We start from the raw sequence: 57,296 nt of genomic DNA on the forward strand, positions 1-57,296 counted from the left end.
CATCAACAGAACTCTCATCCCGCCAATGCCGCCGATCTACTCAAGCCAAACATCGCTGTCAAACTCTTTCAACCAACTCAAGGGACGAACCAGTCTGCCGCTAGCAGCGTCGCCGCCCTCGTTGTGGAGGCGTATATAGGGGCGACCCTTCATATCTGTCAACAGCGACAATGAAGTTTTTTGATGTTTTTTTGACAAGTTTCCACAGACCGTCGGATTTCCACGTATCTGCCTTATATTAAAGCGAGCTCATCACACCGATCACGCTTGGGTGAGCCTTAAACCGGCCTTATTAGCTGAATAGCTTCCGCGAGATTTTCGAAACCGGCCCTGAATCATAGCTTGCACGCGATTGTGGAAATCGTTGGCCGACAGGCTTGTCGTTGACTTACGTTTCTTCGGCAGGCAAAACTCAAATGCCCGTTTGGGAGCCTTCCGACAGAATGGAAGACACCTTAGTACCGGATTGGCGGTTTACCCGCTTTTCTGACAAACGATTTCAAGCACGTTTTGTGCGGTCAACTATAAATAAGGACCGGCTACAGCAGTATGAAAGAGATGGGGCCGAACAATCTCGATCCGGGTGACGAGCCCCCGCTGAGTGTAGGCGGACGGCGACGGCCACCGGATCGTCGTGAAGTTTCTGCACGCTGGCTTGCTGGAACCTTCCTGACCGGCGTTACGTCCTGCATGCTGATCGGTGTCGCATTGTTTGCCGCGCTCGACGGACGTGAGCAGCTGGCCACCCCGCCTGAAATCCTTGCACGAAACGACATGCCCGGCGCGACCGATGAAGCCGCCGTTACCAAAGGCGGACGCCTTGTCAGCACGGTCTCGCAGCAGAAGGCGCGCGACCGGCGCCGTTTCGATCTTTCGACAATGCAGAAAGTGGGCGAGCGCGAAGTCATTCGCACGCGACCGTTTGAATTTGTCCGTATGGCTCTCGCCGTCGATCATCCGACCAGCCGCAAATATCCGGCCTTCGACGCCTTGACCGTATTCTCGGAAGGTCCTGCTGCACCGCAACCTGCCGATGCCGGTCAGATTTACGGCGCCAAGGTCGAAAGCGAAGTCAGCCTGCATGTCGTCGATTTTCCGATGAACAGCGCGACTTTCGACGCATCCAGCGACCTTACCGTTGATGAGGTTGAGAAAGTTGTGCGCGATACTGGCGGCCTTCTGACCGACGGTGACGTCCAGGTCGCCTCGCTTCATTATGTCGATCCCGCCCGCTTCGGCGGCTCCGACTCTCCATTCGCACTCGGCCCGGCGCTCGGCGTGAAGATTACGCAGGAGAATGTCAGCGTCACGCAGCGCGGCGATGATGAAACAGTTGGCGAAGGCTTTTCCGAAGAACTGATTCCCTTCCGCCAGACAGCCGACATCAAGCAGGCACTCGAAGACGCCGGTTATACCGGCGACGATACCGAGAACATGGCGGACTCGCTTGCCAAGCTGATGAACTCGCCGCGCCTCAAGGAAGGCAGCGTCCTGCGTGTCGGCACAGAGACACAAAATGGCGTTGACCGCATCGTGCGCGCAAGCATCTACAATCGCACCACGCATCTGGTGACTGTCGCCCTCAACGACCGGGGACAATATATTCCGTCTGATGAACCGGAACAGACCCCGCTTCTGCAGACGGCTTTCGACGGTAATGCCCTTCCAACGGCTATTCGAGGCAATTTGCCGAGTGTCTATGACGGAATCAGCCGTGCCGCGCTCGCCTATGGCATGTCGGAGACGATGCGCGAACAGCTCGTCAAGATGCTGGCAAGCGATGTCGACCTGCAATCGCGGCTGTCGCCGAGCGACCAGATCGACGCATTCTTCTCGCTACCGGACGACCCCGACAAACCGGAAGCCGATTCGCAGCTTCTTTATGTTTCGGCCAATTTCGGTGGAACAACCCGCAAATTCTATCGCTATCAGGCTCCGGACGGCAGCGTCGATTACTTCAATGGCGACGGCAAGAGTGCGAAGCAGTTCCTGCTCCGCAATCCGGTTCCCAATGGTGTCTTCCGCTCACCGTTCGGCATGCGTCGCCATCCGATCCTTGGCTATAGCCGCATGCATACCGGCGTGGACTGGGCCGCACCGCGCGGCACGCCGATCATCGCCTCCGGTAATGGTGTGGTGGAAAAGGCAGGCTGGACCAATGGCTATGGTAACCAGACCCTGATTCGTCATGCCAATGGTTATGTAAGCAGCTATAGCCATCAGAATGCCATCGCCCGCGGCGTTACCGCCGGTGCGCGCGTGCGGCAGGGACAGGTGATCGGCTATGTGGGGTCGACGGGTCTTTCGACCGGTCCTCACCTTCACTACGAAATGATCGTGAACGGCACCAAGGTCGATCCGCTGCGCATTCGTCTGCCCGACAACAAGGCGCTTTCGGGCAAGGAACTCGAAGCCTTCAAGCAGGAACGGGATCGTATCGACACGCTTTTGAACAGCGATGAAAACGGCACCAAGCTTGCCTCGAACGGATCGACGAAGAGCTGATAAAGAGAAAGGCCGGGGGAAACGCCCCGGCCTTTCTCTTTGAATTCACTGAAATGCTTACTCGGTGAACTCGACCGTTACGCCAGCTTTCACCAGCTTTGCCAGCTCTTCCGCATCCCAATTGGTCAATCGAACACAGCCATGACTTGACGTCTTGCCGATTCTCGATGGCTCGGGCGTACCGTGAATGCCATAGGTCGGCTTGGAAAGCGCAATCCAGACTGTTCCCACCGGCCCGTTCGGCCCAGGCGGAATGGTCAGCACCTTGTCATTATTGCCCTGCTTGAAGTTGATCTTCGGATTATAGGTATAGTTCGGGTTGATCGCGATACGCTCGACCTGAACAACGCCGGAAGGTGACGGATTGTCCGACGAGCCAATGGTCGAGGGATAGGCAACGACCAGCTTGCCTGTTTCATCGTAGCCGCGAACCTGCTTGCGTCCTTTGTCGGCAATGATGCGGGCCACCTTGGTCCGGACAGGCTTGCCGAGATTGGGAATCTTAACAATCGAACCCGGCTGATTGAAGTTTACGCCGGGATTGATCTCTTTCAGATAGGCCTCGTCTATATGAAACTTTTCACCGAGCATTTCGGTGACCGATGTATAGGCCATCGCCGGTAGCTGCGCCTTGTGGGCGTAATCTTCCGGAATGGAGGCAACATATTGCCGTCCCACATCCTCATTGGTGATTGTGTATTCGGTAAAGGCCGGACCGCCTGTCGCTTCCAGCTCCGCATTGACCGCCGCTTCATCCGTCGGGCTGATCGACTTTCCAGTCAGTTCGCCATAGGCGGCAGCCGCCTTGTCGACATTGCTACCCGAACGACCGTCAATGACGCCGGGCGAGCTACCTGCACGATCGAGGAGTATTTGATAGGCTGCGATCTTCGCCTTTGCACCCTGCCCCTTCGGCATTTCAATGGCCGGGGCCATGTCGCCTGGATTGGGAACACCTCTTGGCTGTTCATAACCCGGCTGGCCATAATCCTGCTGGCCGTCATAACCGGGATTCGCACTGGCTGAATTGGTATTGGTATTGTCGGGATATTGATCACCTGCCGGCGGCAATTCCGACCGCTGCACCTGTCCATCCCGGTTGCCGCCATATTGCGGTGCCGCCGGAGCGTCCGGATAATAATTCGGGTCCTCAGGCACATTGCCGAAACCATCATAGGGTGCACCACCGTCGACCGGTCCATCGAGCGTCCAGTTGTCGTCTGGCTGCGGTGCACGGCGAACCCGACGGTCATAGGCGTTCGGGTCATAATTATTGGCGTCCTCGACACTGAGGATGCGTCCGCGACGATCCATCGTAACGCGGCGGCCATACTGGTCGATAAAGACCCGCACCCGGCGATCATGATAGATTTCTTCACCCGGATCATAAAGCTGCGCAAGCTGTACCGGGCGTTCGGTAGCCGTTGCAGAATTGCCTTCCTCTGCGCGCGCTGTACCGTCGACAGCAGTTGCCGCAACAGAAGCAAACAAAGCGAAACGAAGCATGCGGGTGTAATGCGCCATGAAGAATGCCCTGAGTGATCGAGAGATCATGGATGCCGCTAATATGGTTAACAACTGATTAGAGCATTTCCAGCAAAAGTGCGAAGCGGTTTTGCGTCGGAAAATGCGATGAAACAAATAGTTAGAGCAGTTCCAGCGACTCCGTTTTAACGGAAACCGCTCTAGCTGATAGAGCAGATGCCAGATGAACTGGACATGAAGATGGCCGACATCGAAGGAAAGCCGGAAAACTTGTCAGGCCAGACATGAAAAAGGCGCCGCAACCTATCCGGTTGCAACGCCCAAAGCCTTCAACTCATGAACGTTCAGGCGCTCTCACCGACCTTCTGGCCTTCATCCTCAAGCGCACCGCGAATCGGACGGAAATTGAGCCTGTCCGAACCAGCGGTAATCTTGACGATGGAACCATCCAGAATATCGCCCAGAAGAATGCGCTCGGCGAGCGGGTCCTGAACTTCCTTCTGGATGACACGCTTCAACGGACGTGCTCCATAGGCCGGATCGTAACCCTTGTTGGCCAACCATTCGCGTGCATCCTCTTCCAGCTGCAGGACGATCTTGCGATCGGTCAGAAGCATCTGGAGACGTTGCATCTGGATATCGACAATCGCACCCATGTCTTCGCGGCGCAGCCGGTGGAACAGGATGATTTCATCGACACGATTCAGGAATTCCGGACGGAAGGCAGCCCGCACCACGCCCATCACTTCGTCACGAACCGACTCGACATCGTCCTTCTCGCCAAGATTGACGAGATACTCGGCGCCGAGATTCGAGGTCATGATGATGACCGTATTGCGGAAATCGACCGTACGGCCCTGCCCGTCAGTCAGGCGTCCGTCGTCCAGCACCTGCAACAGCACGTTGAACACATCCGGATGCGCCTTTTCGATCTCATCGAACAGGATCACCTGATAAGGCCTGCGACGCACAGCTTCCGTCAGAACGCCACCTTCTTCGTAGCCGACATAGCCGGGAGGCGCGCCGATCAGCCGGCTCACGGAATGCTTTTCCATGAACTCCGACATATCGATACGCACCATGGCCGTATCGTCCTGAAACAGGAATGAAGCGAGCGCCTTGGTCAGTTCCGTCTTGCCGACGCCCGTGGGGCCAAGGAAGATGAACGAGCCGATAGGCCGGTTGGGGTCCTGAAGCCCGGCGCGCGCGCGGCGAACTGCCTTCGAGATAGCCTGAACCGCCTCGCCCTGTCCGACGACCCGCTTCGCGAGTTCGTCTTCCATACGCAGCAGTTTCTCACGCTCGCCTTCCAGCATCCGGTCGACCGGAATACCGGTCCAGCGCGAAATGATCTGCGCAACGTGGTCCGGCGTAACAGTCTCTTCAAGCAGAGAGCCCTTGTTTTCATGGCTTTCGGCTTCGACAAGCTGCTTTTCCAGCTGCGGAATCTTGCCATAGGCCAGTTCGCCTGCCTTCTGGAATTCTCCGCTTCGCTGCGCGATGGCGAGAGCATTGCGCGCCTCTTCAAGCTGACGCTTGAGATCGGCGGCAAGTCCGAGCTTTTGCTTTTCAGACTGCCATTTCGACGTTAGTTCCGCCGATTCCTCTTCCAGATCGGTCAGTTCCTTTTCGAGGCGCTGGAAACGATCCTTGGAAGCGGCGTCGGTTTCAACCTTCAGCGCTTCGCGCTCGATCTTCAACTGCATGATGCGACGGTCGATTTCATCCAGCTCTTCCGGCTTGGAATCGACCTGCATGCGCAGGCGCGATGCTGCCTCATCGACAAGATCGATTGCCTTGTCGGGCAGGAAACGGTCGGTGATATAACGGTTCGACAAGGTTGCCGCAGCAACCAGAGCCGAATCCGAAACGCGCACCTTGTGATGCTGCTCGTATTTTTCCTTCAGGCCACGCAGAATCGAGATCGTATCCTCGACGGTCGGTTCATCGACGAATACCGGCTGAAAGCGACGGGCAAGGGCTGCGTCCTTCTCGACATATTTCCGGTATTCTTCGAGCGTCGTCGCGCCGACGCAGTGTAATTCGCCGCGTGCAAGAGCAGGCTTCAAAAGGTTCGATGCATCCATGGCACCATCGGATTTGCCTGCGCCGACAAGCGTGTGCATTTCATCGATGAAGAGGATGATCTGGCCAGCAGCCGTCTGCACTTCCGAAAGCACCGCTTTCAGACGTTCTTCGAACTCACCGCGATATTTGGCACCGGCAATCAGCGCACCCATATCGAGCGCCATCAACTGCTTGTCCTTCAAGGATTCGGGCACATCGCCATTGACGATGCGAAGCGCCAGACCTTCCGCGATTGCGGTCTTGCCGACGCCCGGCTCGCCGATCAGAACCGGATTGTTCTTGGTGCGGCGCGACAGAACCTGAATCGTGCGGCGGATTTCCTCGTCGCGGCCGATCACGGGATCGAGCTTGCCTGCACGCGCATCCTCGGTCAGATCGCGGGCATATTTCTTCAACGCATCATAATTGCTTTCAGCGGACGCCGAATCGGCGGTGCGGCCTTTGCGCATATCGTTTATGACCTTGTTGAGCGCCGTCGGGGTCACACCGGCAGCGGACAGAATTTCAGACGTCTTTGCGGATTTTTCCATCGCCAGCGCCGTCAGAAGGCGCTCGACGGTGACGAAGCTGTCACCGGCCTTGCTGGCAAGTTCCTCGGCAAGCGAGAAGACCTTGGCAAGCGGCTGCGATAAATAAAGCTGGTCGTTACCACCCGACACTTTGGGCAGCTTTTCGAGCGCGTTCTGCAGGCCGATGCGCACATCGGCGATCCGGCCCCCTGCCCGTTCGATCAAGGATGAGGCAAGTCCTTCGTCATCATCGACGAGAACCTTCAACACGTGTTCCGGCGTGAATTGCTGATTGCCGGATGACAGTGCGAAAGTCTGTGCAGACTGGATAAAGCCCCGGACGCGTTCCGTATATTTTTCGATATTCATCATGTCTCCTTTGCCCTCCAGCCCGTCAAGCGGCACCGGAAGATGTATGGTGACGAAGCCCCCACAATGGGCGGGCTTCTTTCCAAGACAGCATATGGGACGATGGCCGGGTTTCGGCAAGGGTTACATGCACTTGCAAAACCAAATAAAAATGGCGCGGAAACCGCGCCATTTCTTTGATTTGATACAGAAGGACAATCAGGCGTCGGAATTCGCAGGTTCCGTCGCTGGCGTCTCGTCACCGCTATCCTTGGCGGCACGACGCGGGCGACCCGGACGGCGCGTGGCGCGACGTGGTGCGGCTTCTTCGGCAGATGCTGCATCGGCAGCAGGAGCGACTTCAACGACAGCGGGTGCTGCCTGCTCGGCCACGACTTCAACCGGAGCCGAAGCCTCTTCAGCCACCGGCTGAGCCTGCTTTTCCTGCGGCTGTTCATCCGAACGCTCGTCAGCGTTGAAGCGCTCACGCTGCGGACGGCGACCACGACCGAGACGACGATCACGATTATCGCGTTCGCGCGGCTGCTGGCGACCTTCGCCGGACTTTACCGGCTCGCCACCATCTTCGCCGTAGACGACCTCGGCGGGGGTGCCTTCGATGACCGGCTGCGGGCCGGAACCGTTGACAGGCTGCGGCTGTGCTGCGACAGGCGTGAAACCTGCTTCCTCATCATCCGAACCGTCATCGTCGAAGGTTTCTTCGCGCTGGAACGGCACCGGATTCTGCGCCATGGCAGCCATGATGATGCGATTGTAATGTTCGGCGTGCTGAAGATAGTTTTCTGCCATCACGCGATCGCCAGATGCCTGTGCGTCCCGCGCAAGTGTCGAGTATTTTTCTGCAATATGTTGCGCATTGCCACGGATCTTCACATCCGGGCCATTGCTTTCGTAATTGCGCGACAGAGGATTGGGGCCCTTGCGGTTATTGTTGTTGTTATTATTGTTATTCCCCCGTCCGCGCATGCGCCTGTTCTGCTGTGCTGGCCTCATATTCATCTCTTTTCAGATTAAAGGGCGTAGAAACTCCACAGCTAAAAAAGCTGCCGGTTTCACGCTATCGAGCCATGGAGGAAGTACGCCCTAAAAACTTCCCACAAATCGACTGCTCCTGAGTTAGGTACACCTCTATGGGTCACCGAAACTCCGCGGTTGCATTAATGCATAACCATTCCGAAAAGCCTCGCTCTTCGAGATTATGCTTGAAAGTCGTGTACTTCCGCACAAGCCATCCCCAAAGAACCCTCCGGGGAGCATGACCAAAAATCGTCATGGAGCATTTCCGCCACCGCCCATCAGCGGGCAAAACCATTCTGGCTGTATACGGTGGCCGGAAACTAAACGGCTTCGCCGCAAATTCCAAGTGTTTTTTAGCGGTTCGCCGCATCAAAATTACGTATTTGATTTGTGCGCGAAAAGCATGGCCCTTCTGTGGCCGCCAAGATCGCTCGCATCTCCTGCGAGAGAAAAACCTGCGCTTTCAAAAAGCGCCTCAACATCCTGGAATTGTCCGGCGCCGATCTCTACGGCAACCATTCCATCTTTATATAGGTGATCTGCTGCCTTCTGTGCAAGGGCTCTGTAGAAATTCAGTCCATCGGCGCCGCCATCAAGTGCAGCAAGCGGATCATGTTCGCGCACTTCGCGCGACAATCCCGCAATGTCTTCATGCGGAATATAGGGCGGGTTTGAGACGATAAGATGAAACCGCCCACTCACATTCTGGAACCAGTCGCTTTTAAGTGCTGCAAAACGGTCGCTTACTCCATTGGCGACAGCATTGATTCGCGCCATCGCGAGCGCACCTTCGGCCATGTCGAGGCCAATGCCATGCGCGTGTTCGAAGCGATGGAGAAGCGAAATGACGATCGCGCCCGTTCCCGTGCCCATATCGAGAAGCTCAAGCACGCTGTTCTGTCCCGCAAGCGCCTCCAGTGCCGGAATAACCAGTTCCACCAGCACTTCCGTATCGGGACGTGGTTCAAGCGTCGCAGCGGAGAGCCTGAAAGGCAGGCCGAAAAACTCGCGAACACCCATGATCCGGTGAACCGGTTCGCCCTTTTCACGGCGGTCCAGGGCATCGGAAAGCGTCTCGATGGCAGCAGAATCCACCAATTGCTCCGGTGCGGATATCAGATCGAGACGGGTCTTGCCGGTGGCCCATTCGACCAGAAGCCGTGCATCGAGGTCTGGTGTGTCCAGTCCTGCCGCACGAAGCCTCGTCCGCGCATCAGCCATCAGGCGGTCGAGACGCATCTCGCTCACCCTTACTGCCCCAGTTCCGTCAGAAGTGCGGTCTGATGATCGGAAATCAGCGCATCAACCAATTCATCCAGATCGCCTTCCATAACCCGGTCGAGCTTGTAGAGCGTCAGATTGATGCGATGATCGGTAACACGTCCCTGCGGGAAATTATAAGTGCGGATACGCTCGGATCGATCGCCCGAACCGACCTGGCAGCGGCGCGATTCAGAGCGTTCGGTTTCTGCCTTCTGGCGCTCCATGTCGTAAAGGCGTGCCCGGAGAATCTGCATGGCGCGGGCGCGGTTCTGGTGCTGGGATTTTTCAGCCTGAACGACCATGATTCCAGTCGGGATGTGCGTAATGCGAACCGCCGAGTCGGTCGTGTTCACGTGCTGGCCACCGGCACCCGATGCCCGCATCGTATCAATGCGGATATCCTCATTACGGATCTCGATATCGATATCCTCGGCTTCAGGCAAAACCGCGACGGTTGCCGCCGATGTATGGATGCGTCCGCCGGCTTCCGTTTCAGGCACACGCTGCACGCGGTGCACACCTGATTCGAACTTGAGCTTGGAGAACACACCCTTGCCGGACACAGTGGCGATGATTTCCTTGTAACCGCCAGCATCGCCTTCGCTGGCCGAGACCAGTTCGACCCGCCAGCCTTTTTCGGCGGCATAGCGCTCATACATGCGGAACAGGTCACCGGCGAACAGCGCCGCCTCCAGACCGCCCGTACCGGCCCGAATTTCCAGAATGGCGTTCTTCTCGTCGGCGGCATCCTTTGGCAGCAGCAAAATCTGGACTTCCTGCTCCAGCGTTTCGATGCGCTTTTCGACTTCCGGCAATTCTTCGAGCGCCAGCGCGCGCATCTCCGCATCCGTAGAGACATCGTCACGCATGGCTGCGAGATCAACCGCTTCCTTGCGGGCATCGGTCAGTTCGCGAATCTTGCCGACCACCTCCTGCAGCTCGGAATATTCCGATGCGAGCTTCACATAGGTTTCCGAATCCGGATTATTGGCCATCTGGCTTTCGATCATCGAGAACCGCTTCAAGAGCTGGTCCATCCGGTCCTGCGGCAATGCGATCATGTCATGTCCTAAAAATTGTCAGCGGCGGCAAGAATGCAAAACGAGACGCTGCGCACCCCTGCACCGCGACCGTTCAATCAGATCAATCTGCTTCGCTATAACGGAATATCGTTGTCTTCGGCAAATCTCATCAACAGCTCACGCAATGAATGCGCGCTGTTCGGCTTGTCCAGCTCTTCCGCCAACAAGGCCGTGAGCTTGCCCGCATCAAGCGCATCGAGCATGGCCTTGACGGGACCGATTGCTGCCGCCGACATTGAGATCGACCGAAACCCGATGCCGACCAGCGCCATGGCTGGAAGCGGCCTACTGGCCATTTCACCGCATAGCGTAACCGATTTGCCGTGGCGATTGCCGGTTTCCACGATGAAGCGCAGTGCCCGCAGGAATGCGGGCGAAAGCTGGTCGAAGCGACCAGACATCAGCGAGTTGCCACGATCCGTCGCCATCAAAAACTGGAAAAGATCATTCGAACCAACGGAGATGAAATCGACAAGCGACATCAGTTCCTCAAGCTGCCAAAGCAACGACGGCACCTCGATCATCGCTCCCAGTTTCAGACACATGGGCAACTGATGGGCGAATCGCGATAAATGACGGACCTCACGATCGATGATCTCGCGTGCGGCCTTCACTTCGCTGACTTCCGTAATCATCGGCAGCAGGATTTTTAACTCGCGGCCGCCCGCGGCCTTCAAAAGCGCCCTTAGCTGGGTGCGTAGCAGCCCCGGACGGTCGAGCGTCAGACGGATGGCCCGCCAGCCGAGTGCCGGATTTTCTTCCTGTACGGTTGAACTGAAATAAGGGAGAACCTTGTCTCCACCAATATCCAGCGTCCGGAAAGTCACCGGCTTGTCGCCTGCCGCCTCAATGACCGAGCGATAAAGACGTTCCTGCTGCTCGGCACGCGGGAATGTCGAGGCCACCATGAACTGAAGTTCGGTGCGAAACAGGCCGATCCCCGCCGCACCCGAAGCCGACAGTTGCGGCAGATCGACGAGAAGCCCTGCATTCATCAAAAGCGATATATCGACGCCATCCTTGGTGACGGACGGCTTGTCCCGCAACTCACGATAATGGGCCTGACGCCGCGCCCGGAACCGAACCTTTTCGGCGTAGGCCGTTTCCAGATCGGATTGCGGACGCAGATGCATGATGCCTTCATCGCCATCGACGATTGCCGCATCGTTGTTTTCGGCCATGGATACAATACCCTTGGCCTGGCCAACGACCGGAATGCCCATTGCTCGGGCCACGATCACAACATGGCTCGTGGCTGCGCCGTCTTCCAGAACGACACCCCGCAAACGCTCGCGCGGATAATCCAGAAGCTCGGCAGCCCCCATCGAACGGGCGACGATGATCGCGTCCTTGACCAGCGATTCGGCGATGGTCTTGATGTCGCGCCCCATCAGCTGGCGCAGCAGACGGTTCGCGAGATCATCGAAATCCGACAGGCGCTCACGCATATAGGGGTCGGTCAGATGCACCATGCGCGCACGTGTGTCGCTCTGCACCTTTTCGACCGCCGCCTCGGCGGTCAGACCATTGTGAATGGCTTCTTCCAGACGCCGCACCCAGCCGCGATCATGGGCAAACATGCGATAGGCTTCGAGCACTTCGCGATGCTCACCCTCCGCCGCCACATCGCGGCGCGACAGCATGTCATCGATGGATATGCGCAGGCTGCCAAGCGCCTCGTCCAGCCGGTTCAGCTCTGCCTGGCTATCCTCGTTGAAAAGATTGGTGACGACGATGCGCGGCTCATGCAGCACCACATGGCCAAGGCCGATACCATCGTTGAAAGCCTGTCCTGTCACGCTCATCGGACGACCAAGATCAAGCTCTATGCCGGGACGGGCCAGACGCAGCCCGTCACCGGTCGCGATGATTTCGGCAAGGACCATAGCGGTGGTTTCAAGTGCTTCGACCTCGTCTTCCCGATAAGCCCGCTTGGTCTTGTTCTGGACGACAAGAACGCCCAAAGTGCGGCCAGCACGCAGGACGGGAACGCCGAGGAAGGAATTATAGGCCTCTTCACCCGTTTCCGGCAGATAGGCGAAAGCCGGATGGCTTTGCGCATCGGTCAGATTGAGAGGACGGGCGCTTGCGGCAATCGTGCCAACCAGACCCTGACCGAGACGAAGCTGGGCAAGGTGGACGGCCTGCGGATTGAGACCTTCGGTCGCGTAAAGCTCAAGGACGCCGTCAGCGCGCAATATATAGAAGGAACAGACTTCCGCGACCATATTCTGGGCGATTTCACGAACGATCCGGTCGAGGCGCGCCTGCGGTTCCAGCGGCTCTGCCATCAATTCGCGCAACCGCTTAAGCAGTACGCGGGGACCGGTTGTCAGCTCACGCATGATCGTCGGGGGCTCCTTCAAAATTGCTGACGTGCGTTCCGCCAGCCGATTCCCAATACCCGCCCGCGAAGCGTTACGCCAACCCCTTTGTGAGCATTTTTGACACCCGCGTCCAGAACAAATAGTCACTGCTCGCAAAATGTTGCGGGGCCGCGCACCCTTTCGGCTGCGTGGCCCCGCATACAACTCTGTTTCAAACGGAAACTAAACCGGCTGATTACTTGTCGAGGCCATAGACCGCGTGCAGCGTGCGCACGGCCAGTTCCGCATAAGGGCCGTCGATCAGGATAGAAATCTTGATTTCAGACGTTGTGATGGCGCGAATGTTGATGCCTTTTTCGGCCAGCGCCTTGAAGGCGGTGGCGGCAACGCCAGCATGGCTGCGCATACCGATGCCAATGACCGAAATCTTGGCAAGACCGGTTTCGGACTGGATATTGTCGAAGCCGATCTCGCCCTTGACCTTGTCCAGCACCTTCAGGGCCTTGTCGATATCACCCGTTGGAATGGTGAAGGTCATATCGGTCTTGGAGCCGTCTTCCGACACGTTCTGCACGATCATGTCGACATTGATGTGCTCTTCAGCGAGCGGCCCGAAAATGGCTGCCGAAACGCCCGGCCGGTCGGCCACGCGCCGCAGCGAAATCTGAGCTTCATCCTTCGCAAAGGCGATACCTGTGACGACCTGCTGTTCCACGATTTCATCCTCGTCGCAAATAAGGGTTCCGGGCGGGTTGATCGGATCACCCATGCCCGGCGCATCTGGGTCCGTAAAGCTCGAGCGCACGAACGTGCGCACCTTGTGCACCATGGCGAGTTCGACCGAACGCACCTGCAGAACCTTGGCACCAAGCGATGCCATTTCCAGCATTTCCTCGAAGGAAATCTTCGAAAGACGCTTTGCCTTCGGCTCCACGCGCGGGTCGGTGGTGTAGACGCCATCGACATCCGTATAAATATCGCAGCGATCAGCCTTCACACCGGCAGCGATGGCGACGGCAGACGTATCCGAGCCGCCGCGCCCGAGCGTTGCCACGCGGTTGTCAGGACCAATACCCTGGAAACCGGCAACCACGGCAACCTGTCCCATTTCCATGCGGCGGATGATTTCCGAGCCGTCGATGTCCTGAATACGGGCAGCGCCATGGGCATTGTCGGTCTTGATCGGGATCTGCCAGCCCTGCCACGAACGCGCGTCGACACCGATGGACTGAAGCGCAATCGCCAGAAGCCCGCTCGTTACCTGCTCGCCGGATGCGACGATGGTGTCATATTCGCGGGCATCATAAAAAGGCGAGCTTGCGCCGCAGACTTTCGGCATGTTCTGCACCCAGCCGACCAGTTCGTTGGTCTTGCCGGACATGGCCGAAACGACGACGGCAACCTGATTGCCCGCCTCGACCTCGCGTTTGACGTGGCGCGCCACATTATAGATGCGTTCCAGATCGGCTACCGAAGTGCCGCCGAATTTCATCACGATGCGCGCCATTTAAGGTTACGTCCCGCTGTTTAGAAAAATTACACTCTCACCTGCCCAAACCTTATATTGTTGCGACAGGCAAACCCGGGGTCACATAGCTAAAATGCCACGCTTCCGCAAGGCCGCGATTCGTATCGGGCCTCTTGAGAGCGAAATTGATTTGTTCCTTGACTTTGGAGTACTACCTTGAGAGCAGAACTGCACGCTTCCGCCGCTGGAGAATGAAATGACCGAGACCGCCCGCACCACCATCGACGCTTCGGAAATCGAGCATTTTTCGCGCATTGCCGCGGAATGGTGGAATCCGCAGGGCAAGTTCCGTCCCTTGCACAAGTTCAATCCGACGCGGCTTGCTTATATCAAGGAAAAGATCTGCGCCAAGTTCGATCGCGATCCCAATGCGCCGCGACCCTTCGAGGGCCTGCGCCTGCTCGATATCGGCTGCGGCGGCGGGCTTCTCTGCGAGCCGATGGCGCGCCTCGGCGCGACCGTCATCGGGGCGGATGCCTCCACGACAAATATCGAAGTGGCGAAAATCCACGCCGCGCAGAGCGGCGTCGAGGTCGACTACCGCGCCACGACAGCAGAAGCGCTGGCCGACGCCGGTGAGAAATTCGACGTCGTGCTTAACATGGAAGTGGTCGAACACGTTTCCGATGTGGATCTGTTCATGTCCGCGACTAGCGAAATGGTGAAGCCCGGCGGACTGATGTTCGTCGCCACGATCAACCGCACGCTGAAGGCTTACGGTCTGGCGATCATCGGCGCGGAATATGTCCTGCGCTGGCTGCCGCGCGGCACACATCAATATGAAAAGCTGGTCCGTCCGGAAGAACTGGAATCAGCACTTGCGAAAGGCGGCCTGCGCCTTATCGACAAGCTTGGCGTGACCTATAATCCGCTGGCCGACAGCTGGAGCCGCTCCCGCGACACCGATGTGAACTATATGGTGCTTGCCGAACGCCCCGCCTGATCTCAACCTCTTTGTGCGCGCGTTGTCATGGCAACGCCTGCACAAATGACCAGCGCACCGATCCAGGTCAGCAGCGGATAATGTTCGCCTAGAAAAAGTGTTCCCGAAATAAGCCCGAGTGCGGCTGCGACATAGCCGATCTGGCTAAGATAGATCGGCCCGCCAACCGCCTGTAGTCGGAAGAACAGGGCGAACATGCCAGCCGATGCTATCGACTGGGCCAGTGCAGCCCATGGCGCGAATGCAAGTGTTTCAATCGGAAACTGGCCGGTGAATATGAGTATTCCAACAAAAAGCATCAGTGCCGATGCGAGATGGCTTCCGGCTGCGAGCTCGGTCGGATCGGAGTTCTTCGGCCAGTCAAGCGTGCGATAGACATTGCCGATGGCGAGAAACACCGGAATGAGCAATGCAGCGGCGATCCACAATGGATCGGCTGGTTTCCCCACCTCGCCGCGCGTCATCGCCACCATCACCGCGCCGATAAATCCGGCAGCGATACCGCCAATCCCAAGCGCGTTGGGACGTCGCAGTCCGAACCCCATCGACAGAACAAGCGTGATGACCGGCGAGAGCGTATACATGATGCCGGTAAAACCCGCCCCAAGGCGCGGAATGGCAGAAAGAATGAGAAGATTGGGCACGGCATAGGAGATGAACGCGGTGCAGATATAGTAACGCAGCCGCCCGCCTGAAAAGCCGATCTTCTTTCCCTGCAGGCGAAGAACAGCGAACAGAATGATCCCTGCACTCGCCGAGAACAGAAATGTCCAGATGGCAGGCGGAATACCGGCCTGTGCGGCGATCTTGCCGAGCGGCAGGATGAGGCCCAGCAAAGTGCCGGTTGCAATCAGCAAAAAAGGCGCAGAATCCGTCAGTTTCATGCGCCTTGTCTCCTATGAGGCAATCAGTTCTTGTCTTCTGGAAATACCGGCAACGGCAGAACGTCGACACCGTCTTCAAGCAGCGAATGCACATCCTCGCGCGACGCTTCGCCGTAGATACCACGTGTTTCGGTCTCGCCGAAATGAATCTTCCGGGCTTCCTCGGCAAATTTGTCGCCGACATAATCCGCATTCTCGCGAACCTTGCGGCTCAACTCCCGCATTTCGTCCAGCATCTGCTTTTGCGTATCGCCCAGCGCCATGGCAATCTTTTCCTTGCCGCGACTTGTCGAGACCGCAGGCGCCATCAGCGACTTCTGAACGGTTTGCGAATTGCACACCGGGCAGGCGACAAGCTTCCTTTCCGACTGACGGTCGAAATCGGCATTGTCGCGAAACCAGCCCTCGAATTCATGGCCCTGATCGCAATGAAGCGAAAAGCGGATCATGGAATTTACGCGTCCTCTTTCTGTTTCGCGGAGCAAGTCCGGACATCGAACTCCCGCGCATTCTTCAGGTTCGGTATCTTGCCGCGCGCAGCAGTGCTTTCCGCCACGTCGATGTCGGCCAGAATGACACCCGGTTCATCGTGATCGGCCTCGGCGAGAATCTTGCCCCATGGTGAAACGATGATCGAATGACCATAGGTTTCGCGCCCATCCTCATGCAGACCGCCTTGTGCGGCAGAGATCAGGAATGCACCATTTTCGATGGCACGCGCACGCTGCAAGACGTGCCAGTGGGCCTCTCCTGTCTGTTTCGTGAAGGCAGCTGGGCCGGTGATCACATTGGCACCGGCAAGCGCCTGGGCACGGAACAATTGCGGAAAGCGAATATCATAGCAGATCGCCATGCCGAGATTTGCGAAAGGCAGTTCGGCAACAACGGTTTCCTTGCCCGGCTCATAGGTCGCCGATTCGCGCCAGCTTTCACCATTGTCCAGATCGACGTCGAACATGTGAATCTTGTCATAGGTGACGAGTTTCTTACCCGAGGGAGTGAAAATTCCGGCGCGATTGGCAATCTTGCCATCACCGGCATCGATAGCCGTTGAACCGATATGCAGGAAGATGCCGTGCTTCGCCGCCAATACCGAAGCTGCCTTGAAGACCAGATCATTGGTTTCGTCACGCAGGCTTGCCTTGAAGGCCACCCGGTCACGCATCATTGCGCCGGTCATTTCCGGCGATTGCACGTAAGTCGCACCCTGAGCTGCCGCTTCAGCGACAAGTTTCTCCAAAGCCTCGATATTGCGGACAACATCTGTGCCGGAACGCATCTGTACTGCAGCAGCGCGGAACGTACTCATCGGCTTCTCCCCTACCCGATCAAATTCTAGAGCATTTCCTGTTTTGATTGGATCATTGGAAATGCTCTATCTGCTTGTTTTTACGCATGTCCTTATCCCGAAACCGGTTCCCACTTTCGGGAGACATGCTCTAGGCCAGTTCGCCAGTCTTGAGCAGGCCATCCAGCTTACCCTGGTCTTCCAGCGCGAAAAGATCATCGCATCCGCCAACATGAACAGGCCCGACGAAAATCTGCGGGAAGGTGTTACGGCCCGAACGCTCCTGCATTTCAGCGCGCAATTCCGGCGATGCGCCTGCATCGATTTCATTATAAGCAACGCCCTTGCGGGTCAGAAGATCCTTCGCCCGGGTGCAGTAAGGGCAACCGATACGCGTGTAGATCGTTACATCAACCATTATAAACTCCAATCGTTTTGGCCACTATATAAGCGGCAAAAGCGCTATCTGGAAGCCCTGACGCTTTTCACGAGCCTGTGTAGCCAATTATCCGGTTCAATCCGGAAGAACACGGCTGAACGTCAGCACATCCACGCTTTTTGCTCCGCCGCGCAGCAGGGCCCGCGTCACCGCCTTGACCGTGGCGCCGGTCGTATAGACGTCGTCGATCAGCAGAACCCGTCGCCCGCGAACATGAATCTCGTGTTCCTGCGGCACACGAAACGCGCCGTCCACATTGCGCTTTCGCTCTTTGATGCCAAGGCCGATCTGCTGTTCGGTCCGGCGCACGCGCTTCACGCCTTGCGGCGCAAAGGGTTTCGCCTCCAGTTTCGCCAAGGCGCGGGCAAGTTCCGCCGACTGGTTGAAGCGCCGCTGCCAGAACCGCCAGCGATGCAGGGGCACCGGCAGTATCACATCACATTCATCCAGCAATTCGCGACCCGCGCGCTGCATCCAGCGCGCCATCCAAGGAGCCAGATCGGTCCGGTCATGAAACTTGAGCGAAACCGCCATCCGCTGTGCCGCGCCCCGGTGCAGGACGGCAGACCGGAGACGCCGGAAAGGTGGAGGATCGGCAATCGCCTCCGCACTCATGAAATTCTCACCGAAATCATGACTGAAAGGTATGCCCAGCACAGGACAGTAAGGCCTTTCTATAAAGCGCAGTTCCGGCCAGCATTTCGGACACAGCGTCCCCGGTTCGGACACATGCATCCGACAGCCGATACATGTCGGCGGAAACAACATGTCCGCCGACGAGCGAACAGCGCTGCTGGCCAGACGCCGAAGCCTTTCGCCCGCGCTACGCAAAAAGGTTTGATGCGTTCTATCGTCATCCGCCATTGCATTCGCCCCCGTTCGAATGCATCTATCCCCGCAACGATTGTACTGAACCTTGCTCGAAAGAGAAGACGGATTCCATGCCTGCGCCGACTGATGATAACGCGATCTTTGATCGCGATCTCCTGCTCTCGTTTCGCCGCCGCGCCTTTGCGCGGGCCGAACCCGGCGCGGATTTCCTGTTGCAGCGCATCGCCGACGATCTCGCTGATCGTCTCGACGCAGTGGAGCGCCATTTTCCTGTCGCCGTCGATCTGGCTGGCCATACCGGCGCGGCGGCTGCAGCCATAGCACAGACTGGCAAGGCCGACCTGATTGTCCGCATCGAACGCGACAGAGATTTCTTGGACAGCCCATACCCCGCTATTGTCGGCGATGAGGAAATGCTACCGCTGAAATCCGGCAGCGCCGATCTTATAGTATCGCTGATGGCGCTTCACGCCACCAATGACACGCCGGGCACAATGGTGCAGATCGCCCGCGCCCTGAAGCCGGACGGGCTTTTTCTCGCCGCCTTGAGCGGCAGCGGAACGCTGGGTGAATTGCGCGAAAGTCTGCTTCAAGCAGAAATCGAATTGACGGGCGGCGCCTCGCCCCGCATTTTCCCGTTTCCGGACGTACGCGATGTGGGCGGCCTTCTGCAACGTGCAGGTTTCGCCCTGCCTGTAACCGACGTCGACAACATCACGGTGCGCTACGATTCGCTGTTCAACCTGATGGCCGATCTGCGCGCCATGGGCATGCAGAACATCCTGCGCGACCGTTCCCGCAAGCCGGTTTCGAAACGCCTTTTCCTGCGTGCCGCTGAAATCTACGCCGAGCGGTTCTCCGATCCGGACGGACGCATCCGCGCCACTTTCTCCGTCATCTGGCTTTCCGGCTGGGCGCCACATGAATCGCAACAAAAGCCATTGAAGCCTGGCTCTGCAAAAGCATCGCTCGCGGAAGCGCTAAAAAAGGCTGAGGAAGAATAAAGTATGTCTCCCAAAAGCGGGAACCGGTTTTGGGAGACATGCGAAAAACGGCTAACAATCGCCGTGGTGGCTGCCGTTTGCCTCGATGATGCAGACGGAATTGGGACTTGGCTGAAGCACGCTCTTGCGCACTGTATAGGTCTGGCTTGCCGCGTGCGGCTGGTTGCCGGTATCACGCTTGATCGAACCGGTCATGGTGCGATCGATCCCGGCCGGGAGTACTGACTGGGCTGCAACCTTGTTTGCCTGATCGTTGAGAACCGGCACAATGATGAGAGCCAGAGCAACAACGGCAGAACCGAACAACAGCACAACGCGCAGGATTCCACGACCAGCCTTCGTTAGCGGCTTGGCCGTATATTCGTTGTGATCAGCGCTAAAATAATTGTTGTCGAAACTCATGCTTCAAGACTCCGGGGCAGCTCGAAAACGAGAATGCCTCAACGGAGTGAATCATAGATTAACCGGCCAGCGGAATCGTAAGAAATTGCCAACCTTTTTCCACAGTTGTGGACAGGGCCCTCTTTACAGAAGATCCAACAGGAACGGGATCAGCGGTTCGTCGGCTGGTGGCATCGGATAGTCGCGCATATCCTTCGGGCGAACCCATTTCAGCGCCTGCCCTTCGAGCCCCCGTGCGATACCCTCATAACGGCGGCAGACATAGAGCGGCATGAGCAGGTGGAAGTCATCATAGGTGTGGCTGGCGAATGTCAGCGGTGCAAGGCAGGCCACCTTCGTGGTAATGCCGATTTCTTCCTGCAATTCGCGGATCAGCGTTTCTTCCGGTGTTTCGCCCGGTTCCACCTTGCCGCCGGGAAACTCCCACAGCCCGGCAAGCTGCTTGCCTTCGGGGCGCTGCGTCAGCAGAACCCGGCCATCCGAATCCACCAGCGCGCAAGCCGCGACCAGAAGAATGCGCCGTCCCTTTACCTCGGTCATTTCTCGTTGCTCTCCCGATAGGCATAGCGATAGGCTTCCTGAAAGCCAAAGCTCTCGTAAAGAGCAAGTCCGGCGACGTTGTCCGCCTCGATCTGCAGCCATGCCGTCTTTGCTCCGAGCTTTGCGGCCCATTTGAGCGCAGAACCGACAATCGCGTGCCCATGCCCCTTGCGCCTTGCGTCACGCAGGGTTCCGACATCGAACAGACCCGCCATCACACCGTCCTGCACACACAGCAGGCTGGATACAGCGCGACCACCTTCCTCCAGCACGAACATGCCCTTGTTCGGGCGAACGCTGTTGAGAAGTTCGGAAAACCCGGGCCGCATATCCTCCGGTCTTTCATGGATCGAAAGCGAGGCATCCACGAAGCGCCCGATATCCTTCAATGGTATCTGGTCGATGGCGCCCGACAAGTCGAGTTCCTCGAGATTTGCCGTCATCACGATGGTTTCGTCCCGGCGCTTCCAGCCAAGCCCTTCGAGATAATCCTCAAGCTCGCGCGGCGCGAGCGGCGAAAGCCTGAAGCAGGGAACACGGCCATAGGCGCGAAAACGCTGTGCTGCCAGTTCCACACGTGTTGGAATATCGCGCGTGTCGCCGGGATCGAGCGGGTTAATCGAGTTGAGACGCCGGGATGGATGCGCTGCGGTCATGCGTATCGCCCAGGTGCCGTCATAGTGGACCGACGTGGCGGGCCAGGCACGGAAGCCGACGGCTTCAAGCTGGCGTACGATAGCGAGACTTGGGGTGCTGGGTTTTTCCATCACTTCGATCAACTTCTGTAGTCGCCGTTGATGGCAACATATTCCTTGGTGAGGTCGCAGGTCCAGACGGTTGCCTTGCCCTTGCCTATCCCCAGATCGACGCGAATATGAATATCCTCGCCCTGCATATAAGCGGACGTCGCTGCTTCCGAATAGGCCGGATCACGCTCGCCCTGATGCGCAACGCGAATATCGCCGAACCAGATCGCGAGCAGGTCACGATCAGCAGGTTCGCCAGCCTTGCCGACAGCCATGACCACGCGGCCCCAATTGGCGTCTTCACCGGCAACAGCCGTCTTGACCAGCGGCGAATTGGCGATGGAAAGCGCAATCTTCTTGGCAGAAGCCGCCGACTTTGCGCCCGTCACTTCCACTTCCACCATCTTGCGTGCGCCCTCACCGTCGCGCACGACTTGAAGCGCCAGCGACTTCAGGAGGCGGCCCAGCGCCTTCTTGAATTCACCAAGACGCTTGTCCGCAGGATCGGTGATCTCAGGTGCACCGCGTTCTGCCGCCGCACCGGTGGCGAACAACATCAGCGTATCCGACGTGGATGTGTCACTATCCACTGTCACGGCATTGAAGGTCGAGCCAACGCCCTTGGAGAGCAGGCTCTGCAACACGCCAGCCTTGATCGGTGCATCAGTGACGACGAAGGAAAGCATTGTCGCCATATCCGGCGCGATCATGCCTGCACCCTTGGCGATACCGTTGATCGTGACCGGCACCTGACCGAGCAGCACCGTTTCGGTCGCAACCTTCGGATAGGTATCCGTGGTCATGATCGCCTTGGCGGCTTCGGTCCAGAAATCCTCGACCGCATCCTTGTTCATATCGCCAAGCAGATGCGCGAACTTGCTTACATCGAGCGGTTCGCCGATCACGCCGGTTGACGCCAGAAAGACATCGGTTTTGGCGCAACCAACCGCTTTCGCGGTGGCTTCTGCCGTTGATTCCGTCGCTTCACGCCCCTTGACGCCTGTAAAGGCATTGGCATTGCCGGAATTGACGACGACCGCTCGGGCCTTTCCGTGCACGAGATTGCGTCGGCAGAAATCGACCGGCGCCGATGGGCAGAGCGAACGTGTAAAGACCCCTGCGGCTTCTGCCGGTCGGTCGAAGACCATCAACATCACATCCGTTCGCCCCTTATACTTGATCCCGGCAGCAGCGGTGGCGATGCGTACGCCATGAACGACCGGCATTGTGGGGTAGTGTTTTGGAGCAAGAGGAGAAACAGACGCGGACATATGTGCCTCGATGGAATGCGGTTTCGTAGAAAACCCGAAAATCATGATGCCCGGCAAACGGCGCTACGCGAATTTCGGATTCAAAATATGACGCGCGCATTGGAAAGGTTTGCGGGCCAAAATCAAGCGGGAAACGCGAGATCGAAATAAAAAACGCCCCGGCAAGCCGGGGCGCTGATATTTGACGCTAGTTTTTACTGCTGCGGAGCAGCTTCTTCCGGCGCGTCATCCTTGTCCGCGCCTTCCTGGGCTGCGGCGGCATCCTTCATGGCTTTCTCGACTGCCGGGTCCTTGTAGTCGATCTTCATGCCGTCACGCAGCTTCTTGACGGTTTCGACATAACGCTCGCGCATGATGATCGAACGAATCTGGTCCTTGACCTGATCGAATGCCGGTGGCTGCTTGGTGCGACGATCTTCGAGCTGGATCACGTGGAAACCGAACTGGGTCTGGACCGGCTCCTTGGTGTATTCACCCGGCTTGAGCGCAAAGGCGGCCTTTTCGAATTCAGGCACCATCTGGCCTTCGGCGAAATAACCGAGATCACCGCCATTGGCTGCGGTGCCGTCGGTCGAGCTTTCCTTGGCGAGGTCCTCGAACTTGGCTCCGCCTTCAAGCTTCTTGATGATGGCTTCGGCTTCTTCCTTGGTCTTCACGAGGATGTGACGAGCGCGCACTTCCACCTGCGGCGGCATGGCGGCGATCTCCTTGTCGTAGCGCGCACGCACATCGGCATCGCTGATCTTGTCGACAACGGCATCCTTGAAATATTCGTTATGGAGAGCGCGTTCACGCAGGAATTCCATACGATCCTTGAATTCCTGGGACTGGTCGAGCTTTTCCTTTTCCGCTTCACCAGCCATCGCCTTGATGTCGATCAGGGCAGCAAGCGCAGCCAGACGGCGCTGATCGGCGGGAAGACGCGAGAACTGCGGATCAAGATCGCCTGCAGCCTGATCGACTGCACCAACCGTGATGTCCTTGCCGTTGACAGTCGCCAGAACCTTGGACGGATCTTCCTTTTCAGCAGGGGCTGCAGCCGGTGCAGCGGCAGGCTTTTCAGCATCCTGTGCGAATGCGGCGCCTGAGTAGCTTGCCAGCGCCACCGAGGCCGCCAGAGACATGCCGACGACAGCGAGAGCCTTGCGATAAGGGGCTTTCAGAATGGCTTTCATATGGAATTCTCTCCTTCGTGACCGCTTACCGGCCCGATGAATGCGGCGGAATTTGGCCCGGATCTCCCCAATATTGCAACAAAGGAAAGGTTTTCCGACCCATGGTGTGGCGAATTCGAAATTCGCATCACTTTGGAGCAGTGTTGCTAACGAATTTTGGATTCAAAGCCACACCGGTAATTTATAGAAACGAGTGTGGTTTACAGATTTGAAGTTCCTGAGCGTAGATGCCATGCAAATGACAGGAACTTCAGATCCACCACACTGGAGCAACGTTGACATCGCCCGAAGCCCCTCTTATCTGTCCTTCGGCTTTACGTCCAGTAAGGGGCGGGGGAATTGCGCCGGAAATGCGCCGTATCTGGCAGCTTTCACAACGCAGTTTTCTTGCAATTGTTTCAATACGCGTGAATAAAGCATTCGACATTGCCGGAAGCGCTTCCGGCTGAACGGACAGGAAAGGACCAGTGATGGTCAGCTTTGGCGGCTTTGCCCGCAAGATATTCGGTTCATCCAATGACCGCCGCGTTAAAACCCTGCGCCAGCGGGCTAATCAGATTACTGCTATCGAGAAGAATTACGAAAATCTTACCGATGAGCAATTGCAGGCCAAGACCGCTGAATTCCGTGCTGCGCTGGCTGACGGCAAAACGCTCGACTCTCTTCTGCCCGACGCTTTCGCAACGGCGCGTGAAGCCGCGAAGCGCGTGCTCGGGATGCGCCCGTTCGACGTACAGCTGATCGGCGGCATGGTTCTGCACGAACGCGGCATTGCCGAAATGCGCACTGGTGAAGGCAAGACCCTGATGGCGACCCTGCCGGTCTACCTCAATGCGCTTGAGGGCAAGGGCGTGCATGTGGTGACAGTGAACGACTACCTCGCCACCCGCGACGCCGAAACCATGGGCAAGCTCTACAATTTCCTCGGCCTGACCGTCGGCGTTATCAAGCACGGCCTTGACGACGATGAGCGTCGTGCGGCCTATGCTTGCGACATTACCTACGGCACCAACAACGAGCTCGGCTTCGATTATCTGCGCGACAACATGAAATATGAGCGCGCCCAGATGGTGCAGCGTCCGCATAATTACGCCATCGTCGACGAAGTGGATTCGATCCTCATCGACGAAGCACGTACGCCGCTCATCATTTCCGGTCCGCTGGAAGATCGCTCCGACTTCTACAATCTCATCGACACCTTCATTCCAGCCCTTGAGCCGGAAGATTTTGAAATCGACGAGAAGCAGAAGACCGCGATCTTCACCGAAGTCGGCACCGAGAAGGTCGAGCAGCTCCTAGAAGCTGCGGGCCACCTCAAGGGTGAAAGCCTCTACGATATCGAGAATGTCGCCGTCGTTCACCACCTGAACAACGCGCTTCGTGCGCACAAGCTGTTCCAGCGCGACAAGGACTATATCGTCCGCAATGACGAAATCGTCATCATCGACGAATTTACCGGCCGCATGATGCCGGGCCGCCGTTATTCGGAAGGCCTGCACCAGGCACTGGAAGCCAAGGAACACGTGACCATCCAGCCGGAAAACCAGACTCTGGCCTCGATCACCTTCCAGAACTACTTCCGCATGTACAACAAGCTGTCGGGCATGACCGGTACGGCAGCAACGGAAGCGGAAGAATTCGGCAATATTTACGGCCTCGAAGTTCTCGAGATTCCGACCAATTTGCCGGTCAAGCGTATCGATGAAGACGATGAGGTCTATCGCTCTGTCGAGGAAAAATACCGCGCCATCGTGCGCGATATCCGCGCCTCGCACGAAAAGGGCCAGCCAATTCTCGTCGGCACGACCTCGATCGAAAAGTCGGAACAGCTGGCCGAACGTCTTCGCAAGGAAGGCATCAAGGAATTCCAGGTTCTGAATGCTCGCTATCACGAGCAGGAAGCCTATATCATCGCGCAGGCCGGTGTGCCGGGGACAGTCACCATCGCCACCAACATGGCTGGTCGCGGTACCGACATCCAGCTCGGCGGCAATCTGGAAATGCGTGTCCGTCAGGAACTCGCCGATGTACCGGAAGGTCCGGAGCGCGACGCCAAGATCGCGGAAATCAAGGCTGACATCGCGCAGCTGAAGGAAAAGGCACTGGCCGCAGGCGGACTTTACGTTCTCGCCACCGAGCGCCATGAAAGCCGCCGCATCGACAACCAGTTGCGCGGTCGTTCGGGCCGTCAGGGCGATCCGGGCCGTTCGAAGTTCTTCCTGTCGCTGCAGGACGACCTGATGCGCATCTTCGGTTCCGACCGCATGGACAGCATGCTGCAGAAGCTCGGCCTCAAGGAAGACGAAGCCATCGTCCATCCGTGGATCAACAAGGCGCTTGAAAAGGCGCAGAAGAAGGTCGAAGCCCGCAACTTTGAAATCCGCAAGAATCTTCTGAAGTACGACGATGTCATGAACGATCAGCGCAAGGTGATCTTCGAACAGCGTCTGGAAATGATGGACGAAGAGGACCTGACCGAGATCGTTGGCGAAATGCGCCACGAGGTCATCGAGGACATGGTCGCGTTGCGCATCCCCAAAGACGCCTATGCGGAAAAGTGGGATATTGCCGGCCTGAAGGAAGACATCATCTCCAAGCTTAATCTCGACCTGCCGGTCGAGGACTGGGCCAAGGAAGAAGGTATCGCGGAAGAAGAGTTCGAAAACCGCATCAAGGAAGCCGCCGACAAGGCTGCTGCCGAGAAGGCTGAACGCTTCGGCCCGCAGATCATGACCTATGTCGAGAAATCGGTCATCATGCAGTCGCTGGACAATCTCTGGCGTGAGCATCTGGTCAATCTCGACCATCTGCGCTCGGTTGTCGGTTTCCGCGGTTATGCCCAGCGCGACCCGCTGAATGAATACAAGACCGAAGCTTTCGAACTGTTCCAGTCGATGCTTGCCAACCTGCGTGAAGTGGTTATCTCGCAACTGATGCGCGTCGAGATCGTTCGCGAAGCACCGCCAGAGCCGGAATTGCCGCCAATGATCGGCCGTCACATCGACGGCACAACCGGCGAGAACGATTTTGATGAAGCGGCATGGTCTGAACATCAGCACGACGAACGCAATGTCCCTGCTGCCGAACGCGATCCGGCCGATCCGCGCACCTGGGGCAAGGTCAGCCGCAACGAAGCCTGCCCATGCGGCTCAGGCAAGAAGTACAAGCACTGCCACGGCGCTTTCGAGTGATGTGAGCCGAGCTCATTATCGCCTCTATCGAACAAACCCCGGCAAGCCATTTGCCGGGGTTTGTGCTTTCCGGAGCATGTCTCCCGAAAGTGGGAACCGGTTTTTGGATAAAAACATGCGTGAAAACAAATAGATGGAATATTTCCAATGTTTCAATCAAACCGGGAACGCTCTAGCACGCGGTGGACGTCGATACGCGCCGCGAACAGTTGTGTGCCTTGCTTTATTTTAGATACTTCAAATATAGATGCCGTTTAGAAAATACTCACCATTCCTTGAAGTCTTCCGACCTTCGACAGATTAGACTTTTTCTTTTTCTCTTTATAAAGAACTCCTGTCTAAGGTTTCCATGCGCGCCATAGGCAGCAAAGCATAGGCGCGAAAAGCCGGGTTATTCGGTGCAGAACAAGCGGGTCCTGAGAGACCCGCAAAGACAGGGTTGGCAAATAGTGCGGTTTTCGGCAGCTGAAACGGCGAGCCGGTTTCTACCCGGCAGGATCGCGGCCAGGCTTCGTCCCTTGACGGAGCGGCTGGATGCTGTGCTTACGGATAGCGGGCCGCAGGCAAGCGCGCAGCGCTCGTCCCTCATTGCCTTTTCCGTGCGCGTGGCGAGTGCGGCAATAGCTCTTCTGTCTCAGGTCATTCTGGCGCGTTGGATGGGTGAATTCGAGTACGGCATCTTCGTCCTCGTCTGGCTGACCATGATTATCATCGGCGATCTGGCCTGTTTCGGACTGCACACCACCATCATCCGCTTCGTACCGGAATATGTGCAGCGCCATATGTTCGGCCTCGTGCGCGGCATTATCCGGACCGGACGCATCTTCGCTTTTACAGCCGCTACACTCATCGCGCTTCTGGGTGCAGGGCTGCTGCTTCTGCTCAAGGACCATGTGTCGAGCTATTATCTCGTGCCCTTCATCCTCGGCTTCATCTGCCTGCCGATGATCACGCTCGGCAATATGCTGGATGGCATTGCCCGCTCTCGCACCTGGGTGATGATGGCGCTGACGCCAAGCTATATCGTCCGCCCGCTTCTGGTTCTCCTGTTCATGATTATCGCGCATGAAGCGGGACTACCCTCCACTGCGACTATCGCGCTGGCAGTATCGATTGCCGCAACCTGGCTCACCACCGCCGGGCAATTTCTGACTGTCGACCGCTCAGTAGAGAAAGATATTCCCGCCGCGGGGCGCGAACAGCGTCTTGGCGAATGGATAAAAGTTGCCCTGCCGATTTTCCTCGTGGAAGGCTTTTTCTTCCTGCTCATCAATGTCGATGTTCTGATGGTTGGCCACGCGCTCGACCCCGAGCATGTCGCGATCTATTTTGCGGCTACGAAGATCATGGCGCTCGCCCATTTCGTCTATTTCGCAGTAAAGGCCAGCGTCGCCCAGCGTTATTCGGACCTGCTGCACAGTGGCGATCGCGCCGAATTTGCAAGTTTTGCCGAGGCCTCCGTACGCTGGACATTCTGGCCGACGCTGTTCCTCGGCGCCATCATTCTGCTCACCGGCTATCCGCTCCTGCGGCTTTTCGGTCCGGCCTTCACAGCAGGCTATCCGCTTCTGTTCATCCTCATTATCGGGGTGATCGCGCGCGCCAGCGTCGGCCCGGCAGAAAGCCTCCTCAACATGTCGGGAAAGCAGAATATCTGCGCGCTCCTTTATGCGGCAACTCTTGCTGTCAACGTCATTCTCAATCTGGTCCTGATACCGCGCTTCGGCCTGACGGGCGCCGCCATTTCAACGGCTATTGCCATGCTGATGGAAGCGGCACTTCTTTCGGCTGCCGTATCACGCACCTTGCACATAACCATGTTCATTCTCATTCCACGAGACCGTACCAAGACCTCGGAGGGGACTTTGTAATGGCCGCGAAACCTTTGCTTGAAGAATCAGCAGGCGGAAATGCAGCTCACATCGTATCGGAACTCTCCGAGAGCGGTATGGCGCACGAAGCCATCAAGAAGCTGGAAGAAAGCCTTCACAGCCGCGATATACCGCGCAAGCTCGCGATTTATGGCGCTGCAGCAGGCTTCGAACTGCGCGACGAACTCGACCACCTGAGCAACCGGACCGTCGAGCCGAACGTGTTCTTCAATGCACGGTTTCTGGCGCCAGCCATGCCGCGCCTTGAAGACCGCGAAGTTCGCTTCATGGTCATGCGCGACGAAAACGAAATCCGCAGCCGTCTGCGCTTCGTCATGCCCTATACGATCGAGCGTCCTGGCCTGCCGCTATCGACGCCTGTGATCCGTGCCTGGTCGACACCGTTCGGGCCGCAAGGCACCCCATTGATCGATCACGACGACCCGGTGGGTGTGCTGGAAGACCTTTTCGATATTCTGGCGCGCAGGCATCTCAAATTGCCGGACGTGCTTGTGCTGCCGGAAATGCGGGCTAACGGCCCGGCGGCAAAACTGATCCGTTCTGTGGCGGTGGGCCGTCAATTGCCTTTGGTCGCCATAGAGCAGAAGGAGCGCCCCTTTCTCGAGAGCGATCTGGACGGCGACGCCTATATCAAGCAAGCAATCGGCGCACACCATCGTCGGGATTACAATCGCTTGTGGCGCAGGCTGGCCGAAAAGGGCGAGCTTGCCTATCGCGTCGCCCGCACGCCCGACGATGTGCGTCACGCGTTCGAGCATTTCCTGACGCTGGAAGCGAGTGGCTGGAAAGGCAAACGCGGCACCGCCATGGCCGTCGACCGGTTTCGCGCCGCCTTCGCCCGCGAAGCGGTCAACAATCTTGCTGAACGCGACTGCGTGCGCGTGCATACGCTGGAACTGGATGGACGGGTTATCGCCATTTTGATCGTCTTTACGGTTTCGGGAGAAGCCTGGACCTGGAAGACCGCATATGACGAAAGCCTGAACGCCTGGTCGCCCGGCGTTCTTCTGATGATCGAAGTCGTAAAGAACCATCTGAACGATCCCAACATCAATCGCACCGATTCCTGCGCTGTCCCCGACCATCCGGTCATGACGCGGCTGTTCGACAAGCGCGAGACAATCGAAACACTGGTGATTGGCCTCAATCCTTCCACCGACAAGCTCGTCCGTCAGGCTGCCTCGCAGATCCATCTTTATCAGCGGACACGCAATCTGGCCCGCATCGTGCGCAATCGCATCCGCAGCTTCACCGAGAGGAAATAGGGTCGAATTTAAGCAACCTTAAAAAAGCCTAGAAATCACTGTCCTGAATCTCCTGCGCCGGATTTATCCGGCAAGAAAGTTGCGATTGCAGTTTTGCAGAAGCCCTGCGAAGCTCCATCCTCAACAGCCACTTTGGGATTTTGAAGGTTCAGGAATGCGGTTTCCACGCCCGACTATCGCCAGCGGCACGCTTTGCGTCCTGACCGCGATTTATCTCCTCGCTTTCACCAACACCTCTTTCTGGCAGCGGCTGATCGCCTATTTTTCCGATCATCCGCAAAAGCTGGTTGTTGGGGCGGCAGCTATCCTTCTCATCCATATCGCCGTGCTGATGGCTTTCTCGGCGAAATACATCATCAAGCCGGTTCTGATTTTCGCAATATGGGTCGCCGCAGGCGGGTCCTATTTTACAGACACGTTTGGCACCATCATTGACCGCAACGTGGTCGAGGCGACGCTGACGACGACAAAAGCCGAGTCGGGCCATCTGATAACGACGGGCTTTCTGCTGCATATGCTGCTTTACGCAGTCATCCCCTCGCTTCTCGTCATCTGGGTCCGCGTGAAGCACCGGCCTTTGCTGCAAAAGCTTCTGGTCAATACCGTTTCGATCATCGTCTGCCTGGCTGTCGCAGTCGCGCTTATTGGCTCCGATTACGGCAGCTTCTCCTCAATGTATCGCGAACACCGCTCCGACATCATGGAACGGCTCATGCCCGGCACACCGCTCAAGAGCACGGTGCAATATATCGTACGCGACCTGAATGACAGGCAGATCGTGATGCAGCCGCTCGGCCTCGATGCCAAACAGGCATTGCCGCCGATAGCGTCGGGTAAGAAGCTCCTGACCGTTATCGTGGTGGGCGAAACGGCGCGCGCCAAGAATTTCAGCCTTTACGGCTACCCGCGTGAGACCAATCCCGAGCTCAAGCAGCAGGATATCGTCACCTTCACGAATACCACGAGCTGCGGTACGGATACATCAGTTTCGGTGCCGTGCATGTTTTCGCCCTTTCCGCGCGAGGATTATTCGAGCTCCAAGTTCCATAGTTCGGAAAATCTGATGGACCTCCTCAACCATGCTGGCGTGCAGGTTGCTTGGTACGAAAACAATACCGGCAGCAAAGGCGTTTCGGACCGCATCCGGACGGTCGACCTGCAGAATTCCAACAATGCGCAATATTGCGAAGGCGGCGAATGTCTTGACCAGATTCTGGTCGACCAGCTCCACGACCACCTGAAGGACGTCAATGGCAATGCCACGATTGTCCTGCATATGACAGGCAGTCACGGGCCATCCTATTATCGCCGTTATCCGCCGGAATTCGCCAAGTTCAAGCCAGAGTGCCGCACGAGCGAATTTTCCGATTGCACCAACGACCAGATCATCAACGCCTATGACAACTCGATCCTCTATACCGACCACATATTGTCGGAGATCATCAACGTCCTGAAAGCAAGCGAAGAACGTTTTGCCCCCGCCATGATCTATATGTCCGACCATGGCGAATCGCTGGGTGAAGATGGCCTTTATCTACATGCGGCACCCTATTTCATCGCCCCCGACGTCCAAACACACATTCCATTCGTCGCGTGGTTCTCGCCGGACTATGTGAACGCCACCAGGCTCGACACGGCTTGCATCAAGCAGGATACTGCAGCCCCCTCCTCGCACGACAATCTGTTCCACACGGTCATCGGCATGATGGGCGTGAAAACATCGGCCTATGATCAGGCGCTGGACCGCTTTGCCAACTGCCGAAAAGCCAATGTCGCCACGTCGAACTAGTGTGGTGGATTTGAAGCTCCTGTCATTTGCATGGCATCATCGTTCAGGAACTTCAAATCCGTAAACCACACTAGGACATTTGGCGCCAAGCGAATGCGGCTGATTATGCCAGCCTAACCAATGATTTGAGCCTGCTAACAAAGCGTGGTACACTTTGTCTTGGGAGAGCGCATGGACAGGCGGAAGAGGAGGTCCGCACCGGTGCAATCCGGCACTTTGAACAAGTGTCCGAAGCCCGGATAATTATAAAAGCTTCCGTCTGGCTCAAACGCTATAGCGCCCTCCCGGGGAAGGAGATGCGCCATGGAATATTTTCACTATGTCAGCACGCTGGATTACGTCCTGCTGGGCTTCATAGCCTTGCTGGTCTTCTGGAATCTGGTTGAAGCGAACTTGCGCAGATAAAGAGCAGCAGCTTATTTCCAAGCCGCTGTGAACATATATGGCCTGTTCCGCCTGACGCTATCAGGAACAGGTCCGTTGACCGGAACGCAGCCGTGAAGACGGGCGGCTGGGTGGATCACGTGTCATGAGTTCTTACCCTTACAGTCTTCTTTCCGAAGAGCGATGCAAGCTGCGCTTTTGAGCAATTGACCTCGTTTCGTTTAGTCGGTATATCCCAACCCGCTGTCCCTTTGGACCATATCGAACTGCTTCGGCAGAAATGTGCGGGTGTGGTGGAACTGGTAGACGCGCCGGACTCAAAATCCGGTTCCGAAAGGAGTGTCGGTTCGATTCCGACCACCCGCACCATATTTCAAAAAAATATCCGAAATCATGCCCCTGTTGGGCACCAGCCCGAAAGATCATTCTGGCTAGTTTCAACAATGGCGATCGAGACGACCACCAAATTGGTGTTCTGCGAACGTTTGTTTGCTTATTCATTCCATATCGACAACGATGATGCCGTTTTAATACTTCAGTGATACAGGCGCAGGAGGCACCCCACCATGAATGGCACACCGAAGAAAAGCTCCTTCGAAGGGCCTCAGTTGCAAAATGCACATTATGAACGTGCGGATATGTCAGGCTCGAATTTCGATGGTGTAGATCTGTCCGGTTCAAAGTTCTTCGCTGTTTTGGCCAAGGCGAAGTTTGTCGATACAAATTTGAGCAACGCTGATTTTGACGATGTTAATCTGGCAGAAGCACGGTTTCATAATATCAACATGACCGGCGCAGCCATTACGAATGCCAACATGAGTGGCCTGGCTATAAGCGGCGTCACCTTGGCATATACGAATATAACCGATGCTGACGTGACGGGTATGCGGATAAACGGCGTTCTCGTTACTTCTCTATTCAAAGCGTATGAAGATGCGCATTCTTCTGACGAGTGAGCATTCCTGCCAACTAACCCGAATTGGATTAAGTGGGTTAGAGCGCATCCCGAAAAGTGTGAAACGGTTTTCGGATGAGATGCGCGTCAAAACAAACAGTTAGAGCGTCAACCTGATTCAATCAGATCGACGCTCTAATCTCGGAAAGCACCGACAACCGGTCGCTGCTTTCCGTCGCATAAAGTTTTCACGCCGCTTCGAGCGCCTGCGCCAGATCGGCGATCAGATCGTCGGGATGCTCGATGCCTATGGAGAGCCGGATCGTCGAGTCCAGTACGCCGATACGCTCTCGCACGTCGACGGGAACGCCTGAATGGGTCATTGCAGCAGGATGGCTTGCCAGCGATTCCGTGCCGCCAAGACTGACCGCAAGCTTCAATATCTGAAGCGCATTCAGGAAGCGGAATGCCGCCGCCTGCCCGCCTTCAATATCGAAGGAGAAAGTTGACCCCGCACCGCTGCATTGGCGCTTGAACAGCGCGCCGACATCCGAACTCTCATCCTCAAATGGGAGATAATGCAGTTTCTCCACTTTCGGATGATCGCGCAGGAATTCCGCAATTGCCTGCGCGTTGTTGTTGGCGCGTTCCATGCGAAGTCCGAGCGTTTCAAGCGAGCGACCCAGCATCCAGCATGAATGCGGGTCAAGCTGCGTGCCGATCGCACCACGCAATGCCTTGACCTGCTTTACAACAGCCTTGGCACCCAGCACTGCCCCGGCAATCAGATCCGAATGTCCGCCGACATATTTGGTCAGCGAATAGACCGAAAGATCAGCACCGTGGTCGAGAGGCTTCTGATAGACCGGGCCGAGCAGGGTATTGTCGCAGGCAATGATCGGACGATGCCCCTGCTTTTGTTCAATCTTTTCCGCGACACGCCGGATGGCGGCAATATCGACAATGCTGTTGGTCGGATTGGCAGGCGTCTCGATCAGAATCACCGAAACACGTCCCTTGCGAACAGCCTCGTCGGCTGCTTGTTCTATCGAGGCTTCGTGCACGCCATCGGCGAAAGCAACGGCTTCAACGCCGAAATTGAGAAACGTCTTTGCAAGGAGCGTTTCCGTGCCGCCATAGAGCGGTTGCGAGTGCAAAATGACATCGCCCGGGCGTGCAAAAGCAAACAGCGTCGTGGCAATAGCCGACATGCCGGAAGAAAACAGCGCACAGCTCTCGGTGCCTTCATAGACCGCGAGGCGGTCTTCAACGATCTCGCTGTTGGGATGGTTGAAACGGGAATAGACGAGACCAGCACCGACACCGGCGGGTGGTTCTTTGCGACCGGAAACGAAATCGAAGAAATCGCGTCCGTCTTCCGCCGTCTTGAAGACAAAAGTCGACGTCAGGAATACCGGTGGCTTGACCGCTCCCTCGGAAAGCTCCGGGTCGTAGCCATAATTGAGCATCTGCGTTTCAGGATGAAGCGGATGATTGCCCAACATGGTCTTTGAAGGCCGTGGCGCAGTCATGAATATCTCCTTGAGAAAATCCTCCCGTCCGTATTCGGACAGGAGGAGCTTAACAGAGGTAATCAGGAATCTTCTTGCGTTGTTATGCCTTTTAGGGAAATCGCTGCGATGCCGGAAGGGCGCCGTTTAGCCGTCGATTACTTGATGACCAGCACTGGCACAGTGCTGAGCGACAGAACTTCCGCAGCCTGACTGCCGAGCAGCAGTTTGTTCACACCGCGACGACCATGTGAGGCAATGACAATCAGATCGGCATTCCTGGCTTTTGCAGCCTCGACGATACCTTGCGCCGGAGATTGGTTCTCGACATGCACGGCTTCAGCATTGACGCCGATCTCCGTTGCCTTCGCTTTGGCCTTCGACAGGATTTCCGTGGCCGCCTTGGTGATAGCCTCACGATATTCCTGAAACGCCGCCGGGCTTGATGCCCATTCAGCGGCGACCACAATACCATAGGATGGCAGAAGCTCGGTCACGGAAACGAAGATAACCTTCGCACCTGTTTCCTTGGCCAGTGCGACGCCCTGGTCGACGCCCTTTTCAGCAAGTTCCGATCCATCGGTTGCGATCAATATGTTCTTGTACATTTGTGTTCTCCTGGCTGCCTGATACTCAATGATGCGCGCCTTACCGCCAGAACGCATTGACGCGGATCAATCGAGCTTTACTCCAAGCTAATACGCAGCCTCCCAATTATGATGGAATTTACTTCTAATTTATATGATTATAAAGAATAAAATTCTAAACTTGATACGACAAGCGCACGTGCCCAACTATGCTTTTGCGCAGTTTCCTCTTAAACTTTGCGCGACAAAAAGGGAGATCACGCCATGAACAAGCCCCTGAACGAACAGCAAGCCGGTAAAACCGCAGGCCGTGGCCGCGTTTACAATTCCATCCTCGATACGATCGGCAATACGCCGCTTGTGCGCATCGACAAGTTCGCCAAGGAAAAGGGCGTGGAAGCCAATCTTCTGGCCAAGCTGGAATTCTTCAACCCTCTTGCAAGCGTGAAGGACCGTATCGGTCTGGCGCTGATCGAAGCACTGGAGCGTGACGGTCGAGCCGTGCCGGGCAAGACGGTCTTCGTCGAGCCGACCTCCGGCAATACAGGTATTGCGCTTGCCTTTGCCGCTGCAGCCAAGGGTTATCGCCTCGTCCTCACCATGCCGGAAACCATGTCGGTGGAACGCCGCAAGCTTTTGAAGCTTCTCGGTGCCGAACTGGTGCTGACCGAAGGTGCCAAGGGCATGAAGGGCGCTATCGCAGAAGCGGAAGCCATCGCAGAAGGCAATCCGAACGCGATCATCCCGCAGCAGTTCGAAAACCCGGCCAATCCAGAAATTCATCGTCTCACGACGGCAGAAGAAATCTGGAACGACACCAATGGCGAAGCGGATATACTGATCTCCGGCATCGGTACGGGGGGCACGATTACCGGCGTCGGTCAGGTCATCAAGGGGCGTAAGCCGTCCTTCAAGGTGATTGCAGTGGAACCAAAAGATTCACCGGTGCTTTCCGGCGGCACACCCGGCCCACACAAGATTCAGGGCATTGGTGCAGGCTTCGCTCCGAAGACGCTCGATACCAGCATCTATGACGAGGTCGTTCAGGTATCGAACGAAGATGCTTTCGCCAATGCACGCCTATTGGCCCGCCTTGAGGGCATTCCGGTCGGCATTTCGTCCGGCGCGGCTCTGACTGCCGCTGTCGAAATCGGCAAGCGCCCGGAAAACGCCGGCAAGAACATCGTCATCATCATTCCATCCTTTGCCGAACGCTATCTTTCAACGGCATTGTTTGAAGGCCTGGAATAATCCGCTGTCACACGCAGTAGCCAAAAAACAAAAGCCAGAGCGGGGAACCGTTCTGGCTTTACTTTTTAGAATGCCGATCCGTTCGTCAAGCAAACGCAGGCTTTTAAGCGCGTTTCGATCGGATCAGATCAGCACTCTAACTTCATATGTTTCGAGCATAATCTTATCCGTCCCGTTCCACTCCGGTCGGATTATGCTCTAAGCGCTCATATCAATGATGGGTACGCGCGGCGCAAGCCGGGCCTGGTCCGCGCATATAATGGCGCTCGGGCCTGTAGCTCGGTGCGACGAACTCGCGGATGACATTAACGCTGTCACGCAGCTGAACAAGAATGCTCATCGTCTTAACCTTCGTCAAAAACACGCTATTCGGAATGGATGCCCGTCCTGTCCCGGTTAACCGGGCGCTGAAACGTTGTTCATTTCCGAACATCTTAATGAAAACTTTAACAATCAAAGATGAATAAGCCCTGAACTCTTATGGTTAAGGGTAAGTTAATGGTAAGGATGTTGAAGCTTTTCCACAGGCCGCAATTTGTTGCCACAATTGAAAAAGGCCGGTTCGAACCGGCCTTTCATGGGCGAAGGATCGTGAGGCTTATCGCGTCGGAACCGGATGCTCGCCACGATAATCGTAAAAGCCACGGCCCGCCTTGCGCCCCAGCCAGCCTGCTTCGACATATTTGACCAGAAGCGGGCACGGGCGATATTTGGAATCCGCCAGCCCGTCATGCAGAACCTGCATGATGGAGAGGCAGGTATCCAGGCCGATGAAATCGGCAAGTTGGAGCGGGCCCATCGGGTGATTGGCGCCAAGCTTCATCGCCGTATCGATGGCCTCGACGCTGCCGACGCCTTCATAAAGCGTGTAGATGGCCTCGTTGATCATCGGCAACAGGATGCGGTTGACGATAAAGGCCGGGAAATCTTCGGCAACGGTTACCGTCTTGCCAAGCGCAGTCACAAAATCATTCGACTTGCGGAAGGTTTCTTCATCCGTCGCTATGCCGCGCACCAGTTCGACAAGCTTCATAACCGGAACGGGATTCATGAAATGAATGCCGATGAAACGCTCCGGACGATCGGTCGTGGATGCGAGACGCGTGATAGAGATCGATGATGTGTTGGTCGCGAGGATCGCTTCCGGATTCAAAGCCGAGCAAAGCTGCGCGAAAATCTTGCGCTTGACGGTTTCGTCTTCCGTTGCTGCTTCGATAGCCAGATCGACACCCGCCAGATCCGCCATGGAATTTGCCGGACGGATAAGCTTCATCGCTGCAGCGCGCTGATCTTCCAGCAATTTTCCCGAAGCAACCTGACGCGCCATGTTGCCATTGATGGTGGCGATGCCCTTTTCCAGCCGGTCCGCTGCTGCATCGTGAAGAAGCACATCAAACCCGGCCAGCGCGCATACATGAGCAATACCGCTGCCCATCTGTCCTGCGCCGACCACCCCTACCGTCTTGATTGCCACAGTTATAACTCCTTCATTCAGCCGCTCCACAACAGAGCCAAGGCCGAGAGCATCTGCTCTAACTTTTGTTCTTACGCACTACCCCAGCAAAACCGCTTCGCACTTTTGCTGGGAATGCTTCAATATACCAATTCTGCCTAAGACAGATACAGCCCTCATTCAGCGAAAGCAAAATCAGCGCTTTCGTGCCTGAAGTCCTCAAAAATAAAAAACGGCGGGACCGGCCCGCCGCTTTCTGATCGATTAAAGCGCTTTTTGCAGTTCGGGCAGAACTGTAAAGAGATCGCCGACGAGGCCGTAATCGGCGACCTGGAAGATCGGCGCTTCCTCGTCCTTGTTGATCGCTACGATCACGCGGCTATCCTTCATGCCCGCCAGATGCTGGATTGCGCCGGAGATACCGACCGCAATGTAGAGATCCGGTGCGACCACCTTGCCCGTCTGGCCAACCTGCCAGTCGTTCGGTGCATAACCCGCATCGACCGCAGCACGGCTGGCGCCAACCGCCGCACCGAGCTTGTCAGCTACAGGCAGGATCACTTCCTGGAACTTTTCGGCAGAGCCGAGTGCACGACCACCCGAGATGATGATCTTGGCCGAGGTCAGTTCCGGACGATCCGAATCCGACAACGCATTGCCCACGAAGCTCGACAGCGCCGGATCGGCAGCCGCATTGACGCTTTCAACGGCAGCCGAACCGCCGTCGCCGGTGGCCTGGAACGAAGCCGTGCGCACCGTGATCACCTTCTTGGCGTCGGTGGACTGCACGGTCTGGATTGCATTGCCTGCATAGATCGGGCGCTTGAACGTATCAGCCGATACGACTTCCATGATTTCCGAAAGCTGCATCACATCGAGAAGCGCTGCCACGCGCGGCAGGATGTTCTTGGCCGAGGTCGTCGCCGGTGCGATGATCGTATCGTAATTGCCCGCCTGTTCCACGATGAGAGCTGCCGTTGGCTCGGCCAGACGGTTTTCCAGTACATCGCTTTCAGCAAGCAGAACTTTACGTACACCTTTGAGCTTGGCGGCTGCATCGGCCGCAGCCTTTGCTCCCTTGCCTGCAACCAGAACATCCACGTCGCCGCCAATCTGGGCAGCCGCCGTCAGCGCCTTCGCCGTCTGGTCGGAAAGGGTTGCATTATCGTGTTCGGCAATAAGAAGAATAGCCATATGTCTTGTCCCTTCCGATTTCTTTACAGTACGCCGTCGGCCTTGAGCTTCTCGACCAGTTCGGAAACGGAGCCGACCTTCACACCAGCCTTGCGGCCGCCTGGCTCTTCCGTCTTCAGGACCTTGAGACGCGGGGCAATGTCGGCACCGAAATCAGCAGGCGACTTTTCGTCGAGCGGCTTCTTCTTGGCCTTCATGATGTTCGGCAGCGACGCATAACGCGGCTGGTTCAAACGAAGATCGACCGTGACAATCGCCGGAAGCTTCACGTCGATGGTCTGGAGACCGCCATCAACTTCACGCGTTACCTTGGCCGAACCGTCACCCAACTCCACCTTCGAGGCGAACGTAGCCTGGCTCCAGTTGAGGAGCGCCGACAGCATCTGGCCGGTCTGGTTTGAATCGTCATCGATTGCCTGCTTGCCGAGGAAGACGAGATCCGGCTTTTCCGCATCGACCACGCCCTTCAGAACCTTGGCAACGCCAAGCGGCTCAACCGTTTCGTCCGACTTTACCAGGATCGCGCGATCCGCACCCATGGCAAGTGCAGTACGCAACGTTTCCTGTGCCTGTGCCGGGCCGACCGAAACCGCGACGATTTCCGTCACCTTGCCCGCTTCCTTCAGACGGATCGCTTCTTCAACCGCGATCTCGTCAAAAGGGTTCATCGACATCTTGACGTTTGCAAGCTCAACGCCCGAACCGTCTCCCTTTACACGGATCTTCACGTTGTAATCGACAACCCGTTTTACTGCGACAAGGACTTTCATCCGCGATTACCTCTTCAATGACTCTTGCAGCACGACTATGCCGCCGTGAACTCCCACCCGCATGTCAAAATCCGACATGAAAGCGGCACCAGCGCAACTTGGGTTATGACGCAAATGCGCTGCCTATCCGCCGGGAACCGGCACGAAACCTAAAGACGGTTGACGTGCACGTCAATCAGGCACACGCCGCTATATCGATTAAAATCAATTTATTCTGACACGAGGTCATTCCGAAACTGAGCAATTCCACGCCTCCTGTTTTCATGTCGTTTACAAGCGATGCACCATGCTTTAGGTAACGCCTCGCAATCCGGTCGCAGCCTACCCGGTCAAAACAAGGAACCCTGACTTATGAAAACGCTCGTCGTCTGCTCCGGCGGACTCGATTCCGTTTCGCTTGCCTGCAAAATAGCAGCGGAACATCAACTCACCGCCCTCCTTTCCTTCGACTATGGCCAGCGCCACAAAAAGGAACTGGATTCAGCCAAAGTCTGCGCCGAAAGGCTCGGCGTTCCCCATCAGGTCATCGTCATCACCGATATCGGCGCAAGCCTGACCGGATCAGCACTCACCGACGATGTCGATGTGCCGGACGGACACTATGCCGAGGAAACGATGAAGATCACCGTCGTTCCCAACCGCAATGCGATCATGCTGGCAATCGCATTCGGCGTGGCGGCGGCACAAAAGGCAGACGCCATAGCCGTTGCAGTCCACGGCGGCGATCACTTCATCTATCCCGACTGCCGCCCCGGCTTTATCGATGCCTTCCAGACGATGCAAAACCATGCACTGGACGGTTATGCGAACATAAAGCTGCTCGCGCCTTATGTGCACGCATCGAAAGCCGACATCGTTATCGACGGCGCAAAATACGGTACGCCCTTTGCCGCAACGTGGTCCTGCTACAGGGGTGGCGAACATCACTGCGGACGCTGCGGCACCTGTGTCGAACGACGCGAGGCCTTTCATATCGCCGGTGTCGAAGACACTACCCCCTATGAAGATGCGGATTTCTGGCGCTCGGCAATCGAGAAGAGGAACGCCTGATGTTTCGCATTACCAAGGAATTTCATTTCTCCGCATCGCATCAGCTGACCGGCCTGCCAGAGGGCCATCAATGCGCCCGTCTGCACGGCCACAATTATATCGTGGAGGTCGAGCTCTCGGCTCCCGATCTGAACCAGCACGGTTTTGTCCGCGACTATCACGAGCTGGCGCCGTTCAAGCGCTATATCGATGATTGTTTTGACCACCGCCATCTCAACGATGTTCTGGGTCACAACCAGAGCACGGCTGAAACACTCGCCCGGCATTTTTTCGATTGGTGCCATGTCCGCTGGCCGGAAATTTCCGCCGTGCGGATCAGTGAAACGCCCAAGACATGGGCCGAGTACAGACCGTGACGCAAATACGCATCGCGGAGATTTTCGGCCCGACGATACAGGGCGAAGGTGTACTGATCGGCGAGCCGACGGTGTTCGTGCGAACCGGTGGCTGTGATTATCGCTGCGTCTGGTGCGACAGTCTGCATGCTGTCGAAAGCCGCTTTCGTCGCGAGTGGAAGGCAATGAGCGTGGAAGCGATTTGGGATGAAGTGACGGCACTTTCCCGAAAAAAGCCACTAACAGTGTCACTTTCGGGTGGCAATCCGGCCATTCAACCGCTGGGACCATTGATTGAGCATGGCAAGACCGAGGGCTATCGCTTTGCATTGGAAACTCAAGGTTCGGTCGCGCAAGACTGGTTTTCCGCGCTCGACACACTGGTACTGAGCCCAAAACCACCTTCAAGCGGCATGAGCTCCGATTTCGACGCGCTGGCGGCCTGTGTCGAGGCTGCAGGCACAACGCCGCGAACGGTGCTGAAATTCGTCATCTTTAACGATGCCGATTATGCCTTCGCGAAAGATGTAGCCAGTCAATATTCCGGTCTACCGGTCTATCTCCAGCCCGGCAATCACACACCGCCGCCGCCCGAAGCACATGATGCCGCAATCGATATCGACGGCATCATGCGGCGAATGGAATGGCTGGTCGAAAAGGTAATTGCGGATGGCTGGTACGAAGCGCACGTCCTGCCCCAGCTTCACGTGCTGATCTGGGGCAACAGACGTGGCGTCTGATTAGCGGTTGGCGCCCGGCACCCAGAGAACGTCCTGCGCGCCGTTATCGTTGACGGTTCGCGACGCCACGAACAGAAAATCGGAGAGGCGGTTGATATATTGCAAAGCCTCCGCCGAAACGACCTCTCCTTCGACGCGAGCAAGCGCAACCATCAGGCGCTCGGCCCGGCGTGAAACCGTGCGAGCGAGATGCAACGCGGCAGATGCCGCCGAGCCGCCCGGAAGAATGAACGAACGCAGCGGCTGTAAATCGGCATTGAGGAGATCAATATCGGCTTCCACACGCGAAACCTGCGATGCGACGATGCGCAACGGTTCATAGGCCAGCGGCTTGCCATCATCCGGCGTCGAAAGATCCGCGCCAAGGTCGAAAAGATCATTTTGGATACGACCCAGCATGGCATCGATTTGCGCATGAGGATTATCTTCGCCGCCGGTGTGAAGGCGCGCCATGCCAATGCAGGCATTGGTTTCATCCACCGTACCATAGGCTTCGACACGCAGGTCTGACTTCAGCCGCCGTGGCCCGCTGGCGAGCCCGGTTGTGCCCTTGTCGCCTGTCCGGGTATAAATCTTGTTGAGCTTGACCATATTTACTGACCGGTTTTCTGGCGAGCGAAATAGATCGCGCCAACGATCAGAACAATGGCAATGAACTGCAAGAAAACGCGCAGCTGCATCATCTTGTTCGAGAAATTGCCGTCACCGCCGCGCATCATGTTGCGCAGACCGATGATCAGAACGACGGCCACAGCAAACATGGCCACCATTGCCGCGCCCTTGAACAGAACGTCCATTTTATTTCCTTCCCATGCGCACTGTTCCTGACCTCATGACTGGTCGGACAGCATCCGGTAAAGCCAGCGTGCAGGCATCAGGCGCCGTGCCAGTGACCCAAGTTTCGCCGGTCTCGTCACCACATAATGCGGACGGGGACGCGGCGCCTCCAATGCATGAAGCAGTACAGCATAGACGGCTTCCGGTCCAAGCTTGTTCTTGGATTTTGTACCGCCACTTTCCAATTTCGCCATCTGACGCTGGTAGAGTTCACGATGCACCGAAGCTTCCATATCGATATTGGCTCTGGCGTGACGGGCGGCATTATAGGTAAAGCGCGAAGCAATCGGGCCAGGCTCGATCAGCGACACATCGATACCAGAGCCTTCCAGCTCCATGCGTTGGGCAAGCATCAGCCCCTCAAGCGCGAATTTGGACGCAACATAAGCGCCGCGCCATTTCATCGGAACCAATCCCAGAATCGACGAACAATGCACAATGCGCCCATATCCTTGCCGCCGCATAACCGGAACCACACGTCGGGTAAGGTCGTGCCAGCCGAAGAAATTGGCCTCGAACTGCTGGCGTAAGGCTTCGACCGGCAAGTCCTCTATCGCGCCGGGTTGAGCATAAGCACCATTATTGAACAGGGCATCGAGCTTGCCGCCAGTCTGGCGCAGCACCTCATCGGCTAAGACCGCGATCGACTGCGGCTCCGTATAGTCGAGATAATGGGCTTCCATTCCCTTTGCCTTGAGTGCCGCGATATCCGCATCCTTGCGGGCGGTCGCAAAGACGCGCCAGCCTTGGCTCCGAAGCGCCTCGGCACAATAGGCTCCGATACCGGAGGAACAGCCGGTGATGATGATACTGCGTTGTCGCTTCTGACCGGAATGTGCCGGAGCCATAGGTTCGTTTCCCGCTGCAATTTCAACAAGCTTGCTTGATTCGGCTCCGGTTTAAAACGGGTCCTGCCCTTGCAATCCGCAGACCGATGCTAGATTTAAGGCCTTGAAACACAGGCTGAACACCTATCGAATACCGACCAAGGCTTTAGGGGACAAATCTGCGGATGCGAAAAATCAAACGTTTTCTCCGTCAGATCACCTATGATGTCATCGGTCATTTCAGTTCCGACGATGGCTGGGCTTTCGCCAGCCATATTGCGCTTTCCGGCCTGATGGCACTGTTTCCGTTCCTCATCTTTGCTACCACGCTGGCGAGCTTTCTCGGCACCAAGGAATTTGCTGATACGGCGGTGCATGTCATCTTCGATATGTGGCCGTCGAATATCGCTGCTCCAATTGCCAACGAAGTGATGAACGTGCTGACCGTGCAGCGCAGCGGACTTTTGACATTGAGCGTGATTGCAGCGGCCTATTTTGCCTCGAATGGCGTCGAGGCGTTGCGCATTGCGCTCAACCGCGCCTATCGCGTCACCGACCAGCGCTCGATCATTTTCTGCCGCCTGCAAAGCCTGGGCTTCGTTCTGGTCGGTACATTGAGCCTGATGGCAATCAGCTTCCTGCTGGTTCTGGCCCCGCTTGCCGTGCGTATTGCCGAACAATGGTTTCCAGATATTGCGCCGTTCACCGGCACAATTGCCTTCTGGCGTTATACGGTGGCTGTGGCGGTTCTGGTTCTGGCACTATTCATGGTGCATATCTGGCTTCCAGCCGGACGTCGAAGCCTCGGTGATATCCTGCCCGGCATATTGATCACGCTCATCGCCTGGCTTGCCGCCGCAATGGCCTTCGCAAAATATCTGGAAACCTTCGCCACTTATGTGACAACCTATGCAGGCCTCGCCTCGATCATGGTGGCGATTGTCTTTCTCTACATGCTGTCAGCAATCTTCATCATCGGTGCGGAAATAAACGCCGCGATTATGATCTTTCGCAAGCGCGAACAACAACCCGAGCTTATCGACGTAAAGTAGTCAGTGCAACGCCGAGCGTCGTCACCAACATGCCTGCGATCTGGATTGCCGACAGCGTCTCGCCGAAAATCAGATAGGCCATGACCGCGGCAGTACCGGGCACCAGATAAAACAGCGATGCGACTTTCGACATAGCGCCTTCGCGGATCATGACGAGAAGCGCCAGAATGGCACCGATAGAAATGGCGAGCGTCAGCCAGACCAGCGCAAAGATCAGCGATGGCGACCAGATCATGACCCGCGTTTCAAAGGCGAAGGCGCAGATAGCGGTCAGAATGGCAGCGGCGATATATTGCACCGCCGTCCCGGCCTTGAGATCGCCAGCAGTTCCAAACCGCTTCTGCCAGACAGTGCCAGTACTGATCGCCACTACGGCCAAGAAAGCCGCCGCAAGACTTTTCGGATCAACCCCGCTACCCGCCGAAAACTTTGGCCATACAACCATCGCGACACCAATGAAACCGATGAGAAGCCCTGTCCATTGCCGTCCGCTCGCCCGTTCACCCAGAAGAATGGCCGCAATCAGCGTGGTCAGCATCGGCTGAAGTCCCGCCACCAGACCGGACATTCCCGCAGGCAGGCCGTGGTGAACCGCCCAGAACAAGGCGGAAAGATAAACACCGTGGATAAGACAACCGGCAATCGCCGCATGAAGAAGCACATCGCCCTTGGGCCAGATGCTCCGGCTCGCCAGCGCCCAAAGTGTCATGATGATCGCGGCAATGGAAAAACGCACCGCCATGAAAGTAAACGGTTCGGCATAAGGCATGGACAGCCCTGCACCGATGAAGCCGGTGGCCCAAAGCAGGACAAACATGATGGGGAAGAAACGGGCGGCCATGACAGAATTCTCACTTTCGCGGCCCGCCTTATACCGCTTTGCGGCAAACGCCTATCGCATAAAACTGATCGCAGCGTTAAATTTGCCAAATAGCCGCCCGCATTTTATGAAGCGGCATGAACAACGAACCTGAAATCATCCGCATTCTTGTCGATGCCGACGCCTGCCCGGTGAAAGCTGAAATCTATCGCGTAGCGGAACGGCACAATCTGCCGGTCGTGCTGGTGGCCAACAGTTTCATTGCCATCCCCCGCGATGCGGAGCGTGTCGAACGGGTTGTCGTACCAGACAAGCTCGACGCCGCCGACGACTGGATCGCCGAGAATTCGCGACCGGGTGCAATCGTGATTACCGCCGACATTCCTTTGGCCAGCCGCTCACTTGAGAAAGGCGCCTCGGTGATCGCCCCAAACGGACGGGTTCACACCCAAAGCACGATCGGCAATACGCTTGCGACGCGCAATCTGATGGACAGCTTGCGTTCCGCAGGCGAAGTTACAGGCGGGCCCGCCCCCTTTTCGCCCAAGGACCGTTCGGCATTCCTCTCGGCGCTCGATCTCGCCATCGTCCGGCTGAAACGCTCCGGTTTCATCTCAGGTTGATCGCATTGATGCGGTAGCGACGCCGGCACCGATCAGCAGTGTTCCGCCAGCCCGATTGAAAATGCGTAGCGCTCGTTCGCTTGAGAAGAAGCGGCGCGCGCGGGTCGCCAGAAGTGCATAGGCAAAGGCGTTGAAGAAAGCGAGCACAAGGAACGTGCTTTCAAAAACCAGCATCTGGGTCAGGAAATCCCGATGCGGGCTGAGAAATTGCGGAAGAAAAGCCACGAAAAAGGTAATGCTTTTCGGATTGAGCGCCGTCACCAGCCAGGCATGAACCAGCATCCGCACCGGATGTACCCTGTCATGCCGCGCACTGGCGTGAAGTGTTCCGCCAGCGCGAAACAATTTTATGCCAAGCCAGATGAGATAGGCGGCACCTGCCCATTTGACGGCGGTGAACACGCTTGCCGAAGCGGCCAATAGCGCACCCACACCAAGCATAGAAAGCGTCATAGCCGTAAAATCCCCCAGCGCAACGCCAACCGCCATCGGGAAAGCCGCTTTCCAGCCCTGACCGAGTGCATATGAAACAACGAGCAGAACAGTCGGCCCCGGAATAATCAGGAGCACGATGGATGCGGCGGAAAATGCAAGCCAGACTTCAAGGCTCATGGGCAACTCCCTCTTTGGGAGAGAAAGCAAGCCACTGATTCTCGATTTTGTCGAGTGTTAGAGTTTCTGAGCGGCCTCGATCAGTTTCGCAGCTTCCGGGCTGTCCCATGGTGCCGGGCCGTTCATGGATGCAATCTGACACCCGTCCTTGTCGACCAGCAGCGTCACCGGAAGCCCAAAGGCCAGGTTCTTGCGCTTCAACTCATTGAAGCTCGACATGGAAGCATCTCGGTGCAGGATCAGATTCTTGATGCCGATTTCGTTCAGAAAGCCCTTGGGCTTGTCATCCGAACCAGTGTCGATGTTGATTGCGACGACCTCGAAATCAGCGCCGCCTTTTTCGGCATCCAGCTTGTCGAGAGCGGGCATTTCTTCACGGCATGGGGCGCACCACGTCGCCCAGAGATTGACCAGCAGCGTCTTGCCCTTGAAATCGCCGAGTGTCATCTGTTTGCCGTCAGGCCCCGTAAAGGCGATATGCGAGACTGAAATCGGCTTTTCGGCGGCGCGCATCGCAGCCACGCCACCAGTCGCAGCTGCATCAAGTGCCTTCAGCTTATCTGCCTTCAATACGCACTGCGCCGAAGCTTCATCGCTTTCTGCTGCAACATTCGTCGAAACATTCTGGGTAACCACATTGCCAGAAGGGCGCTCCATCACGTATACCGCCCCAATACCGGCAATGACACCGGCAAGGGCGGCAAGAAGGACGATCTTGCGATTTCCCGATTTCGCCTGCTGTTCGGAATTCGCCTTTTCGTTGTCTTCTGCCATGTCGCGTTACTTCTTTCCAATATTCCGCCAAACCGTCACTCGGGGCATATGAGCATGAGCGAACAAAAATCAAGCAACCAGATGTGGGGCGGCCGTTTTGCCTCAGGGCCCGATGCGATTATGGAAGAGATCAATGCATCGATCGGTTTCGACCGCAAGCTCTATGCGCAGGATATTCAGGGTTCGCTCGCCCATGCAGCCATGCTGGCAAAGACAGGCATTATTGGGGCAGAAGACCATCGGCAAATCGAAGACGGACTGAAAGCCATCCTCAAGGAAATCGAGGACGGCAAGTTCACCTTCTCGCGCAAGCTCGAAGACATTCACATGAACATTGAGGCGCGGCTGGCTGATCTGATCGGCCCGTCTGCAGGACGCCTGCATACTGCCCGCTCGCGCAATGACCAGGTGGCCGTCGACTTCCGCCTGTGGGTGAAGCAGGAACTGGAAAAGACCGCTGCTGCCCTCAAGAATCTTATCGAGGCATTTCTGGAACGCGCGGAAGAACACGCCGCAACCGTGATGCCGGGCTTCACCCATCTTCAGACCGCGCAGCCGGTGACCTTCGGTCATCATTGCATGGCCTATGTGGAAATGTTCGGTCGTGATCTGTCGCGTGTACGCGATGCGATCGAGCGTATGGACGAATCACCTTTGGGTGCTGCAGCCCTTGCAGGCACCGGCTTCCCGATCGACCGTCACATGACGGCAAAGGCGCTCGGTTTCCGCGAGCCGACCCGCAATTCGCTCGACAGCGTTTCCGACCGCGACTATGCGCTGGAATTCCTGTCGCTTGCTGCAATCTGCGCAGGTCATCTGTCACGTTTGGCCGAAGAAATCGTCATCTGGTCTACGCCGCAGTTCAATTTCGTGCGGCTTTCCGATGCTTTCTCGACCGGCTCGTCGATCATGCCGCAGAAAAAAAACCCGGATGCCGCGGAACTGGTTCGCGCCAAGACTGGTCGCATCAACGGTTCGCTGGTTGCACTTCTGACCATCATGAAGGGCTTGCCACTCGCCTATTCCAAGGACATGCAGGAAGACAAGGAACAGGTCTTCGACGCCGCCGAAAATCTGGAACTTGCCATCGCAGCCATGGCTGGCATGGTGCGTGACCTGACGATCAATGTCGCGTCTATGAAGAAGGCTGCCGGTTCAGGCTATTCCACCGCGACCGATCTCGCCGACTGGCTGGTGCGCGAACTGGGGCTTCCTTTCCGCGAAGCACATCATGTCACCGGTCGCGCCGTCGCTCTGGCTGAAAGCCGCAAGGTCGATCTGTCGAAGCTTTCACTGGAAGAACTGCAATCGATCCATCCAGGCATCACGGATGCGATCTTCGGCTATCTGACGGTTGAGAAATCCGTGAAGAGCCGTCAGTCCTTCGGTGGCACAGCCCCGCAGGAAGTGCGCCGCCAGATCCGTTACTGGAAAAAGCGCATTACAAAGGCCTGATGGGCGATCAACATGACGTCATGTGGAATCATGAATTGAACTGATGATTCCACATTTCGGGCATTATGAGTTAGACCTAGTGGATTGAAATTGACGTTTGTTCGGCGCTCATATCCGAGGGATGCAAATGTCGGAATCAGACCAACTAGAGCATGTCTCCCAAAAGTGGGAACCGGTTTCGGGAGACATGCGTAAAGACAAAACTTAGAGCAAGATCATATATTTCGGGAACCAAAGCTGATGACAGGCCGCTCCGCCATTTCTTCCGTGCTTCTGATCGCCGCGCTCGCGGCCACGCTTGCTGCTTGCGGTCGCAAGGGCCCGCTGGAACCGCCGCCATCTTCGCTGATCACCGACGATCAGGGACACACCAAGCCAAAACCGAAGGAAGACAAGCCGATCATCCTCGACAAGCTGTTGTAAGTTTCTGCTGCAGGGCCTTCCCGTGAATCATTTCGAGTATCGCAACGGCGTTCTTCATGCCGAAAATGTCAACCTACCTGAAATTGCTCAGGCCGTTGGAACGCCTTTCTACGTCTATTCCCGCGCAACTATCGAGCGCCATTTCCGTGTATTCAGCGAAGCCTTTGCTGACATGGAAACGCTGGTGACCTACGCGCTGAAGGCCAATTCCAACCAGGCTGTGCTGAAAACGCTGGCGAAGCTTGGCGCCGGTGCCGACACTGTTTCGGAAGGCGAGATTCGCCGGGCACTTGCTGCGGGCATCCCGGCCAATAAGATCGTCTTTTCAGGCGTCGGCAAGACGCCACACGAAATGGACTTCGCGCTGGAAGCAGGTATCTATTGCTTCAATGTTGAATCCGAGCCGGAATTGGAGATACTTTCCGCTCGCGCCGTCAAGACTGGCAAGGTCGCATCCGTATCGCTGCGCATCAATCCTGATGTGGATGCGAAGACCCACGCCAAGATTTCGACCGGCAAATCCGAAAACAAGTTCGGCATTCCGCGCGTCAAGGCGCGTGAGGCCTATGCTCGCGCGGCAAGCCTGCCCGGTCTCGACGTGGTCGGCATCGATATGCATATCGGCAGCCAGATCATCGACCTCGAGCCGTTCGACAATGCCTTTGCCCTGATGGCGCAACTGGTCAAGGAATTGCAGGCCGACGGCCACAATATCCGTCACGTCGATGTTGGCGGTGGACTGGGTATTCCTTATCGCACGGATAACACGCCTCCGCCGCTACCCGTCGCCTATGCGGAAATCGTTGCAAAACATATCAAGCCGCTTGGCTTGAAAACCGTGTTCGAGCCGGGCCGCCTGATCGTCGGCAATGCCGGGCTTCTGGTAACGGAAGTGATCTTCGTCAAGGAAGGCGACGCCAAGAACTTCGTCATCGTGGATGCCGCGATGAATGATTTGATTCGTCCCACACTTTACGATGCATTCCACGACATCAAGCCGGTAGCCTTGCCGAAGGATGACGCGCCGCGTATTCGTGCCGATTTTGTCGGTCCAGTCTGCGAAACCGGTGACTATCTCGGCCTCGACCGGGAAGTGGCGAAGCCTGTTCCGGGCGACCTTATCGCCATCTGCACGACGGGCGCATATGGGGCCGTGCTTTCCAGCACCTATAACAGCCGTCTTCTCATCCCCGAAGTACTGGTTGATGGTGACCGTTATCATGTCGTGCGCCCGCGCCGGACTTATGAAGAACTGCTTGCGCTCGATTCCGTGCCGGAATGGCTATAGGCTTGCGACCATAATTGTCACGGCCCACAATTATCGTGGCCCAGATTTATCATGGCCCAGATTTATCATGGCAAAGCCTCGCCTTTGCCATGATGCGTGTTATCCTGTCAGCCGAACCGAAATCGGCTGACGTGAAAGACCATACCCTATGACTGCCTCAAAGGCGGCACGACAGACAGATAGCAGCAACGACAGGAAAAGCCTGCCGCGTCATGCGCGGGATGCTTTTCTGCGGCTGTTTTCAGGCGATGGCGCCAGCCTGCATCGTCTACGTCTGCGCAGCTTTCTTTCAATCAGCTTCGAGCGGTTCTGGCCGCTGATCCTGCCGCTGATCCTCATCATTGGTCTGTTTGCCAGCCTGAGCTGGTTCGGCCTGTTCGGCATGATGCCGCGATGGCTTCATATCGGCGTGCTGGCTCTATTTGGTCTTGCCGGCCTCATTGCACTTTGCCTGCCGTTCCGGTTTCGATCTCCGACAGAAAGTGACGTCACAAGCCGCATCGAGGCGATCAACGGCCTGGTTCACGAACCACTCGCCGTACAGACAGGCCATATGGCAACCGGTGAACATGACCCTTTCGCCGTTGCCTTGTGGCGCGAACACCAGCGCCGCATGGCGGACAGGCTCAAGAATCTGCAATCCGGCCTGCCCTATACACGCGTTCCCGAACATGACCCCTTCGGCATTCGTGCAGTGGTTGCCCTGCTCTTCGTGACTGCCTCCGCCTACAGCATCAGCCCGAACAGCGGGCGCATTACCGATGCCTTTCATATCCGCCCAGGCGATGGCAGTGCCATTGCCCGCATCGATGCATGGGTGACGCCGCCGCGCTATACCGGCCACGCGCCTGTCTTCCTGTCCACGACCATCGACAGTGAACGAGCGGCAATCAATGTACCGCAGGGCAGCATTCTGTCGGTCCGCGTGATCGGTGGCGGTTCTGAACGCCTGACTGCGACTGACGCAACGGGCGAGCGCCGCGAAATACAACCGATAAGCCTGAAGGAAGACCAGAAAGAACCTGCAGAACAGGCCGTCGTCGATGGAAGCCACAACTTCCGCTATGATTTGCAGCAGGACGAGACTTTGGCACTTTCCGGCACCGATGCGCGCTGGAAATTTTCCGTCACGCCGGACAATCCGCCGACGATCCGCTTCACGAAAGAGCCGGGACACGCGCTGAATGGTACGTTGCAACTTTCCTATCAGATCGAGGACGACTACGCGCCGGCAAAAGCCGAAGCTGAGATTATCCCGCTCAACAATGATGAGGATGAAGAAGCCGCACCGCTTTACGATGCGCCGGAACTGCCGCTTGCATTGCCCCGCCGCGGCGTAAAGGACGCTACGACGTCGAAGGACCTGACCGAACATCCATGGGCGGGCGAAAAAGTTGCGCTCACGCTGGTCGTAACCGACGCCGCCGGACAAACAGGTCGCAGCGAAACCAAGATCATTACCTTGCCCGAGCGCCCTTTCAGCAATCCGCTTGCCCGTGCCATCGCAGAGCAGCGCCGTATCCTCGCGCTCGATGCGACGCAGCGCGACCACGTGCTCGACATGCTGTCGGCAATCACGCTTCGCCCGGAAGAAACCATCAAGAACGCAGCCCATTATCTGGGTCTGGTCACGATTGGTACGCGTCTTCGTCTTGCCAGAAGCGATGACGCCTTGCGCGATGCCGCGGACTATATGTGGCAGGTTGCGCTCGGTATCGAGGATGGAAATCTGTCTGCTGCCGAAAGGCGCCTGCGGCAGGCACAGGAAGCCCTGAAAAATGCTCTTCAGAACGGCGCCCCGCAAGAAGAGATCGAAAAGCTTTCGGCAGAACTGCGCAAGGCGATGCAGGATTTTCTGCGGGAATTCGCCCAACGCCAGCAGCAGAACCCGAATACACGCCGCGCAGCACCCGATCCCAATGCGCGAATGCTAACGGAAAAAGACCTACAGCGCATGATGGACCAGATCGAAAACCTGGCACGTCAGGGCTCGCGCGATCAGGCGGAAGAACTGCTGTCGCAATTGCAGAATCTGATGGACAATCTGCAAATGGGACAGGCGCAACAGGGCCAGCCAGATCAGGGGCAAGGTCAGCAAGGCCAGATGCAGCAGCAGATGAACAAGCTCGGCGAACTGATGCAGCGCCAGCAAAAGACGATGAACGAAACCTTCGATCTCGATCAGAAGATGCAGCGCCAGTTCGGCGGCAGTGATGGTGAAGGCGAATTCGGCGACAACCTGTTCCCCGGTGATGATGGCTCCATGGGCGGCGGGCAGCCGGGCGGTGAAGCCGATAACGGCCAGAGCGGGAACGGTCAAAGCGGGAAAGGCGATATTCCGCCGGATATGGCCGAAGCCATGCGCAAGCTGCAGCAACAACAGAAAGACCTCCAGTCCGATCTGCAAAAACTGATGGACGATCTGAAGGGCATGGGCATTGAACCCGGCAAGGATTTTTCGGATGCCGGAAAATCGATGGGCAACGCAACGGATGCGCTGGGCCGCAGCGAAGGTGCAGAAGCAAGCGACCAGCAGGGTAGTGCGCTCGATGCACTGCGTCGCGGCGGACGCGACATGATGCAAAAAATGCAGCAAGCCATGGGCCAGCAAGGTCAGGAGCAAAGTGGCGCCAATGGCAGTCGCGGAAGGGACCCTCTTGGTCGCCAGCAAGGTACCAGCGGCGGCCTCAACGATGACATCAAGATTCCAGGTGAAATAGATATTCAGCGCGCGCGCGAAATTCTCGATGAAATCCGCCGCAAGCTCGGCAATGCGCTCACGCCGCAAATGGAAAAGGAATATCTGCAGCGTCTGTTGAAGTTCGATTGATCTGAAAGCACAGACGCCGGACGCGCTTATTCCATCACCCGGCCGACATAAGGCAACTGGCGGAAGGCATGCCCGACGTCCATGCCATAGCCGACGACAAAATAGTCGGGGCATTCGAAAGCCACGAAATCGGCATCAAGATCGACCTTGCGGCGCACGCTCTTGTCGAGAAGAACAGCAATGCTGACGCTCCGCGCGCCCCGTTCCAGCATGAGCTCGCGAACGAACTTCAGCGTCTTTCCGGATTCCAGAATATCGTCGATCAGAAGCACATCACGGTCACGCACATCGCTGTCGATATCGCGCAGTAGACGAACTTCCGTGCTTGTCGTTCCCTTGCCGTAGCTTGAAACGGTGATGAATTCGACATCGGGTTCCACACCCGCATCGTGCATTGCGCGGATGAGGTCGGCTGCAAAGATGAAGGAGCCCTTCAGGATCGAAATCGTCAGCAGATTGTGAAACTTGTGTTCAGCAATGGCCTTGGCGAGCTCGAGATTGCGACCGGCGATCTCATCCGGACTAAAGAGAACTTCGATTGTCTTGCCACCGACTTCGGGCATCTGCTGCTTCTCCTGATCGTTCGCTTTCGCGCAGACTTCGGCGCCCATCAAAGGTGCCGGAAAGGCACGCTCTATAGCACGGTTTGAGGAAATTGCACCCCACCGGATGAAGATGCTTCGGCTTCTCCATTTCCCGGCGTCGAGATTTCATATAGCGTGACCTGCATGCATCCAGACATCATCGAACTGCGATCATTTTACGACACGACACTGGGCCATCTCGCGGAGCGCGCGATCCGAATGGCATTGGCCGGTCTTTGGGGGCACGTGCCGGGAGAGAGGCTAGTCGGCATGGGCTACAGCCTGCCCTATCTCGACCGCTTCAGTGCCGATACGGAACGCACATTCGCCTTCATGCCGGCTGGACAGGGCGCCGTTGCCTGGCCCTCGATAGCAAAAACGGCAACAGCGCTCGTTTTCGACGAAGAACTGCCTCTGCCTGATTCCTCCATTGATCGCGTGCTCATGGTACATGCGCTGGAATATGCGGAAAATCCGACGGAAACGCTCAAGGAGATGTGGCGCGTCCTCGCCCCCAATGGGCGACTCGTTATCGTGGTGCCGAACCGCCGCGGACTTTGGGCCCGCTTCGAACACACACCCTTCGGCAGCGGGCGGCCTTACAGCAGAACACAGCTGACGACCTTGCTGCGGGAAGCGAATTTCACCGTCAGTACGGTGAGCGACGCCCTGCACTTCCCACCCGCCACGCGACGATGGATGATGCGGCCTTGTCTCGCACTCGAAGGCATGGGGCGACGGTTGTGGCCGGTCTTTTCAGGCGTTCTGGTGGTGGAAGCGCAAAAGCGGCTCTATCAAGGGCTGCCGGTTGCCCAGCGCTCGTCACGCCGCGTCTTTGTTCCGGTTCTCGCCCCACAAGGCACGCCCGTCGGTGGATTGCGGAAAGTACCGGCACGAACCATCACCACAGATCGAAAAAACTAGGGCATTTGCGCATCATCGCCCGCGAAAACGTGCAGTTGCTGCGGTCGCCAAGTACTACCTACAAGGTTTTTCTCGACTTGGACGCAATGGCGGGATATGCCGCCATCATAACTTTAACCCATCGTAACTTTAACATTGACCTTTTGGCGGAGCCAAAATCATGACCGATACGCAAAACCTTACCCGTCCCCAGCCCAAGGCCGGCTTGCTCGACATCGCAGCCTACGTACCCGGCAAGGAACACGTGGAAGGTGTTGCCAAGGTCTATAAGCTCTCCTCCAACGAAACGCCTGTCGGACCAAGCCCGCATGCTGTCGAAGCCTATCGACACGCTGGCGAAAAACTGGAGCTATATCCCGATGGACAGGCGCTGGCGCTGCGTGAGGCAATTGCCGAAACGCAGGGGCTCAACATGGCCAATATCCTGTGCGGCAACGGCTCCGACGAACTGCTTGGTCTGATCTGCCAAACCTATCTTGCTCCGGGTGACGAGGCCATCATTACAGAGCACGGTTTTGCCGTTTACAAGATCCAGACGCTGGGTGCAGGCGCGACGCCGATAACGGTGAAGGAGAAGAACGAGCGTATCGATGTGGACGCCATTCTGGCTGGCCTGTCGCCGCGCACGAAAATCGTCTTCATTGCCAATCCGGCCAATCCGACCGGAACCTATCTGCCTTTTGAGGAAGTCCGTCGTCTCCATGCCGGACTGCCGAAGCACGTGCTCCTCATTCTCGACGCGGCTTATGCCGAATATGTCCGTCGCAACGACTATGAATCCGGCCTCGAACTCGTTTCGTCCAACGAGAACGTCGTCATGACGCGCACCTTCTCGAAAATTCACGGGCTGCCCGGCCTGCGTATCGGCTGGATGTATGCGCCGCTGCACGTGATTGATGCCGTCAATCGTATCCGCGGACCGTTCAACATGAATTCGGCCGCCATTGCTGCGGGCGCCGCAGCCATTCGTGATCGCGCCCATGTCGAAAAGTCGATCACTTACAATGACAAGTGGCTTGGCTGGTTGGCCGACGAGTTCACCAAGCTCGGTCTGCGGGTAACGCCGTCAGTCACGAATTTTCTGCTGATCCATTTTCCGGACGATGCCGCACATTCGGCGGATAAGGCTGACGAATGGCTTTCCAAGCGCGGTTATATCCTGCGTCGCGTCGGCGGCTACGGTTTCCCCAATGCCTTGCGCATGACCGTCGGACCGGAAGAAGCCAATCGTGGCGTCGTCGCCGCCCTGACTGAATTTTTGAAGTAGAACAATGTCCACGGTCCATTTCGACAAGATCGCCCTGATCGGCATCGGCCTTATCGGTTCATCGCTGGCCCGCGTTATTCGGCGCGAAAAGCTCGCAGATCACATCGCCATTGCCACACGCAGCGGTGAAACGCTGAAACGCTCCGAAGAACTGGCACTCGGTGACAGCTACACCACCGATAGCGCTGAGGCTGTCAAGGATGCCGATCTGGTCATCGTTTCGGTACCCGTCGGCTCGTCCGGCACGGTAGCGCGGCAGATCGCGGCAAATCTCAAGCCCGGCGCCATTGTCACCGATGTCGGCTCCACCAAGGCTTCCGTGATTGCACAGATGCAGCCGGAACTGCCCGGCAATGTGCACTTCATTCCGGGACACCCGCTGGCGGGCACGGAATATTCCGGGCCGGATGCAGGCTTTGCCGACCTCTTTACCAATCGCTGGTGCATCCTCACCCCTTTGGCTGATACGGATGAAGCAGCACTGGAAAAGCTGAGTGACTTCTGGATCGCCTGCGGCTCGCGGCTTGATCGCATGGACCCGCAGCACCATGACCTGGTGCTGGCTATCGTCTCGCATCTGCCGCACATCATTGCCTATAACATCGTCGGTACAGCCAGCGATCTGGAACAGGTGACCAAATCGGAAGTCATTAAATATTCGGCTTCCGGTTTCCGCGATTTCACACGACTGGCCGCATCCGATCCGACAATGTGGCGTGACGTATGCCTGCACAACAAGGATGCCATCCTTGAAATGCTCGGTCGCTTTTCGGAAGATCTCGCCTCGCTTCAGCGCTCGATCCGCTGGGGTGATGGTGAAGCACTATTTGATCTGTTCACGCGCACGCGCGCTGTTCGGCGCGGCATCATCGATGCCGGTCAGGAAGTAGATGCACCGGACTTCGGCCGTCAGGCTGCGACGCGCACGAGCGAAAAAAAGTAAGGAACGGATAGGGCCGCAAATATACTGTCCTACT

General features: G+C 56.8%; 51 protein-coding genes and 1 tRNA gene. 22 read left to right on the forward strand and 30 right to left on the reverse strand.

Features of this window, described 5'->3' with window-relative positions; all coding sequences use genetic code 11:
* Positions 1 to 549 precede the first annotated feature (549 nt).
* Complete coding sequence (locus F9K94_RS09850; protein WP_061344450.1) at positions 550 to 2,505, forward strand: M23 family metallopeptidase; 1,956 nt, start codon at positions 550 to 552, stop codon at positions 2,503 to 2,505.
* Between the two features lie 57 nt (positions 2,506 to 2,562).
* Here the strand turns inward: F9K94_RS09850 and F9K94_RS09855 are convergent, their stop codons facing one another.
* The 7 genes from F9K94_RS09855 to F9K94_RS09885 form a co-directional block, all read right to left on the reverse strand.
* On the reverse strand, positions 2,563 to 4,029 hold the full coding sequence (locus tag F9K94_RS09855) for a L,D-transpeptidase (RefSeq protein WP_151645373.1): 1,467 nt from the start codon (positions 4,027 to 4,029) through the stop codon (positions 2,563 to 2,565).
* A gap of 305 nt (positions 4,030 to 4,334) precedes the next feature.
* Positions 4,335 to 6,956 carry an ATP-dependent chaperone ClpB gene (gene clpB, locus F9K94_RS09860; RefSeq protein ID WP_151645375.1) on the reverse strand — a complete coding sequence of 874 codons (2,622 nt, stop codon included), beginning with the start codon at positions 6,954 to 6,956 and terminating at the stop codon, positions 4,335 to 4,337.
* A 198-nt stretch (positions 6,957 to 7,154) separates the two neighbouring features.
* The gene (locus F9K94_RS09865; protein WP_151555323.1) at positions 7,155 to 7,949 is read right to left on the reverse strand and encodes a DUF4167 domain-containing protein; all 795 of its coding nucleotides are present in this window, start codon (positions 7,947 to 7,949) and stop codon (positions 7,155 to 7,157) included.
* Positions 7,950 to 8,348: 399 nt separating this feature from the next.
* Positions 8,349 to 9,212: a peptide chain release factor N(5)-glutamine methyltransferase gene (gene prmC / locus F9K94_RS09870; RefSeq protein WP_235813448.1), complete on the reverse strand. Its 864-nt coding sequence runs from the start codon at positions 9,210 to 9,212 to the stop codon at positions 8,349 to 8,351.
* 11 nt (positions 9,213 to 9,223) lie between these two features.
* Positions 9,224 to 10,297 carry a peptide chain release factor 1 gene (prfA, locus tag F9K94_RS09875; protein ID WP_151645377.1) on the reverse strand — a complete coding sequence of 358 codons (1,074 nt, stop codon included), beginning with the start codon at positions 10,295 to 10,297 and terminating at the stop codon, positions 9,224 to 9,226.
* 95 nt (positions 10,298 to 10,392) lie between these two features.
* The gene (gene ptsP / locus F9K94_RS09880; protein WP_061344453.1) at positions 10,393 to 12,663 is read right to left on the reverse strand and encodes a phosphoenolpyruvate--protein phosphotransferase; all 2,271 of its coding nucleotides are present in this window, start codon (positions 12,661 to 12,663) and stop codon (positions 10,393 to 10,395) included.
* A 217-nt stretch (positions 12,664 to 12,880) separates the two neighbouring features.
* Entirely contained in the window at positions 12,881 to 14,152 is a 1,272-nt protein-coding gene (locus F9K94_RS09885; protein ID WP_061344454.1) for an aspartate kinase, read from the reverse strand.
* A gap of 217 nt (positions 14,153 to 14,369) precedes the next feature.
* Here F9K94_RS09885 and ubiG point away from each other — a divergent pair, with 217 nt between their 5' ends.
* The gene (gene ubiG / locus F9K94_RS09890) at positions 14,370 to 15,116 is read left to right on the forward strand and encodes a bifunctional 2-polyprenyl-6-hydroxyphenol methylase/3-demethylubiquinol 3-O-methyltransferase UbiG (protein WP_061344455.1); all 747 of its coding nucleotides are present in this window, start codon (positions 14,370 to 14,372) and stop codon (positions 15,114 to 15,116) included.
* A 2-nt stretch (positions 15,117 to 15,118) separates the two neighbouring features.
* On the opposite strand, the gene F9K94_RS09895 is transcribed toward ubiG, so the two are convergent.
* The 5 genes from F9K94_RS09895 to F9K94_RS09915 form a co-directional block, all read right to left on the reverse strand.
* On the reverse strand, positions 15,119 to 16,000 hold the full coding sequence (locus F9K94_RS09895; protein ID WP_151645379.1) for a DMT family transporter: 882 nt from the start codon (positions 15,998 to 16,000) through the stop codon (positions 15,119 to 15,121).
* A gap of 23 nt (positions 16,001 to 16,023) precedes the next feature.
* A complete protein-coding gene (locus F9K94_RS09900) occupies positions 16,024 to 16,449 on the reverse strand; it encodes a DUF1178 family protein (RefSeq protein ID WP_151645381.1) in 426 nt (141 codons plus the stop codon).
* Between the two features lie 5 nt (positions 16,450 to 16,454).
* Positions 16,455 to 17,309 (reverse strand): carbon-nitrogen hydrolase family protein, encoded by an 855-nt coding sequence (locus F9K94_RS09905; RefSeq protein ID WP_151645383.1) that lies wholly within the window; start codon positions 17,307 to 17,309, stop codon positions 16,455 to 16,457.
* A 130-nt stretch (positions 17,310 to 17,439) separates the two neighbouring features.
* Positions 17,440 to 17,706, reverse strand: coding sequence for a glutaredoxin 3 (gene grxC / locus F9K94_RS09910; protein ID WP_061344459.1), 267 nt, complete (start codon positions 17,704 to 17,706; stop codon positions 17,440 to 17,442).
* 96 nt (positions 17,707 to 17,802) lie between these two features.
* Positions 17,803 to 18,591 (reverse strand): ComF family protein, encoded by a 789-nt coding sequence (locus F9K94_RS09915; RefSeq protein ID WP_151645385.1) that lies wholly within the window; start codon positions 18,589 to 18,591, stop codon positions 17,803 to 17,805.
* 77 nt (positions 18,592 to 18,668) lie between these two features.
* Between F9K94_RS09915 and F9K94_RS09920 the strand changes: the two genes are divergently transcribed.
* On the forward strand, positions 18,669 to 19,562 hold the full coding sequence (locus F9K94_RS09920; protein ID WP_151645387.1) for a methyltransferase domain-containing protein: 894 nt from the start codon (positions 18,669 to 18,671) through the stop codon (positions 19,560 to 19,562).
* A 51-nt stretch (positions 19,563 to 19,613) separates the two neighbouring features.
* Here the strand turns inward: F9K94_RS09920 and F9K94_RS09925 are convergent, their stop codons facing one another.
* The 5 genes from F9K94_RS09925 to F9K94_RS09945 all read right to left on the reverse strand — a co-directional run bounded on the left by F9K94_RS09925 (position 19,614) and on the right by F9K94_RS09945 (position 23,696).
* Positions 19,614 to 19,964 carry a hypothetical protein gene (locus F9K94_RS09925; RefSeq protein ID WP_151645389.1) on the reverse strand — a complete coding sequence of 117 codons (351 nt, stop codon included), beginning with the start codon at positions 19,962 to 19,964 and terminating at the stop codon, positions 19,614 to 19,616.
* Positions 19,965 to 20,087: 123 nt separating this feature from the next.
* Positions 20,088 to 20,504 carry an 8-oxo-dGTP diphosphatase MutT gene (gene mutT, locus F9K94_RS09930; protein ID WP_006467893.1) on the reverse strand — a complete coding sequence of 139 codons (417 nt, stop codon included), beginning with the start codon at positions 20,502 to 20,504 and terminating at the stop codon, positions 20,088 to 20,090.
* Positions 20,501 to 21,271 carry a GNAT family N-acetyltransferase gene (locus F9K94_RS09935; protein ID WP_151645391.1) on the reverse strand — a complete coding sequence of 257 codons (771 nt, stop codon included), beginning with the start codon at positions 21,269 to 21,271 and terminating at the stop codon, positions 20,501 to 20,503. Before F9K94_RS09935 ends, mutT begins: the two co-directional genes overlap by 4 nt.
* An 8-nt stretch (positions 21,272 to 21,279) precedes the next feature.
* Positions 21,280 to 22,521, reverse strand: coding sequence for a bifunctional glutamate N-acetyltransferase/amino-acid acetyltransferase ArgJ (argJ, locus tag F9K94_RS09940; RefSeq protein ID WP_151645393.1), 1,242 nt, complete (start codon positions 22,519 to 22,521; stop codon positions 21,280 to 21,282).
* Between the two features lie 194 nt (positions 22,522 to 22,715).
* Positions 22,716 to 23,696 (reverse strand): peptidylprolyl isomerase, encoded by a 981-nt coding sequence (locus F9K94_RS09945; protein WP_151645395.1) that lies wholly within the window; start codon positions 23,694 to 23,696, stop codon positions 22,716 to 22,718.
* Between the two features lie 470 nt (positions 23,697 to 24,166).
* Between F9K94_RS09945 and secA the strand changes: the two genes are divergently transcribed.
* The 6 genes from secA to F9K94_RS09985 all read left to right on the forward strand — a co-directional run bounded on the left by secA (position 24,167) and on the right by F9K94_RS09985 (position 33,173).
* Complete coding sequence (gene secA / locus F9K94_RS09960; RefSeq protein ID WP_151646398.1) at positions 24,167 to 26,887, forward strand: preprotein translocase subunit SecA; 2,721 nt, start codon at positions 24,167 to 24,169, stop codon at positions 26,885 to 26,887.
* A gap of 449 nt (positions 26,888 to 27,336) precedes the next feature.
* Entirely contained in the window at positions 27,337 to 28,758 is a 1,422-nt protein-coding gene (locus F9K94_RS09965) for a lipopolysaccharide biosynthesis protein (RefSeq protein WP_192799492.1), read from the forward strand.
* Complete coding sequence (bspF, locus tag F9K94_RS09970; protein ID WP_061344466.1) at positions 28,758 to 30,044, forward strand: type IV secretion system effector crotonyl transferase BspF; 1,287 nt, start codon at positions 28,758 to 28,760, stop codon at positions 30,042 to 30,044. Before F9K94_RS09965 ends, bspF begins: the two co-directional genes overlap by 1 nt.
* A gap of 154 nt (positions 30,045 to 30,198) precedes the next feature.
* Complete coding sequence (locus F9K94_RS09975) at positions 30,199 to 31,833, forward strand: phosphoethanolamine transferase (RefSeq protein ID WP_151645406.1); 1,635 nt, start codon at positions 30,199 to 30,201, stop codon at positions 31,831 to 31,833.
* 668 nt (positions 31,834 to 32,501) lie between these two features.
* A tRNA-Leu gene (locus F9K94_RS09980) sits at positions 32,502 to 32,586 on the forward strand.
* Positions 32,587 to 32,783: 197 nt separating this feature from the next.
* Positions 32,784 to 33,173 (forward strand): pentapeptide repeat-containing protein, encoded by a 390-nt coding sequence (locus tag F9K94_RS09985; protein WP_151645408.1) that lies wholly within the window; start codon positions 32,784 to 32,786, stop codon positions 33,171 to 33,173.
* 187 nt (positions 33,174 to 33,360) lie between these two features.
* On the opposite strand, the gene F9K94_RS09990 is transcribed toward F9K94_RS09985, so the two are convergent.
* Positions 33,361 to 34,644 carry a cystathionine gamma-synthase family protein gene (locus F9K94_RS09990; RefSeq protein WP_151645410.1) on the reverse strand — a complete coding sequence of 428 codons (1,284 nt, stop codon included), beginning with the start codon at positions 34,642 to 34,644 and terminating at the stop codon, positions 33,361 to 33,363.
* A gap of 137 nt (positions 34,645 to 34,781) precedes the next feature.
* Positions 34,782 to 35,231 carry a universal stress protein gene (locus F9K94_RS09995; RefSeq protein ID WP_061344470.1) on the reverse strand — a complete coding sequence of 150 codons (450 nt, stop codon included), beginning with the start codon at positions 35,229 to 35,231 and terminating at the stop codon, positions 34,782 to 34,784.
* Positions 35,232 to 35,474: 243 nt separating this feature from the next.
* On the opposite strand from F9K94_RS09995, the gene cysK reads away from it, so the two are divergent.
* A complete protein-coding gene (gene cysK, locus F9K94_RS10000) occupies positions 35,475 to 36,461 on the forward strand; it encodes a cysteine synthase A (protein ID WP_151645412.1) in 987 nt (328 codons plus the stop codon).
* Between the two features lie 211 nt (positions 36,462 to 36,672).
* On the opposite strand, the gene F9K94_RS24840 is transcribed toward cysK, so the two are convergent.
* From F9K94_RS24840 to F9K94_RS10015, 4 genes are all read right to left on the reverse strand, one after another.
* Entirely contained in the window at positions 36,673 to 36,801 is a 129-nt protein-coding gene (locus F9K94_RS24840) for a hypothetical protein (protein ID WP_255362115.1), read from the reverse strand.
* Positions 36,802 to 37,059: 258 nt separating this feature from the next.
* Positions 37,060 to 37,935: a 3-hydroxybutyryl-CoA dehydrogenase gene (locus F9K94_RS10005; protein ID WP_061344472.1), complete on the reverse strand. Its 876-nt coding sequence runs from the start codon at positions 37,933 to 37,935 to the stop codon at positions 37,060 to 37,062.
* Positions 37,936 to 38,178: 243 nt separating this feature from the next.
* On the reverse strand, positions 38,179 to 39,108 hold the full coding sequence (locus F9K94_RS10010) for an electron transfer flavoprotein subunit alpha/FixB family protein (RefSeq protein ID WP_061344473.1): 930 nt from the start codon (positions 39,106 to 39,108) through the stop codon (positions 38,179 to 38,181).
* 23 nt (positions 39,109 to 39,131) lie between these two features.
* Positions 39,132 to 39,878: an electron transfer flavoprotein subunit beta/FixA family protein gene (locus tag F9K94_RS10015; protein ID WP_010657517.1), complete on the reverse strand. Its 747-nt coding sequence runs from the start codon at positions 39,876 to 39,878 to the stop codon at positions 39,132 to 39,134.
* Between the two features lie 351 nt (positions 39,879 to 40,229).
* Here F9K94_RS10015 and queC point away from each other — a divergent pair, with 351 nt between their 5' ends.
* Genes queC through queE form a run of 3 tightly spaced genes read left to right on the forward strand, consistent with a single transcriptional unit; the run spans position 40,230 to position 42,003 of the window.
* Complete coding sequence (gene queC / locus F9K94_RS10020; protein ID WP_151645414.1) at positions 40,230 to 40,928, forward strand: 7-cyano-7-deazaguanine synthase QueC; 699 nt, start codon at positions 40,230 to 40,232, stop codon at positions 40,926 to 40,928.
* Positions 40,928 to 41,284 (forward strand): 6-carboxytetrahydropterin synthase QueD, encoded by a 357-nt coding sequence (gene queD, locus F9K94_RS10025; protein ID WP_151645416.1) that lies wholly within the window; start codon positions 40,928 to 40,930, stop codon positions 41,282 to 41,284. Before queC ends, queD begins: the two co-directional genes overlap by 1 nt.
* The gene (queE, locus tag F9K94_RS10030) at positions 41,263 to 42,003 is read left to right on the forward strand and encodes a 7-carboxy-7-deazaguanine synthase QueE (protein WP_151645418.1); all 741 of its coding nucleotides are present in this window, start codon (positions 41,263 to 41,265) and stop codon (positions 42,001 to 42,003) included. Before queD ends, queE begins: the two co-directional genes overlap by 22 nt.
* Here queE and F9K94_RS10035 read toward each other — a convergent pair whose 3' ends face one another.
* From F9K94_RS10035 to F9K94_RS10045, 3 genes are read right to left on the reverse strand one after another with little or no spacing between them, the layout of a single operon-like run.
* Complete coding sequence (locus F9K94_RS10035; RefSeq protein ID WP_151645420.1) at positions 42,004 to 42,594, reverse strand: cob(I)yrinic acid a,c-diamide adenosyltransferase; 591 nt, start codon at positions 42,592 to 42,594, stop codon at positions 42,004 to 42,006.
* A gap of 2 nt (positions 42,595 to 42,596) precedes the next feature.
* Complete coding sequence (locus F9K94_RS10040) at positions 42,597 to 42,800, reverse strand: twin transmembrane helix small protein (RefSeq protein WP_010657522.1); 204 nt, start codon at positions 42,798 to 42,800, stop codon at positions 42,597 to 42,599.
* Positions 42,801 to 42,833: 33 nt separating this feature from the next.
* Complete coding sequence (locus tag F9K94_RS10045) at positions 42,834 to 43,688, reverse strand: SDR family oxidoreductase (protein WP_151645422.1); 855 nt, start codon at positions 43,686 to 43,688, stop codon at positions 42,834 to 42,836.
* 164 nt (positions 43,689 to 43,852) lie between these two features.
* On the opposite strand from F9K94_RS10045, the gene F9K94_RS10050 reads away from it, so the two are divergent.
* Positions 43,853 to 44,719 (forward strand): YihY/virulence factor BrkB family protein, encoded by an 867-nt coding sequence (locus tag F9K94_RS10050; RefSeq protein WP_061344479.1) that lies wholly within the window; start codon positions 43,853 to 43,855, stop codon positions 44,717 to 44,719.
* Here F9K94_RS10050 and F9K94_RS10055 read toward each other — a convergent pair.
* The gene (locus F9K94_RS10055) at positions 44,703 to 45,560 is read right to left on the reverse strand and encodes a DMT family transporter (RefSeq protein ID WP_151645424.1); all 858 of its coding nucleotides are present in this window, start codon (positions 45,558 to 45,560) and stop codon (positions 44,703 to 44,705) included. The genes F9K94_RS10050 and F9K94_RS10055 overlap by 17 nt on opposite strands.
* Positions 45,561 to 45,676: 116 nt before the next feature.
* On the opposite strand from F9K94_RS10055, the gene F9K94_RS10060 reads away from it, so the two are divergent.
* A complete protein-coding gene (locus F9K94_RS10060) occupies positions 45,677 to 46,162 on the forward strand; it encodes a YaiI/YqxD family protein (RefSeq protein WP_151645426.1) in 486 nt (161 codons plus the stop codon).
* Here F9K94_RS10060 and F9K94_RS10065 read toward each other — a convergent pair.
* The gene (locus F9K94_RS10065; RefSeq protein ID WP_151645428.1) at positions 46,154 to 46,774 is read right to left on the reverse strand and encodes a LysE family translocator; all 621 of its coding nucleotides are present in this window, start codon (positions 46,772 to 46,774) and stop codon (positions 46,154 to 46,156) included. The two genes, F9K94_RS10060 and F9K94_RS10065, sit on opposite strands and share 9 nt — an antisense overlap.
* Positions 46,775 to 46,831: 57 nt before the next feature.
* On the reverse strand, positions 46,832 to 47,548 hold the full coding sequence (tlpA, locus tag F9K94_RS10070; protein WP_151645430.1) for a thiol:disulfide interchange protein TlpA: 717 nt from the start codon (positions 47,546 to 47,548) through the stop codon (positions 46,832 to 46,834).
* Positions 47,549 to 47,602: 54 nt separating this feature from the next.
* Between tlpA and argH the strand changes: the two genes are divergently transcribed.
* The 4 genes from argH to F9K94_RS10090 all read left to right on the forward strand — a co-directional run bounded on the left by argH (position 47,603) and on the right by F9K94_RS10090 (position 53,544).
* The gene (gene argH / locus F9K94_RS10075; protein ID WP_151645432.1) at positions 47,603 to 49,003 is read left to right on the forward strand and encodes an argininosuccinate lyase; all 1,401 of its coding nucleotides are present in this window, start codon (positions 47,603 to 47,605) and stop codon (positions 49,001 to 49,003) included.
* Between the two features lie 240 nt (positions 49,004 to 49,243).
* Complete coding sequence (gene lptM, locus F9K94_RS10080; RefSeq protein ID WP_061344485.1) at positions 49,244 to 49,426, forward strand: LPS translocon maturation chaperone LptM; 183 nt, start codon at positions 49,244 to 49,246, stop codon at positions 49,424 to 49,426.
* A gap of 22 nt (positions 49,427 to 49,448) precedes the next feature.
* Positions 49,449 to 50,714, forward strand: coding sequence for a diaminopimelate decarboxylase (lysA, locus tag F9K94_RS10085; RefSeq protein WP_151645434.1), 1,266 nt, complete (start codon positions 49,449 to 49,451; stop codon positions 50,712 to 50,714).
* A 148-nt stretch (positions 50,715 to 50,862) separates the two neighbouring features.
* Positions 50,863 to 53,544: a TIGR02302 family protein gene (locus F9K94_RS10090; protein WP_151645436.1), complete on the forward strand. Its 2,682-nt coding sequence runs from the start codon at positions 50,863 to 50,865 to the stop codon at positions 53,542 to 53,544.
* Positions 53,545 to 53,570: 26 nt separating this feature from the next.
* Here the strand turns inward: F9K94_RS10090 and hpt are convergent, their stop codons facing one another.
* Positions 53,571 to 54,107 carry a hypoxanthine phosphoribosyltransferase gene (hpt, locus tag F9K94_RS10095; RefSeq protein WP_061345194.1) on the reverse strand — a complete coding sequence of 179 codons (537 nt, stop codon included), beginning with the start codon at positions 54,105 to 54,107 and terminating at the stop codon, positions 53,571 to 53,573.
* Between the two features lie 165 nt (positions 54,108 to 54,272).
* Here hpt and F9K94_RS10100 point away from each other — a divergent pair, with 165 nt between their 5' ends.
* From F9K94_RS10100 to F9K94_RS10110, 3 genes are all read left to right on the forward strand, one after another.
* The gene (locus F9K94_RS10100; RefSeq protein WP_061344488.1) at positions 54,273 to 55,052 is read left to right on the forward strand and encodes a class I SAM-dependent methyltransferase; all 780 of its coding nucleotides are present in this window, start codon (positions 54,273 to 54,275) and stop codon (positions 55,050 to 55,052) included.
* Between the two features lie 160 nt (positions 55,053 to 55,212).
* Positions 55,213 to 56,319 carry a histidinol-phosphate transaminase gene (hisC, locus tag F9K94_RS10105; RefSeq protein WP_151645438.1) on the forward strand — a complete coding sequence of 369 codons (1,107 nt, stop codon included), beginning with the start codon at positions 55,213 to 55,215 and terminating at the stop codon, positions 56,317 to 56,319.
* A gap of 4 nt (positions 56,320 to 56,323) precedes the next feature.
* Positions 56,324 to 57,262, forward strand: a complete 939-nt coding sequence (locus F9K94_RS10110; protein WP_151645440.1) for a prephenate/arogenate dehydrogenase family protein — start codon at positions 56,324 to 56,326, stop codon at positions 57,260 to 57,262.
* Positions 57,263 to 57,296: the final 34 nt, after the last annotated feature.

Source organism: Brucella tritici (assembly GCF_008932285.1).
In the GTDB taxonomy this organism is placed as follows: Bacteria; Pseudomonadota; Alphaproteobacteria; order Rhizobiales; family Rhizobiaceae; genus Brucella; species Brucella tritici.

What these genes read in the sequence shown, in the direction of transcription:
- F9K94_RS09975 (WP_151645406.1), top strand. Translation starts at nt 30,199, where the DNA reads ATGCGGTTTCCACGCCCGACTATCGCCAGCGGCACGCTTTGCGTCCTG.
- prfA (WP_151645377.1), bottom strand. Translation starts at nt 10,297, where the DNA reads ATGATCGCATTGCCGCAGGACCGGATGGACCAGCTCTTGAAGCGGTTC.
- prmC (WP_235813448.1), bottom strand. Translation starts at nt 9,212, where the DNA reads ATGCGTCTCGACCGCCTGATGGCTGATGCGCGGACGAGGCTTCGTGCG.
- secA (WP_151646398.1), top strand. Translation starts at nt 24,167, where the DNA reads ATGGTCAGCTTTGGCGGCTTTGCCCGCAAGATATTCGGTTCATCCAAT.
- F9K94_RS09935 (WP_151645391.1), bottom strand. Translation starts at nt 21,271, where the DNA reads ATGGAAAAACCCAGCACCCCAAGTCTCGCTATCGTACGCCAGCTTGAA.
- F9K94_RS10040 (WP_010657522.1), bottom strand. Translation starts at nt 42,800, where the DNA reads ATGGACGTTCTGTTCAAGGGCGCGGCAATGGTGGCCATGTTTGCTGTG.
- F9K94_RS10065 (WP_151645428.1), bottom strand. Translation starts at nt 46,774, where the DNA reads ATGAGCCTTGAAGTCTGGCTTGCATTTTCCGCCGCATCCATCGTGCTC.
- F9K94_RS10050 (WP_061344479.1), top strand. Translation starts at nt 43,853, where the DNA reads ATGCGAAAAATCAAACGTTTTCTCCGTCAGATCACCTATGATGTCATC.
- F9K94_RS10035 (WP_151645420.1), bottom strand. Translation starts at nt 42,594, where the DNA reads ATGGTCAAGCTCAACAAGATTTATACCCGGACAGGCGACAAGGGCACA.
- F9K94_RS09850 (WP_061344450.1), top strand. Translation starts at nt 550, where the DNA reads ATGAAAGAGATGGGGCCGAACAATCTCGATCCGGGTGACGAGCCCCCG.
- F9K94_RS09925 (WP_151645389.1), bottom strand. Translation starts at nt 19,964, where the DNA reads ATGAGTTTCGACAACAATTATTTTAGCGCTGATCACAACGAATATACG.
- F9K94_RS10110 (WP_151645440.1), top strand. Translation starts at nt 56,324, where the DNA reads ATGTCCACGGTCCATTTCGACAAGATCGCCCTGATCGGCATCGGCCTT.
- bspF (WP_061344466.1), top strand. Translation starts at nt 28,758, where the DNA reads ATGGCCGCGAAACCTTTGCTTGAAGAATCAGCAGGCGGAAATGCAGCT.
- F9K94_RS09865 (WP_151555323.1), bottom strand. Translation starts at nt 7,949, where the DNA reads ATGAGGCCAGCACAGCAGAACAGGCGCATGCGCGGACGGGGGAATAAC.
- ubiG (WP_061344455.1), top strand. Translation starts at nt 14,370, where the DNA reads ATGACCGAGACCGCCCGCACCACCATCGACGCTTCGGAAATCGAGCAT.
- hpt (WP_061345194.1), bottom strand. Translation starts at nt 54,107, where the DNA reads ATGCCCGAAGTCGGTGGCAAGACAATCGAAGTTCTCTTTAGTCCGGAT.
- queD (WP_151645416.1), top strand. Translation starts at nt 40,928, where the DNA reads ATGTTTCGCATTACCAAGGAATTTCATTTCTCCGCATCGCATCAGCTG.
- F9K94_RS09920 (WP_151645387.1), top strand. Translation starts at nt 18,669, where the DNA reads ATGCCTGCGCCGACTGATGATAACGCGATCTTTGATCGCGATCTCCTG.
- ptsP (WP_061344453.1), bottom strand. Translation starts at nt 12,663, where the DNA reads ATGCGTGAGCTGACAACCGGTCCCCGCGTACTGCTTAAGCGGTTGCGC.
- F9K94_RS09885 (WP_061344454.1), bottom strand. Translation starts at nt 14,152, where the DNA reads ATGGCGCGCATCGTGATGAAATTCGGCGGCACTTCGGTAGCCGATCTG.
- F9K94_RS10090 (WP_151645436.1), top strand. Translation starts at nt 50,863, where the DNA reads ATGACTGCCTCAAAGGCGGCACGACAGACAGATAGCAGCAACGACAGG.
- F9K94_RS09945 (WP_151645395.1), bottom strand. Translation starts at nt 23,696, where the DNA reads ATGAAAGCCATTCTGAAAGCCCCTTATCGCAAGGCTCTCGCTGTCGTC.
- F9K94_RS10045 (WP_151645422.1), bottom strand. Translation starts at nt 43,688, where the DNA reads ATGGCTCCGGCACATTCCGGTCAGAAGCGACAACGCAGTATCATCATC.
- F9K94_RS09895 (WP_151645379.1), bottom strand. Translation starts at nt 16,000, where the DNA reads ATGAAACTGACGGATTCTGCGCCTTTTTTGCTGATTGCAACCGGCACT.
- argJ (WP_151645393.1), bottom strand. Translation starts at nt 22,521, where the DNA reads ATGTCCGCGTCTGTTTCTCCTCTTGCTCCAAAACACTACCCCACAATG.
- F9K94_RS09990 (WP_151645410.1), bottom strand. Translation starts at nt 34,644, where the DNA reads ATGACTGCGCCACGGCCTTCAAAGACCATGTTGGGCAATCATCCGCTT.
- F9K94_RS09855 (WP_151645373.1), bottom strand. Translation starts at nt 4,029, where the DNA reads ATGGCGCATTACACCCGCATGCTTCGTTTCGCTTTGTTTGCTTCTGTT.
- tlpA (WP_151645430.1), bottom strand. Translation starts at nt 47,548, where the DNA reads ATGGCAGAAGACAACGAAAAGGCGAATTCCGAACAGCAGGCGAAATCG.
- F9K94_RS09900 (WP_151645381.1), bottom strand. Translation starts at nt 16,449, where the DNA reads ATGATCCGCTTTTCGCTTCATTGCGATCAGGGCCATGAATTCGAGGGC.
- queC (WP_151645414.1), top strand. Translation starts at nt 40,230, where the DNA reads ATGAAAACGCTCGTCGTCTGCTCCGGCGGACTCGATTCCGTTTCGCTT.
- F9K94_RS10060 (WP_151645426.1), top strand. Translation starts at nt 45,677, where the DNA reads ATGAACAACGAACCTGAAATCATCCGCATTCTTGTCGATGCCGACGCC.
- F9K94_RS09995 (WP_061344470.1), bottom strand. Translation starts at nt 35,231, where the DNA reads ATGTACAAGAACATATTGATCGCAACCGATGGATCGGAACTTGCTGAA.
- lptM (WP_061344485.1), top strand. Translation starts at nt 49,244, where the DNA reads ATGACAGGCCGCTCCGCCATTTCTTCCGTGCTTCTGATCGCCGCGCTC.
- F9K94_RS09985 (WP_151645408.1), top strand. Translation starts at nt 32,784, where the DNA reads ATGAATGGCACACCGAAGAAAAGCTCCTTCGAAGGGCCTCAGTTGCAA.
- F9K94_RS10100 (WP_061344488.1), top strand. Translation starts at nt 54,273, where the DNA reads ATGCATCCAGACATCATCGAACTGCGATCATTTTACGACACGACACTG.
- mutT (WP_006467893.1), bottom strand. Translation starts at nt 20,504, where the DNA reads ATGACCGAGGTAAAGGGACGGCGCATTCTTCTGGTCGCGGCTTGCGCG.
- clpB (WP_151645375.1), bottom strand. Translation starts at nt 6,956, where the DNA reads ATGAATATCGAAAAATATACGGAACGCGTCCGGGGCTTTATCCAGTCT.
- queE (WP_151645418.1), top strand. Translation starts at nt 41,263, where the DNA reads ATGGGCCGAGTACAGACCGTGACGCAAATACGCATCGCGGAGATTTTC.
- argH (WP_151645432.1), top strand. Translation starts at nt 47,603, where the DNA reads ATGAGCGAACAAAAATCAAGCAACCAGATGTGGGGCGGCCGTTTTGCC.
- F9K94_RS10055 (WP_151645424.1), bottom strand. Translation starts at nt 45,560, where the DNA reads ATGGCCGCCCGTTTCTTCCCCATCATGTTTGTCCTGCTTTGGGCCACC.
- F9K94_RS09915 (WP_151645385.1), bottom strand. Translation starts at nt 18,591, where the DNA reads ATGGCGGATGACGATAGAACGCATCAAACCTTTTTGCGTAGCGCGGGC.
- F9K94_RS09905 (WP_151645383.1), bottom strand. Translation starts at nt 17,309, where the DNA reads ATGAGTACGTTCCGCGCTGCTGCAGTACAGATGCGTTCCGGCACAGAT.
- hisC (WP_151645438.1), top strand. Translation starts at nt 55,213, where the DNA reads ATGACCGATACGCAAAACCTTACCCGTCCCCAGCCCAAGGCCGGCTTG.
- F9K94_RS10015 (WP_010657517.1), bottom strand. Translation starts at nt 39,878, where the DNA reads ATGAAAGTCCTTGTCGCAGTAAAACGGGTTGTCGATTACAACGTGAAG.
- grxC (WP_061344459.1), bottom strand. Translation starts at nt 17,706, where the DNA reads ATGGTTGATGTAACGATCTACACGCGTATCGGTTGCCCTTACTGCACC.
- cysK (WP_151645412.1), top strand. Translation starts at nt 35,475, where the DNA reads ATGAACAAGCCCCTGAACGAACAGCAAGCCGGTAAAACCGCAGGCCGT.
- F9K94_RS24840 (WP_255362115.1), bottom strand. Translation starts at nt 36,801, where the DNA reads ATGAGCATTCTTGTTCAGCTGCGTGACAGCGTTAATGTCATCCGCGAG.
- F9K94_RS10010 (WP_061344473.1), bottom strand. Translation starts at nt 39,108, where the DNA reads ATGGCTATTCTTCTTATTGCCGAACACGATAATGCAACCCTTTCCGAC.